The organism is Candidatus Hecatella orcuttiae (genome assembly GCF_002009985.1).
In the GTDB taxonomy this organism is placed as follows: domain Archaea; phylum Thermoproteota; class Bathyarchaeia; order Hecatellales; family Hecatellaceae; genus Hecatella; species Hecatella orcuttiae.
Genome location: NZ_MTLX02000005.1, coordinates 445,597 through 497,978 on the forward strand (window position 1 = coordinate 445,597; position 52,382 = coordinate 497,978).

Consider the following 52,382-nt stretch of genomic DNA (forward strand, 5'->3'; position numbering starts at 1 on the left):
CACTGGTGATTGAAAAACTTGGGGAATGTTTTCAACAAAGCATAAATGGGCTGCTAACTTAATCAACATAAGTTTTGGAAGAGGGATCTTTCGATGGAAAACCTTCTAGGAAAACTCCGGAAACAGGAAGAGTTTGAAAGGGTTAACGCTGAATTCCTAAGCCAAACGGTGGCGAAGATGAAAAACATCGTGGTCAAACTGCTTTTACATGGAATAGCCTTAGACTCCTTGAAGCATTCTGACATCCTAAACGCCCTCATCGGCTTGTTTTCAGAGCCTACGGCTCTCTCCGATGATGAGAGGAACATGCTGGAGGAGAATCTTCAGAAGCACATCGAATTTGAGGAGAAAATGCTTAACGAATACGCGGAAATCGTCGAGGAAACCGAAAACAAGGAGGTAAAGTTTCTGCTGGAGTACATTCTATCCGACGAAAAGAGACACCACCAGACAATAAAGGAGATCATGGAGCAGATCGTAAACAGGGAAACCATCACAGAGGAAGATTGGTGGGAGATACTGTACAAGGACGCCGTATCCCACGGAGCTCCCTCAGGCTGACCTCAGCTTTCTGCCAGGCTGGGAGACCGGTTGCACCTAGACTTAGGTATCACTACAGGTAACCCCGTGGAAAGAGGAAGCTGGCTTTTCTCTCTAGCGGAAAAAAAGAAACTTCACGGAATCTGGATAGGGGAAGACATCGACAGGCTTAACGACATCTTCACCGTGACCAGCCTCCCGCTGCTGGAAACCACCACCCCCCTAGTGGGGATAGGAATCACGAGCCCCCTCATTCGAAACCTTTCCACCCTCGCCCGAGCCGCCCTTGCTCTCCATGAACTGTCTCCCCACAGGTTCAGACTCGGCTTGGGCATCGGAGGCCTTCGTGACTTGGAGAAAAAAGGCATCCCCCTCTCCAACCCAACCCAAATCTTACGGGAGGCAGTAAGCTTGCTGAGGAGGATGTGGTCAAAGGAAAAGGTTACCTCTCGAGGGCTGTTTCCGCTCAACGGCTACGAAGTCGGAGGCCGTGCGGAGATTCCCATATTTTTCGGAGTTAGAGGGCCTCGGCTGCTGAAGCTGGCAGGCGAGCTGGCTGACGGTGTCATCCTCAGCGGCCCCAAGTCCTATGTTAAAACAGCCGTGAGCTTGGTTAAGGAGGGACTGGAGAAAAGACCTCAGCTTCCCAAGGTCTTCACCATCGTAGTTTGGATGCCCACTCTGCTGATTTTGAGGGAGGAAGATCTAGCCTTGGCCAGAGAGACTGTGGCTGTGGTTTCCGCCGACGTTCCGGAAAAAGTTTTGGAGATGTCGGAGATAGACCGGGAGCTGGTGAAAACTGTGCGGAAAGCCGTCTTGAAAGATGGCGTTCAACAAGCCGCCGGGCTGGTGACCGAGGAACTTTTAAAAGAATTCTCCGTCTCCGGAAGCGCCAGCGAAGTCTGCGGGGAACTTCGCTCCTTTAGGGAAAACGGTGTGGACGAGGTTGTCTTCGGGCCTCCCTATGGAAGAGACTGGAAAGCCTCCGTCACAGCCCTTGTGGATGCTTGGGGGAGCCTTCTGTGAAGTACTGCCTTAACATCAACGCCAACATCCCCCTCAGCGAAGTTGTGAAGAAAGCCAAGGAAGCGGAGCGTTTGGGCTTCGAATGCCTCTGGATATGCGACGGTGTCACCCAGCGTTTCGGGCCTGTGGCAGCCTCGGCTGTAGCCTTCCACACAGGCAGCGTAACCGTCGGCTTGGGGCTCACGCCCTTCATTCATTCTCCCCGCCAAATAGCCGCCGCTCTTCTCACCCTGATCCGACGTTACGGAGAACGCTTTGAACTCAGCTTGATTCCTGGGGACAAAAAGCTTCTCAGCCAGGTGGGCGTTCAATTGGCGGGGGTGAAGGCGGTTCCCCAGCGTATCTTGGAGGCTAAGGCTGAGGTGGAAAAGATCCTCCGCGAAAAGAAAGTTCACTGTTCAATTTGGGTTGGAGCTCAAGGTCCAAAGATGTTGAAGGCAGCCGCCTTGTTCGACGGAGTTCAGCTGAACTTCGCCTCCCCACGGATGATAAGATGGGGTCTTGAACAGCTCAGAGAAGCGGGAATGAGAAAGGAGTTTAAAGTGGGGGTTTTCGCCCCCGCCTACGTTTTCGAAGACTTTGAAGAAAAACTCTACAAGCGCATGGAGAAAGCTGCCTCCTTAGTCGCCTTAGGGGCCTCCAAGGCTCTCATGGAGAGGTTTGGGTTTTACGAGAGAATGCGGCTGCTGCAGGCTCAAAACCAAGGCCCAGAGGCCCTCAACGTTCCCTCCGATATACTGGAAGAGTTCTCCATATCCATGCCTTCCCAGCGGCTCGGTGACTACATCGCCCAGCTCGCCATGTTAGGCGTTAAGTATGTGGTCTTCGCTCACCCTCAAGACTATTCGCTGAAAACCATCCGGGAGCTGGCGGAGGCTATCCAAAAGCTCACTGGCAGTCGGCAGGTTAAATAGCTGAGAACCTCTAAAAAACTAGGAGGGAAGTTTTGCTGTGAAGATTGCTTGGGGCATAAGCGGGTCCGGAGATTTTCTCCAAGAAACTATATCGGTCATAAGGGAGCTGGTGAAGAGGAAAGATTTGAAAGTAACCGTCTTCCTGTCCAAGGCAGCTGTCAACGTGGTAAAATGGTACGGCCTATGGGATGCTTTGCGGGGAATTTCTCCGAATCCCCTCCTTGAAGAAGGACCCAACCAGCCTTTCATCGCAGGAGCTCTTCAGAAAGGAAAATACAAACTCCTCCTAATCGCTCCGGCCACCGCTAATACTGTGGCCAAAGTAGCCCACGGAATCGCTGACTCTCTGGTGACCAACGCTGTTTCCCAAGCTTTAAAGGGGTGTATACCTGTGTTCATTCTGCCTGTAGACCAGAAAGCCGGCACAACTGTCACCGTTCTACCTACTGGAGAGAAACTTGAAATAACCGTTCGAGAAGTGGATGCGGAGAACGTGGAGAAACTCCGATGTATGAAAGGCCTGACGGTGCTGCGAAGACCTGAAGAGCTCTTAGAGCTGATTGAAAAATAAGCAGCTGACCGCGAATCATGAACGCTAAAAGAGGCGTTTTTCCGGAAGTCGCAAACCAAAGCAGCCTTTGGGAGACGGTGATTCGCAGTTTTCCATAAACATATTGTGGGCGTGATGTAGGTGAGAATTAAATATGGGTGGGAGTATAAATATGCCGCCCTTTTTAAAATAATTTGGGAGTTCGGCTATGAGCGAAGCGGCGTACAGTAAAACTGTTCAGCCTAAAGTCACCGTCATATTTACCGCTAGGAACGAGGAAGCTACCATCGGAAAATGTGTTGAGGCTGTTAAGAAAAGCAAGTACAAGCCAGCCGTCTTGGTGGTGGACGGTTACTCCACTGACAATACTATCCAAGCTGCGAAAAAAGCCGGAGCTAAAGTCGTGCTCCAGGAAAGGCGGGTTTACCCCGGTAAAGGGGTTGCTATGAAGACAGGGATCAAGACCGCTCTCAAAGACGGCGCTGACATCATTGTGTTCTTGGACGCGGACATTGAAAACTTGGACAGCAGCTGGCTTGATAAGCTGGTTGATACTCTTCTCGTTGAAAGATACGACATGGTCAGAGGCGCCTACTTCCGAGCTCTGAGGGATGCCCCCGTGACCAAGCTCGTGGCTAAGAGGCTTATACATATTTTCTTCCCTGAGCTGGAGCACTACGAGCAGCCTCTGACAGGCGAGGTTGCAGCGAAGGCGGAAGTTTGGAGAAAAGTGCTGGAGCAAGACCTTCCAGACGGATGGGGCATTGACATAGCCATCTTGTTGGAATGCGCCATGCACGGCTTCAGCATCCGGGAGGTTCACTTAGGCTTCAAAGAACACCGATCCTATCGCCAATACTGCGAAGACGTATCCAAGCTTGGGAAGATGAGCGAACAGGTTGCTGTGACCATTCTGCTGGCTGCCAGAAAATACAACAGAATCGACAACCTAGATGAAATTCACCCGTAGGATAAAAGGACGTATCCCTGCATAAACCGTCCTAGGGAACAAATATCTTTTGAAGGTTAAAATCTAAAAAAATCTAATCTTTCACCTTTTCAAACTCGTCGAGACGGCAAAGCGCCTCTTCCACGCTGGAAACAGTTGTGGCTCCCCCGTTCTTCAGCTCCCTCCAGAGTTCCTCCGCCTTCCCACCCGTGAAGTCTCTTTCCTTGATGGGTGTGTCCTCAATCATTATTATGAGCTTCCCATGTTCCAGAGCCCATTTCACCGCTTCTAGATTTTTCATATTGGCGTAGCCGAAGGGGACATCGGTTAAGACGACGACGTCAGCCTTCTCCACCATCTCTAAATTAGCCGCTTGGGCCTTCTCGGTTATGGGGGAAAAGGGCGCCTCTCCCACCACTGGAACTTTCAACATGTCAGCTACTTCATGGTCGCTGTCCAAAAGGTTGAGGACGCCTGCGGTGACGTTAAACCTGTGGTCCACTAGGGAGTTGAGTAGCGAAACCCCGGAGCCGCCTCCGCAGATGACGTGAACCTTCAACCTTCTAGGCTGTTTAGCTTCAGGTCTGGAGGTGGAAACAGGCATCACGTAAATGGAGCCTGTTACAGGGTGAGTTTGAACGAGGACGTTGACTCCGTAGACTTTCTTGATGTTCTCACCGGTTAACACGTCTTTCATGGAGCCTATGGAGAAAATTTTTCCATCCTTCAGCAAGACGACTGAGTCGCAGTATTTGGCTGCGAGGTTGAAGTCGTGGAACACCGCCAAGACCACCAGTTTCCTCTGCTGGGAAAGTCTCCTTAACAGATCCATTATCTCTATCTGATGGCAGATGTCCAAGTGGGTTGTAGGCTCGTCGAGGAGGAGGATTTTAGGCTCCTGAGCCAGAGCCCGCGCTATGATGACCCGCTGCTTTTCCCCGCCGCTTAGCTGGCTGAGAAGTTTATCAGCCAAATGCCATGTGCTCGTCAACTCCATGGCTTCTCTGGCCACGGCTAGGTCTTGTTCATCCTCAAATTTGAAACGGCTGAGATGGGGATTCCGCCCCATCAAGACTGCTTCCAAGGCGGTGAAGTCAAAGGCTAGGCTGGTGTCCTGGGGAACCACTGCCATGGTTCTCGCCACTTCCACGTTTTTCAGAGAGTAGACGTCCACCTCGTCCAGGAAGATGGTTCCAATACGAGGCTTCAGTGTTTTACTGATGGCTCTGAGAAGGGTTGTTTTACCTGAACCGTTGGGGCCTAGGATGCCTACGAAGTCGCCGCCCTTCACCGAAAAGGTTACGTCCTCGAGGATTTTAACGGAGCCGTAATGGCATGTGACTCCGCTGATATTCAGTGTGACCATGCTTTCAGCCTCCATGCCAGCCGACGACGGTTTTCCTTTTACGGAGGAGGTACAGAAAGAAAGGGCCTCCGAAGAGGGCTGTGATCACGCCCACAGGCAGCTCTGTGGGCTGAATCACTGTCCTAGCCGCCGTGTCGGATAGGATTAAGACTATCATGCCGGTGAGTGCTGAGGCGGGTATCAGGAAGCGGTGGTCGGCGCCTACGAGGATCCGGGTTATGTGAGGAATGATCAGGCCGACGAAGCCTATGATGCCGCTGAAGGAAACCGCTGTAGCTGTTATCAGGGAGGCGAAAACCAGCATGATTTTCTTCAACTTTTCCGCTTCCACCCCCAACTGCTGAGCCTGCTCTTCTCCAAGCAGCATGATGTTGAGGTCTCGGGCGAAGATGTAGATTATTAGGATGCCGAAAACAATAGGAGGGAAAGCGATCTTCAGATGGTTCCAGTTGGTGGTGGAAAACCCTCCTAGAAGCCAGAAGATCAGGGCGTGAAGAGATTCCCCCGCAGTAATCATGACAAAAGAAATAATAGCCGAAAGGAAGCTGCTGACCGCTATCCCCGCCAGCAATAGAGTCAGCATGGGAATCCTCGTCCCGGTCTTGGCAATGTTGTAGACGGCGAACACCGTAACAAGAGCCCCGAGAAAAGCTGTGATGGGCACAGCGTACAGAACCCCTAAAACCGTGGTTCCCATGCCGAAGCCTATAGCTAAAGCAGCGCCCAAACCAGCTCCGGAAGAGATACCTATCACGAAGGGGTCGGCCATGGGGTTGCGGAGCAAACCCTGCAAGACTACCCCTGCTACAGCCAGCGCCGCCCCCACTAGACCCGCCCCCAACACTCTCGGGAGTCGAGCGTGGAGGACGATGATCCTCTCCACGTCGGAGGGAGGACTCCCTTTAACCAGTCCTCCCAAGTAGGGTAGCTCCCGGACGATGACTTGGAAAACGTGGGAAAAGGGGATTTTAACAGGTCCTATGGCTGTGGAGAAGATAATGGTCCCTAAGACCGCTAAAAAAAGGAGGACAGTGGAGATCTTCCACCAAGCAAACCGTTTAAGATAGTCTCGGCCTTCTTTCAACGCTTTTTCAACCAAGACATCTGATGGCAGTGGGAAGCCCGGCGAAGGCTTGGAAGGCTGCCCTGAACATGTCTTTTACATCTTCCCCTCCATTTGGCTTTGTCTCCGCTTCAGAATCTTCAATACTTCTTGAGCTTTTTTCGGATCATAGGCGAGAAGGGTGCCCTGCGCATAGCGGGATGCCAGAAGAGCGGCCTTGGTAAGGGCTCCTGTCTCCGCTTCTTTGGCGTAGAGCCCTATGTAGAAAGGTTTCTTCAGCTTCCTCTTGAAGGCGTTGGCTAGAATTTCAACCCAGTAGAGGGTCAGATAAGTTCGGTCGTAGATGGGGACGACGAAGAAGCTGACATGGCTGGAGAGAAAGTCTAAGTCTAAACCGAACCTTTCAGGATGGAAGGGGTCTGGATAGAGGGTTACTGAGAACTCTTTGTCTGTTAGATCAGAAGCCTGCGCGACGAATTCGTTTACCACGTGCTGCCGCCATCGAACCCAGTTAAGCCCGCTCTCTCTCCATTTTCTTTTGCACTCTTCGCAGACGCAGTATTCTTCTCCCGGAAAACCCAAGCAGTCGAGGTGGATGCCCTCTACCTCTTCGCTGGAAGTTTGCGCGATCAGCTTCAAAAGATAGGAGCGATATTTCTCCCTACTCGGGCATATCCAGTCGCAGTAAAACCAGCCTTGCCCCTCTTTCCTTGTAGCCTTCCTTTCCTTGGAGAGGCATATCCATTCAGCGTTTTCCCGGGCCGTTTTATTGTCGCCGAAGCAGCTTATGACGTTATGCGAACGGGGAACAGGCTTGCTGACTCTGCCAGTCACGTTTTTAACATAATGGAAGTAGATGTCTCCTCCGTCAGGCCAAGCCGGCTCATCCAGCACTATTCCGATCTTTTTGCCTTCCAATTTCAACTCCTTCTGGCCACTTAGACGCTTACTGCTCAAACAATTCGGGGTGAATGGCTTTAGCCAAGGCTTCCAGCCCATTCACGATCCTTGGGCCCGGCCTGCTGAGAAGGTCGGGGTGAATCTGATATATCCTGTCGTTTTTCACAGCTTCTATTTCACTCCACCCGGGTCTGGCTTTAAGCTCCTCAGGCGACACCCCCGGCATGGGAGCGTCTGGAGGCGTGATGATGATCACGTCGGGATTTCTGCTCAGCACTGTTTCCAAGCTGACTTCCGGATACTTGGTCGCGGCGTCTTCGAAGATGTTAACTCCTCCCGCCAGTTCGATGAGGCTGTGGGCGAAGGAGCCGGGCCCGGCGCTCATCAGAGGGTCATGCCAAACCTCATAGTAAACCTTCGGCCTCTCTTCTCTGGGTATAGCCTCTGTCTTCTCGGTTATGGCTGCGATCCTCTGCCTCAGCTCTTCCACAAGCTTCTCAGCAGCCTCCTCTCTCCCCGTGGCTTCTCCAACCAAAATTATGTCGTTCAGTATGTCTTCCATATCCTGCGGCGACAAGGCTATGACCGTTATGCCCAACTCCTCCAGCCGTTCTACAAATTTCTCCTGAACTCCCCCTGTAGCCAGCACCAAGTCCGGCTCTAAGCCTACCACAACTTCGATGTTGATGTTGGCGAAGCCTCCTACCTTTGGCTCTATGTCCGCTGCCTCCGGAGGATAGTCAGAGTAGGTGTCCACTCCTACTACTTTATCCCCTAAACCTAGAGCGAAGAGTATCTCCGTGGTGCTCGGCGCCAAGGAGACTATCCTCTCCGGGGGGTAACTGGTCAATGTGACTGTTCTCCCAAGGTCGTCGGTGACCGTGACGGGGCCGGAAGGCTGGATGGGCGTGGCATACTGCCAAAAAGCCGCTGCGACGCCTCCCACGATGACGGCTATGATCACGCCTATGAATAGGATTTTTAGGGAAGTCATGGTTGAATCACTGGTTGGATAATCTATCCAAGACTTTATAAACCTAAATATATAAAATTTTTCTGGAAGGTAGTATCATTGAAGCCTCCCTCCGAAGTAGCAAGTCTGAAACCCTGTGTGCACGGTGGAGAAATTTTTCAGGTAGCAGAGAAATACGGCCTAGACCCTAGGGAGCTCCTGGATTTCAGCGCCAACATAAACCCCTTAGGGCCTCCGCCTGAGGCCCTTGAAGCTGTTAAAGCCAGCCTGTGGGAGGTTTCCCTCTATCCTGAAACAGATTCCGCGGCGCTTCGAAGGGCCCTAGCCCAGCATGTGGGCGGCCTGACCTCCGAAAACGTCATCTTAGGCAATGGTTCCACGGAGCTTATCCACCTTTTCGCTCAAGTTTTTCTGAGAAAAGGCAGCAGAGCGGTTATCCCCTCTCCTACCTTTGGGGAGTATGAAGCCGCTGTCCTGAAGGCTGGAGGTAAACCCGTTTTCGTAGAAGCGGGGGAAGATTTTTCTTTCCAAGTCGACAAGATTTTGGGGAAGGTGGATTCCCGAACTGTTATGGTTTTTTTGTGCAACCCCAACAACCCTACCGGAGCCCTCATGCCTGCGGAAGAGTTGATAAGCCTCATCGAAAAAGCGGAGGAGAAGGGCATCCTAGTCTTCTTGGATGAAGACTGCATGGATTTCGTGGAAGACGGGAAGCGTTTCTCCCTGTCAGGGAATGTGGAAAAACATCCTAACCTCTTCACTTTAAGGTCCTTCACCAAGTTCTACGGTATGCCCGGCCTTCGAATAGGCTACGGGTTTGCCTCCAAAAAAATCATCGAACCCATGTTGGGGTTGAAGATACCTTGGAACGTTAACTGCTTAGCTCAAGCCGCAGCTCTTCAAGCTTTAAAGGCTCAAGATTACCCGCGGAAGACTAGGGAGCTCATTCAAAAAGAAAGACTTTTTCTGATGGAGGAGCTTAAAGGTTTCAACAACCTGAGAGTCTACCCCACGGAAGCCAACTTCATTCTCATCGACATAGAGGGCTCAGGTTTAACAGCAGCGCAGCTTAAAGAAAAAATGTTGAGACAAGGTATCCTGATCAGGGACTGCAGCTCCTTCCGAGGTTTAAGCAGCCGCCACGTTCGAGTGGCGGTGAGAAGTCGGAGGGAAAACCTGAGGCTGCTGGAAGCCCTCCGAAAGGTGTTGAAAAACCCATGAGGCCTATGGGCAGGGATTACGTGGAAGAAACCATCCGGTCAGGGAAGCTCAGAGGCCCTGACAGGACCTGCCCCTATTATCCCTGCCACAGGGAAGGCCATGACTGCACATGGTGTTTCTGTCCCTTCTACCCCTGCTTGGACGAGTCCAAGGGAGGCCTATGGGTGAAAAATAGCCAGACAGGGAAAACCGTCTGGAGCTGCAAAGGCTGCGAATGGATTCATGAGCCTAAAATCGCTGAACGAGTGCTCGCCGAGCTGTTAAAGGTGAGAAACAAGCCCGGGGCCCCCAACCGCAGCCAGCTGCTTCGAATTTTAAGGCGAATCTCAGAGGAGGATCGGGGAAAATGAAGGCCAAAACGTTGATGGTTCAAGGAACTTCCTCCCACTGCGGTAAAACCTTGCTGGTCGCCGCTTTCTGCAGGATCTTTTCCGACGCCGGCTATAGGGTGGCACCCTTCAAAGCTCAGAACATGTCCCTGAACTCCTTTGTCACCGAGGACGGAGCTGAAATCGCTCGGGCTCAGGCACTCCAAGCCTTCGCCGGCGAGGTTAAACCCTCCGCGGACATGAACCCCATCCTGCTCAAGCCCAAAGGCGACATGACCTCTCAGATAGTCTTCCACGGCAAGCCCTACAGGGATATGGGGGTTGAAGAATACTACAGGGATTTCGCCCTCACCAAAGGCTGGGAAGGCGTCCAAGCCTCCTTCAACCGGCTGGCTTCTGAATACGATTTGGTTCTCATCGAAGGGGCGGGGAGCCCTGCGGAGATTAACCTCTACGAAGTGGACATCGCCAACATGCGCACCGCGGAGGCCGTGGGAGCGCCTGTCCTGCTGGTTGCCGACATCGACCGAGGCGGCGTCTTCGCCAACTTGGTAGGCACCATGGAGCTTCTTAAGCCTCGCCACCGGAAACTGGTCAGAGGCTTCATCATCAACAAGTTCCGAGGCCATCTGAGCCTCTTGGAGAAAGGCCTGAAGCAGCTGGAAGCCCTCACAGGGAAGCCTGTGCTGGGGGTTCTCCCTTACATCCCCGGCCTGCTGCTGCCGGGGGAAGACTCCGTTTCCCTAGAAGAAACCCGCCCTTCAGCTTCCCCAGTGTTGGACATCGCCGTCATCAGGCTGCCTAGGATATCCAACTTCACCGACTTCGACCCTCTCCAACTGGAGCCGGGGGTTCAGGTTCGCTACGTGGAATGCGCTGAGGCCTTGGGTAAGCCTGACGCCATCATTCTCCCGGGGACGAAGAACACCGTTCAAGACCTCCTCTGGCTGCGAAGCTCCGGGTTAGCCGCTGAGATCATTCGAAGGGCGTTGGAGGACCATACCCCTATCCTAGGAATCTGCGGAGGCTACCAGATGCTGGGAAAACGCGTCGTCGACGAAAAAGGAATCGAAGGCGGGTCTTCCACATGCGTGGAAGGTTTAGGCCTCTTGGACGTGGTCACCGAGTTCGGAGCGTACGCTAAGACAACCCGGCAGGTTTCGGCTCAGGTGGTGGGAGACGGCCCTCTGCTGGGGGCGGTTAAGGGTGAAAGCTTTTCCGGATACGAAATCCACATGGGCACCACCCATCTGGGGAAAGACGTTCAGCCGGCTTTCCGAATAACCCGGTTGGGTAAAAAGCCTGCGCGAAGGCTGGAAGGCGTCACCGACAGGCGGGGGCTAGTCATCGGAACCTACATCCACGGCCTTTTCGACGCGCCCCCCATCCGGAAAGCCTTCCTCACCTATCTATCCTCCCGGAAAGGCGCTGTCTTCAACCGGTTTAGGGGAAGCGTCTGGAAAGCTTGGCAGCGGGACCTAGAAAAGCTAGCCCAAACCGTTAAAAACCATGTGGACATGGACAAAGTCTGCGAAATAGTGGGACTGCCTCCCCTCGGCGGCTGAAGAACATGGCCTCCCCTGGAACTCTACCGTTGGGTGTTCCTCTCGGAATATTAGCCTTAGCCCTACTGGTCGACTACGTGTTCGGGGAGCCTCCTGCTAGGTTTCACCCCACTGTTTGGATGGGAAAATTCGCAGCGGCCTTAGAGCCCAAACTGGGAGGTAGAAGTCCCCGTGTTGAAAAGCTGGGAGGCGTTTTCTTAGCCCTAGCCTGTCCTCTTCTGTTCGCGGTTCCGGTTTTTTTCGCCCTAGCCTTGGCCAAACACCATCTCGGCTTAGCAGCCTACACGGTGGCGGCGGCTGTCCTCCTCAAACTCACCTTCGCCATCAAAGCCATGGAAGAACATGCCTTTCCCATAGCTGAAGCATTGAGGCGGAGGAAGCTGGGGGAAGCGAGGCGCTTGGTCTCGCGGATTGTGGGCAGGGATACAGCGGAGCTTAACGAGGAGCAGGTCATATCCGCCGCCGTCGAGTCGGTGGGAGAAAGCACCGTAGACGGGGTGGTGGCACCTCTGTTCTACTTCGCCCTCCTAGGCGTGCCCGCCGCCGTTGCCTACAGGGCTGTTAACACCTTGGATTCGATGGTGGGCTACAGGAACTACAAGTACGCTAACCTAGGCTTTTTTCCCGCCAGGTTGGACGCTTGGGCTAACTGGTGCCCGGCGAGGCTGACAGGGTTTCTGATGGTCTTAGCCGCCGGGCTTCTGGGGGAGGATTGGCGGAAGGCCTTGGAAACCCTGCGGAGGGACAGAAGCAGAACTCCCAGCATCAACGCAGGCTGGCCTCTTTCCGCCATGGCTGGAGCCTTGGGTGTTAGGTTGGAGAAGCCGGGCTTCTACGCCCTCGGCGACGGAGCCAGCCCTCTTAAACCAGAGCATATTTTCAGGTCTCTCCGCATTATGAAGCTAACCGCCTACCTCTTCATCGGGTTGGTGGTTATCCCCGTTGCTGTGGGAATTATCACAGTCATAGGGTGAAACGGATGAAAAAACCCGTGAAGTTCGAAGGAAAAACTCCCATCGAAGATGTGAGATGCCGCCTTGAAAAAGGCACCCTCATCCTAGAGTCTAAACGGCTGCTCACCGTCCTAAGCTCAGCTGTTTTAAACGGGGGAATCCGCAAGGCCAAAGCCATCATCAACCACCACGTCCCCAAAAACTTCCACTACAAGAAACCCGGAGAATTCCTCAGAAAAGTAGCTGGGCGGCTGAATCTACCGGAGCCCGTGGTGGGTTTGATGACTGCGGCTGACGTGAGAAAAGCCGCTACCATAACTCACAGAAGCCGAGAGCTCACCGTCTACGCCTTGGTCACCGCTGGGCTTTCCAACCCCGCCACGGCAGGCGACAGACCCGTTAACCCAGCGGCTTCCGGCACCATCAACATCATCCTCCTCGTCGACGGCAACCTCAGCGAAGGCTGCATGGTGGGAGTGGTGAAAACAGCCACAGAAGCCAAGGCTGTGGCGTTGAGGGAGCTGGATGTGAGAAGCCAATATTCAGGCCAGCTGGCCAGCGGAACCACCAGCGACGCCTTGGCAGTCGCCCACACGGGGCGAGGGGCCCTCATCGAATATGCGGGAACCGCCACAAAGCTCGGTGAACTGGTAGGCCGGTCGGTCAAGTTGGCTGTGAAGGAGGCAGTCCTAAGGCAGAACGGCCTCGTCCCCCACCGCCCCCTCATCCAAAGGCTTAAAGAAAGAGGAATCACCCTCAACCGCCTAGTTCAAACAGCCATGAGGCTCTGCGTTCACCATCCCAGCATGGGGTCTAAGGAGCGAATAAGAAAGATCTTAGAAGAAGGCTTCGACAAAGCCCTAGCCGACGTGAACGTGGCCGCCTTGGTGATGGCGGGGCTGAGGCTTGAAGAAGAAGGCAGCCTCAGCCTCCTCCCCGGCATGCCGGGGGAAATCTTCCGGGAAGACCCGGTAAACCTGTTGGCAGACGAAATCTTAGGAATGGCCATCAGCAACTACATTGCCGGAAGTAAGGGAGTCTTCGAATTCGTCCGCTTCGACAAGGCTAAACCCGGCGTTCTCGGAAAGCTGGGGCCTTTCTCCGACGACGCCATAGGCGGCCTCGTAGCCGGCGTCTCGTCGAACATGTACACGGCTCTCCTAGGAAGGAAATGAAACCCCATGGAATGGTTGAAGGCGATAAGGGACATCTTCGGCTTCTTCACCGTCATCCCTGTTAAAACAGACTCGCAATCTCTAAACCGAACCGCCAGCTACATGTTCCTATCCCCTCTGGCAGGCGGCTTCATCGGCCTTTCAGCCGGTCTCCTCGCATGGGCTCTGTTTCATGCCATTCCCCCTCTCCTCGTAGGGATGGTAACAATGGGGTTCATCCTTTTGCTCACAGGCCTCCACCATACCGACGGACTGCTGGACTTCGGAGACGGCTTGATGGCCCAAGGCTCTTGGGAGCGCAAACTCCAAGTCATGCACGACCGTCAAACCGGTACAGGGGGACTGGTCCTAGGTCTCGTCGTCATCCTGATTACCGCCTTCGCTATCTCTGAACTAGGCTTAGAGGCGCTGCGGGGCTTAGTTGCGGCTGAAGTCTCAGCTAAACTCTCCATGGTAGTGGGCACTTGGGCCGGCAGACCGGCTCATGAGGGTTTAAGCAGCCTCTTCATCAAAGCCATGCATGGGCGCGGCCGGAAACTTCGCTTGGCAGGAGGTCTACTCCTATCCTCTGGTATAGCCTTCCCCCTTCTTGGAGGAAGAGGTCTGCTCCTCTTGGCCGCCGGGATCATCACAGCCCTCGTATTGGTGGCGGTTTCGAACAGAAACTTCGGAGGCATAACCGGCGATGTGCTTGGGGCCTCCAACGACCTCGCACGTATGACTTCCCTCCTAACTTTCCTCGTCGTGACTCCATGGATTTGATCTATCTTCTTCTCCAACGCAGTAAGTTGTCTGATAAACCTTGATGAAGGCGTTCTAGCGCTCCAGGAAAATAATTTTTTTGAGTTACTAGAGAGAAAGCAGTAAACATCGAATGATGAGTGCGAAGTTCACAAAGTCAAGTTCTTAACTGAAGCTGTCTATGATTATTGGAGGGTAAGGAGTAGGATGGAAATCTGCGCGGTGAGTCAGTCTTTCTATCCCTACGCAGGAGGTGTCTCCTACTACCTTCTGTGGTTAGGCCGGAAACTGCGGAAGCAGGGGCATAAGCTCTACGTCGTTCACCTTCGCCCCTTGAAAGCTCCGGCCAAAGACGTGGTGGAAGACATCAAAGTTTACAGGGTTCCGGAAACCTCTTTAGACCCGCGGATTGTTTCCGGGTACACTCGGTTTAAAGAACTGATCCTGAAAGTTTTCCACGGTGAAGAAAGCTCTGAAGAGAAGCTGATAAACAAGCATCTTTACGGGTTCAACGAGTATTTCGCCATCAACAAAATGTTCGCCGATAAGATCAGCGAGCTTTATGATGAAACCGGATTCGACCTTCTTCACGTGCACGATTTTCAAGTCCTCCTGATGGGGTCTATGCTCCGGGAGCTGAAAATCCCCAAAGTATTCACTTGGCATATTCCCTTCACCGAGGAGGTTCCGAAAAGATGGCGGGAGTTTATCGTTCAACACATGCAAGAATACGATCGCGTAGTCTTGTCGACCCGGGTCTACGTGTCCACAGCCCTTCAAAGCGGCCTCAGTTGGGATAAAGTCCGATGCATCTACCCTTTCGTCGCCGTGGAAAAAGTAAAGGTCAGCCGCTTCCGCAAAAAATACGGGCTAAGTCGGGAGGAAAAAATCATCCTCTGCGTGGCCAGGATCGACCAGTTTAAGGGTCAAGATATCCTGATAAAAGCTTTGCCTCGCATCTTGGAAAAAGAGCCCCATGTGAGATGCGTCTTTGTGGGGAACGGGTCCATGACCAAGGATGTCCTTAAAGCCAGCGAAAAAAAGCAGTATGAGGAGCGCTTGAAAAGCCTCATACATGAAATGAATCTGAAAGATCACGTGATATTCACCGGCCACATTTCCAGAAGCGACCTCATGCAAGCCTATAAAGCATGCGACGTCGTTGTTCTCCCCTCCATCATGGAAGGTTTCGGCTTAGCGATAACTGAAGGCATGGCCTTCGGTAAACCCGTCATCGGCTCGGCTGTGGGGGGAATAAAAAGCCAAATATGGCCTGGAGTCAACGGATACCTGGTTGAAGCAGGCAACGTCACCCAGCTGGCTGAGGCCTTGGTGAAGGTTCTGTCGGATAAAGAGCTTAAGGAAAAGCTGGGAAGGAGAGCGAGAGAAATCTATGAGAGAAACTACAGCGTAGCCAGAGGTGTAAAAGACAACATAGAGCTTTACGAAGATATCCTAGGCTACAACTGGAAAAAATAGTCAGGCCTCAAGCCTTGACTAAGATACGGGGTAAACGCCATCTTAACCTGTTGAGCTTGACTGTTGGAAATCAGTCTCGCTGAAGACAGTCGGTCTAATCCCTCGTAAAGAACTCTCAGGGTTTCGCTATCCTTGACAAGGTCGACGACGGAGCTGCTTTCTCTAACTTCAAAAGAAAGGGTGCCATCGCACTTTAAGGCCTCCAGCAGCTTCGCCCCCAAAATTTTCTCAAAGCCGACGTTTGCGGGCTTCAAAACAATTCTTTTTCTACCTAAGGCTTCTTTTACAGTTTCCCCGATCATAGGCGGATAGATCTTCTCAGAAATCCCCTCCGAAGTTTCGTAGCAAACATGGTAGAAGGGAATCTGAAGAACTGTTGTTTCAGCAACCTTCATTCCCTTGGTGGTTATCACGTATTTCTGAAGGCTGTCAATGAAGGCTGTTTGGCTTTCTATCAAACAGTCAATTTGTTTTCTTATTTCCTCCGTCCTTTTTTTCATTTCATAGATGGTCTTCTGTTCAACCCTGATTTTTTTCCTCATCTCAGCCTTAAGGAAAGGCACTTTTGCTTGAAGGTCTTTAACCTGCGAGCGGTAGTGTTTCTCAATTTTTTGATGTTCTTCTTCCGCCCGTATTCGAGTATCCTCCATCTCCCTAGGGAGGGACGCTAAGTGAGCTCTTTTCTCTTTCTCCAACTCCTCGAGCTCAACAATCTTCTCCTTCAGGTCGTATATTCTCCGCTCAATCTCACTTATGCTGGATTGAACCTTCTGCCGTGTTTCCTCTTTTTTTCGAGTTTCCTGACGGATTTCAAGGATCTTTTGGTTTAATTCCCCCATTTCTTGCTCTATTTTTTTCAACGGCTTTCTTATCTCTTCCTCCCTCTTACCGCCCTTGTGGGTTTCCACTAGACCTTGAAGCTTTGAGTATTCCATTTTCAGGTCACTAAGCCGCATCGTGAGGGTGTGCAACTGCGTGGATAAGACATCTTGCTGGCTAAGGGTTTTCTTAAGTTCCCTTTCAAGTCTTTCCTTTTGAGGCTTCAGTTCAGATAAAATTCTACTGTATTCTTCTCTTTTTTGTTTTAATTCCCTGATTTCCCCCTCCAATTTATAGGAGTCTTTTTCCATCATGTCGAGGGTTGAAATTAAAGTTTTTTCAACCTCAGTAACCTGAGACTGGTATTTATCGTATAGCTTAGCCAGCTTAGTTTCAACCGTCTTACTTTCTTTCTCTATGGAGGGGAGAAACTCCGACTCGATTTCCTTGATTCTCTCGATCTGACGTAGACTCCAGTGGTAGGTTTGATGCACTAAAAGGTCTTTGGCGGAGGTAAGTTTCTTGATACCCTCAGATGCATCCGCGTACATTCTCGTGAAAATGTTGAAAATCTCCTCCACCTGTTCCCAGGATACTCTGGGAGGTAGGGATACAGCTTTTGCAATTTCCTCCCTTCGAAAATGGGCCATGCAGGGTTGGAGGTCGTAGACGAAGCTTTCATGGGGGACAAGCCCTGAAACGGCGAAGGATCTGGATCCCCTAAAACATGCAAAGGTAACTTGGTGTTTTCTCAGGCTTGCCAAATAATCTTCCGCGGAGTTAACCTCTTTGATATCGTTGAGGAAACTGTCTACGTCTGGCAGTTCATCGTAGTCTATGATGCTGTGGAAGATTCCCAGCCCTTCAATGATCAGGCATGTTTCATCTTTCCAAGGCTTAGCCCAGAGAGGATAGAAAATCTTGGTGACGCTCAGATTTTTAACAGTTTTAGAGTGTTTTTTCCCAATTTTCTCTTTGAACTTTTCAATTAATGGCCGTTCCCCATCTATTCCCAGCCATTCATACCATATTCTCAAAAAAAGAAAGGCTATTTCAACTTCTTTTGAAGCCTCTTTTTTCTGTCCTTTCTCCGTAACTTCGAAGGCGTAAGGGAAAACTAGAGGCTCAAGTTCCTCCAAATTTTTATAGGCTCCTTTGAATCGGTTTAAATCAGCAAGATACCCTTAAGAGGATCGATATTTTCACAATTAAACTTTGTTCACCTAACGTTTTTTGAGGATTTTTCTTGACGCGTAAGCGTTGAAGCCCTCAAAAACGGGTCTGCCAGATAATTTTTAAACCTACCGTCGATAAGAATCTCCCAGAGCTTAAAGCTTAAACGTACTTCTCCATATAGAGGACGCCTGATCCTCATGCGGTATCTGTTCGCTCATTGGCCGGATGTCGAGAAACTTATCAAAACCCGAGGAAGAGCAGTTATCCTGAGCGATTATGATGGCACTTTAACGCCTATAGTCGATAGGCCTGAACTGGCTTTGCTGCCGGAGAAGATGAGGAGGCTTCTCAACTCCTTAGCTCACCATCCCCACTTCACCCTCGCCATCATAACAGGCAGAGCCTTGGAGGACATCAAAAAATTGGTTGGCGTGAAAGGCGTATACTATGCGGGAAACCACGGCCTAGAAATAGAAGGCCCCGGCTTAACTCTCAGGCACCCCAGCGCATTGGCGGCAAGACCTGTCATCGCTCAAATCTGCCGGGAATTGAGGAGCCGGTTAAGCCGGGTGCCCGGGGTTATGGTGGAGGACAAAGGGCTAAGTGCCAGTCTCCACTATCGCCTAGTTTCCCGAGAAAAAATCCCCTCCGTGAAAAGGGCTCTTCTCCAAGTAACCCGCGGTTTTGGGGAGGTCAAAATCACCGAGGGTAAAAAGGTATTTGAAATCAGGCCTGATGTGGCTTGGGATAAAGGGGCGGCTGTTCGCTGGCTTTTGAAGGCCATGAAAAACTCCGGCTTCCCCATTTACTTGGGAGATGATCAAACGGATGAAGATGCCTTCAAAGCCTTAGACGATGGAGTTACAATCCTCGTGGCGGCTAGGAGAAGGCCTTCTAAGGCGAAGTTTTTTGTGCGAGGCGTTCCAGAAGTTCAAGAATTTTTCCGACGGCTAGCCGGTTTGTAGATGAAAAAGGAGTCTTCAGCCTAAGCCTTCCATATTACGGTCATCGTCAGTGTGCTTTTTACGTTTTCCAGTTTTCTGATCTCCGCTATGCAATCTTTCAGTTCGTCGTCAGTTTCCGCTTCTATTTTCGCTATGAGGTCGTAGATGCCGTAGACGAAGTACACGTCTTTAACGCTTTTCAACTCAGTGACGGCTTTCGCAACTTCTTTCTCCGTGCCCGGTTCTACGTTTACCATGACAAAGGCTAAAACCATGAGCTCCCCTTCTCTCAAAAAAAGAGGCAGCGGCCTCAATAAAACTTTTTTAAAGGCCTACTCCCCTCCAACCGTTTTTAACGGAATCTGGAGTCCTTCCCTTTAAAGAGCCGGTCTAAGTGTTACCGCATCCCGCAAGGCATGCGGTTTTTAAGGGCAAACTCCCTAATTCCAAATAGGTGGCTGGACTCTTGTCGAAGATAAGGCAGCCTTACAACGCAGGGTCATGGTATGCTGGGGGAGCCGCTTCCCTTAAGAAGCAGATTGAAAATGAATGTTTCCTCCACAGGCTGGGCCCGGGGAAAGTCCCGGAACTCTCTCGAGCTGGTTCTCGGAATGTTGTTGGACTCCTATGCCCGCATGCCGGCTATATGTATTCCGGCCCTATTGCGGCTCATTCTTATTTTGCTCTAGCCGCTGACGGCCCGCCGGAAACAGTTGTCATCCTAGGGCCGAATCATACGGGGATGGGGAGCGCTGTTTCCCTCATGGTGGAGGGGGTTTGGAGAACTCCTTTGGGAGATGTCCCCGTAAACTCTTCGGCGGCGAAGGCTATTCAGAAGCGCTCGGCATACCTTGACATAGACGACAAAGCCCACCTCTACGAGCACTCCATCGAGCTTCAGCTGCCTTTTCTCCAGTATTTTCTAGGCTCCAACTTTGATATGGTTCCCATATGCATGATGCTTCAAGACTTGGAGGTAGCTTTAGATGTGGGCAAAGCGGTGGCGGAGGCTTTGAAGGAAACCAACGCTCTAGTTATTGCCTCCAGCGACATGACCCACTACGAGCCTCAGAGTTCCGCTGAAAGAAAGGACAAAGTCGCCATCGAGGCGTTGAAAAAACTGAATGAAGAGGAGCTTTTCCAGACAGTCCACCGTTTGGGCATTTCCATGTGCGGCGTGGGGCCGACGGCGGCCATGCTGTGCGCGGCTAAACTTCTCGGAGCCAAAAAGGGGGTTCTCCTCAAATACGCCACGTCGGGAGATGTCACAGGAGACCTTTCAGCGGTGGTGGGCTACTGCTCCCTAGCCGCCCTCAAGACCTAACTGCTTCCCCCCTCTTCGCGTAGGCTTCTGGGTTAAAACCTCTAACCCTCAACCACTCCGCTGTTTTACCGGTAACCACCAAGGGCTTCATTGCAAGATCCATGACGGACTTTCCCCCTACCAAGAAGATGGCGATTTTCAACTCAGCGGTGAGAAGGTTTAACTCTTGGACAACCCTCTCTGAGCCCTTGACTGCCAGCTTGAGGAAAGGCCGTGCTATTCCTGAACATTGAGCCCCCAAGGCTAAGGTTTTGGCGATATCCATGCCGGTTCTGACACCTCCCGTGGCTATCACCGTCAAGTCCGTGGCTTTCCGCACCTCCACGAGGCTGACGACGGTGGGGATACCCCAGTCCCAAAAGGCTTGGCCGAGCCTCTGGTGTCGGATGTTTTTCATCTTCCTCGCCCTATGGTATTCGACGGCAGCCCAGCTGGTTCCTCCAGCTCCCCCTATCTCTATTCCCCGGACGCCTGATTCCTTCAGCTTCAAAGCTGTCTCCGCGGAGATGCCGGCCCCCGTTTCCTTGGCTATGATGGGTATATCGATGGACTGGGAGAGCTCCTTGATCTTCTTCAGAACCCTTCGGAAGTCTGTCTGGCCCTCGGGCTGAACCGCCTCGTGGAGGGGGTTGAGATGTAAAGCTAGGGCGTCCGCTTCAATCATATCCACAGCCTTCAAGGCTTCGTTTACTCCATAGTCTTTCGCCAGCTGGGCGCAGCCTAGGTTGGCTATCAAAAAGGCGTGAGGTGCCTTCTGCCGAGCTATCTGGAAGGAGTAGGCTTTGGATGGGTCTTCAAGGGCAACCCTCTGGCTGCCTACCCCCATGGCTACCCCTGTCTTCTCCGCTGCTTCCGCCAAGGAGGCGTTTATCTTGGCAGCTTCCCTGGTTCCCCCCGTCATGGCGGAGATGAGAATGGGTGAAGAGAGCTTATGCCCGAAAAATTGGACAGCTGTGTCCACGTCCTCCAGCCTCGCTTCAGGCGCGGCGTCATGGATCAGATGCACATCTTCCAAGCCTGTGGTTGTCGTTCGAGCTTGAACGTTCTCGGTGAGGCATATTCGAATGTGGTCGGTTTTCCTCTCCGCTGTTTTCTCTTCGACCATTGTTCAGCATCCTTCTTTTTGTTAAGCTGTATAGGCCTATAAAATGCTGAAGGGTGTTAGTTTGACAGTATCCCCCGGGGAGGTTATTAAAATTAACCCTGAAAGAAAATAAACCGATTTTTGTAAAAGCTTTTTCAGGGCGGCTGTTTTCCTCCTCATTTTAAATAGGAGAACTTTTCTTTCAAAAGAGTCGGCTGCAGGGATGAGCGGTGAAGACGCTGCTTGAGCAGGCAAGAGAGGGCCTCATCACCGAGGCCATGAAGGCTGTTGCGAAATCTGAGAGAGTTTCAGAGAAGTTCATTCGGGAAGGCGTTGCGGAAGGTAGGATTGTGATTCTGCAGCGCCCTGGTTTTTCACCCTTGGGGATTGGAAAAGGGCTGCGCACTAAGGTGAACGCCAACATAGGCTCATCTTCCGACGCTGTGGATGAGGAAAAAGAGATAGAGAAAGCCCGGGTTGCGGAAAAATACGGAGCCCATACCATTTCGGATTTATCCATGGGAGGAAACCTCGCCTACCTAAGGGTGAAGATCCTTGAAGCGACCACCGTTCCCGTCTCCTCCGTCCCCATCTATCAGGCTTTGAGCGAATGCAGAAGCTTTGAAAAGATGAGCCTTTCTAAGATTCTAAAAGTCCTCCGAAGGGATGTATACCAAGGCATAAGCTCCATCGTCATCCACCCCGGTTTCACCTTGGAGACCTTGGAAAAGGTAAGGAAGAGAAAGCGCATCATGGGGATTGTTTCAAAGGGAGGCTCCTACACCGCCATGTGGATGCTTACCCACCGAAGGGAAAACCCCTTCTTAGAGGTCTTCGACGAGATTTTGGACATAGCCCACAGCCGTGATGTGGTGCTTTCCCTAGGAAACACTATGCGCTCCGGTTCAGTCTACGATGAGCTTGACGAGCCTCAAATGGACGAACTCCACATGAACACGGAGCTCGCGGAGAAAGCCAACGAGAGAGGAGTGCAGGTCATCATAGAAGGTCTAGGCGGGCACATCCCAGCCGGCAACATAGCCCCTTCAGTGGAAAAATTCAACAAAATAACAGGCCAACGCCCCCTCTACGTGGCAGGGCCTCTGCCAGTGGACGTGGCAGTGGGCTACGACCACATTGCAGCCTGTGTGGGAGGAGCCCTCGCCGCGGGAGCTGGGGCAGACTATCTCTGCTACATCACCCCAGCGGAACACCTCAACCTACCCACCGTGGAACAGGTCAAGGAGGGAGTCTTAGCCTGCAGGATTGCAGCCCACATCGGGGACACCGTGAAATACGGCCTCTCCGAAGCCGATAGGAACATTGGCCTTCACAGAAGAAAACAGGACTGGGAAGGCCAGTTCTTCCACGCCTTAGACGGAGGGGAAAAGGGAAGGCAGATCCGCGGGGAAACCGTTATGTGTAAAATGTGCGGCCGATACTGTGCGCTGAAAATCATGGACCAATATTTGGGAGGGTGAAACAGCCGCCTCTGGCAGCGGATTTCCGAGAAGGCGGCTTCACCAAACAGCTTATGAAGGTGAAACTTCCCTTAAAGAATGGAATCCTAGGGATGCTCCTTTGTCAGAGGACCGGGAACACCAGAAGCTTGAAAGTTTAATCCGAAAATACACCATTTTGAACGCTTACACCCACAGGGGGAAGGCCCACGCCCAAGCAGTGTTAAGCAAAGTTTTGGGGGAAATGCCCCAATACAAGAAAAAAGCCCTAGAAGTTCTGAGCGAAGTCAAACGGGCGGTGGAGGAAGTAAACAGGTTAACCCTCCAAGAGCAGAAAAAAATTTTGGAGGAAACGTGGCCTGAACTTTTGGAAGCTAAGCCCAAGGTGGAGGAGCGGGCGCTGCCTCCTCTTCCTGAGGCTGATAAATACCCGCAGGTTGTCACCAGGTTTTCCCCCAATCCTGACTGCGTCCTCCACATGGGCTCCGCGCGGGCCATAATTCTGTCTTGGAGTTACGCCCGCATGTACCACGGTGTTTTCCTCCTCAGGTTTGAGGACACGGACCCTCATTTGAAGAAGCCGTCGCTGGAGTTTTACGACAGCATAAGGGAGGACCTCCTCTGGCTGGGCTGCAAGTGGGATAGAGAATACATTCAAAGCCAAAGACTCGGCCTTTACTACATCTACGCAAAAAAACTTCTCGAAGAAGGAAAAGCCTACGTCTGCACCTGTCAGCCTGAGGTTTTCAGGCGGAAAATATCAGCAAGGCAGCCTTGCCCCTGCCGGGAGCAACCCCCCGAGACCCACCTTCACAGGTGGGAGAAAATGCTCGACGGAGGATTCGGCGAGGGGGAGGCTGTGGTGAGGGTGAAGACCGACCTCAGCCACCCTAACCCCGCTGTGAGGGACTGGCCTGCCTTGAGGATCGTGGACACCGGGAAGACGCCTCACCCCTTGGTGGGAGATCGCTACAGAGTTTGGCCTCTCTACAATTTCTCCAGCGGCTTAGACGACCATCTCTTAGGAGTCACCCATGTCATCCGGGGTAAGGAGCACCTCACCAACGAGCAGCGTCAGCGATACCTCTACCACCATCTGGGGTGGGACTATCCCACAGCCATCCATTACGGCCGGCTTAAGATAGAGGGAGTCCTCCTCAGCAAGTCCAAGATTAAGCTGGGAGTCGAACAGGGGGTCTATGAAGGCTACAGCGACCCTCGACTGGCCACCTTCGCCGCCCTCCGGCGGAGAGGCATAAAGCCTCAGGCTATCGAGGAAATGATCCTAGAAATAGGCCTGAAGCCTGTGGACATTACTCTAAGCTGGGATACCCTCTACTCTCACAATCGCAGGATTCTGGACCCCGTGGCTAACCGCTACTTTTTCGTCGCCCAACCCTTCCTCCTCGAAGTTTCAGGGGCTGAGAAGCCTTTCAAAGCTGTGCACCCCCTCCACCCTGAGCACCCGGAAAGAGGTTTCCGGGCCTTTGAAATTAAACCGGACAAGGGAGTAATCCGGCTGCTGGTTTCCGGGAACGACCGCCCGCTTTTCACATCCGGAGCCTACCTCCGGCTGAAAAACCTCTTCAACATCCAAGTTAAAGCCTTCCAAGAGGGCAAGGCTCTGGCCAGCTTCACCGGGACCAGCCATGAGGAGGCCCAGAAGGGGCACGTCCCCATAATTCACTATCTGCCCGCTGCGTCCAACATTCCCAGCCTCATGGTCATGCCCGATGGCTCTAGGATTGAAGGGTTTTCCGAGGAAGCCTGTAAAGGGTTGAAGGTGGGAGAAATGGTTCAACTGGAGAGATGGGGATTCGCCAGGGTGGATGCTGTAGCTCCCCAGCTCACCTTCTTCTACGCTCACAAATAGCTGAAGCGGTTCGATTAACCCGCAAAAGCTTATAAACTGGGTTCCTAACCTAAATCTAGCATACCATTATAAGGGTGTAGGCGAATGCCAAAAGCCTTCTATGTCAAGTTTGACGTGCCAAAAGAACTGGCAGATGTAGCCTATGAAGCCCTTAGGATAGCCAACGACACGGGAAAGATCAGACGGGGAACCAACGAAACCACCAAGGCTGTTGAAAGAGGAATCGCCAAACTGGTGCTCATAGCCGAAGACGTAGAGCCCCCTGAGGTCGTGGCCCATCTGCCCCTTCTCTGCGAAGAGAGGAAAATCCCCTACATTTACGTGTCCAGCAAAGAAAAGCTGGGAGAAGCCTCCGGAATCAACGTCAGAGCTGCCTCCGTCGCCATCGTTGAGCCCGGCGAATCCAAGGAAATGCTCTCCGAGCTCATCAAAAAACTGGAAACCTTGAAGAAAGCGTGAGGTTTTAAGCTTCCATGAGCTCCGCTCAGCAAAACACCCCTGCTGAAGTTGTTCAGGTTGTAGGGAGAACCGGAGTGACGGGAGAGGTCATCCAAGTCAGAGTTAAGATTCTCGAAGGCAAAGACAAAGGTCGAGTGATCACAAGAAACGTTCGAGGCCCTGTTAGGACAGGGGACATTCTGATGCTGAGAGAGACTGAGCGGGAAGCCAAAAGAATATCCTAACCTAGGGATAGTCGATGCCTAAACCGAGGTCATGCTCTTTCTGTGGGAGAGAATTTCCCCAAGGATTCGGCTTGATGTACGTTAAAAACGACGGAACCATCCTCTGGTATTGCTCCAGCAAATGCCGAAAAAGCTCCCTCCACCTTCGGAGGGACTCGAGGAAGCTCAAATGGACAGCCTACTACGGAAAGAAGGAAAAAGGCCGAGGTTAGGCTGATGGTGGAAAAAACCTTCGCCATACTAAAACCTGAAACCGTTGCCCGAGGCCTCGTCGGAGAGGTTCTTCGGCGGATTGAGCAAGAGGGCTTCAGAATCTGCGCCGCCAAACTCGTCAAGGCTACTGAGAAGCAGGCGGAAAAACTGTACGAGATGCACGTGGGAAAACCCTTCTACAAGGAACTTTTAAGCCACATCACCTCCGGGCCCATCTTCGTCATGGTGGTGGAAGGGGAAAGTGCTGTGCAAAGACTCAGAGCCTTGGTGGGAGCGACCAACCCTGCGGAGGCTGAGAAGGGAACCATCCGGGGAGACTACGGGTTAACCGTCACTAAGAACGCCATCCACGCTGCGGACAGTCAGGAAAACGCTAGGAGAGAGACGGCTATCTTCTTCGCTCCGGAAGAAATCCTAGACCTTTAACAAACCTTCCGACTTGTAAAAATTACATCTCACCTAAAATGCTGGGTTCATCGCCCACCGGCAGCGACACTTTAATAGGAGCGATTTTTTAAATTTTAATAGACCTCATCACCGAGATGTTGGTTCACCGTGTTTTCCAGCGCCTTTAAGCGTACACTTTGGTGGATGATAGCCGGAACGAGGGGAGGGGTAACCCGGGGAAAAATAATCCTCGCCTTGAAGGAGAGGCCTTTGAACGCCAATCAGCTGGCTGAGCTTCTTCAACTACACTACAGGGCTATCCGCTTCCATCTGGAACTGCTGGTTGACAACAACATCCTCACCAATGCTGGGGGTAAATACGGGGCGGTTTATTTTCTTTCCCCAGAGATTGAGTCAAACTGGGAGCTCTTCAAGGAAATATGGAATCGCCTCCAAAGGATAGATAAAAAGAAAGGGTGAATCAACGTATAAGACATCAGGAAGGTTGAACAGATATGACTTTAGAGAGTGGTGTGCATATAGTTTCTCATATTGTTCAAATAACCATCACCCTGATAATTATCTACTATTTCATTCAAAATTATAGGGCCATAAGGTCAAGGTTTAACTTAGGTCTCATTCTCTTCGCCGTGGCCATGTTGTTTCAGATTGTTTTCGCTTGGTCTTTGCACATCCCTCTCCATCTTCTGTCGGAAACGTTTGAGATAGCGGCGCTTTTGATCTTTTTAAGCCTTATAAGACGGTGAAAACGCCTTCCCATCAGGTCAGCGTGTATATGTCTATATAGTTAAAATATTGTATAGACGTAAAAGCTAAATATCTTGAATTTATAATTAATTTGTAACAAATTTATAATAGATGGATGACATTTGAGCGACAGCCCTGCGGAAATACCTCCCGCCTCCGAAACAGCAAAACCTTCCCCGCTTAGGATGATGGCAGAAGCCTTAAAGCTACATCGCCAAGGGAAGCCTTTGGCTAAGGATGATGTAATCTCCCTCTTCTTCTCGATGGCTGATTATGTGCACAAAGCTTGGAAGGCAGGCCTCAGTAAAAGAAGCGAATGCGCCTATGCAGGTTCTCTGCTTCTCTACGAGACGCTGAAAAGGACAGGCTTCCGATTTGCCTCCGACGTGGAGGATGCCAATCGAATCTGGAAAGCTGGAATGAAGCTGGCGGAGGAAATTTGGAACAAGCTTGAATCTTCCAGGAATAACCCGCTCTCGGGTGAAGGTCTGAGCTTTAAGGAGGAAATCCAAGCCATGTCCTCTCTACTCTGGGAGGAATACCAAAAGGTAGCTAACCCTCCTGCAGGTCAAGTGGAAGGAAAAGGATTGACTGAAGTTTTCAGAAAGGCGGTTGAATACGTCGAAGCTGGAAAAAAGGAGGGGCTTCAAGAACATCAGATCCAGATGCAGTTACCTGAGTTTAGACATGGACGATTCCGCGTAAACAGAGTTTACAGTTTCGACCCTCTTATCCTGGGAATGCATCTGAACGATGAGGCAAGACTCAGGTTTAATCCAAAGGTCAAAAAAACCGTGGAGGATTTCGCAGCTAGGCGGGGTTTAAGGTTTCAACCCTCAAGCTTTGACATCTACCTTCTCAAGGGAGAGAAGAAGGTGGCTTGGCTTAGGGAGGATTTCTTTGGGGCGTCAACCCCGGAGCTTTTTGAGGAGATAGGCCGCATAATCTACGGCTCAGCCCTCAGGGATGATGAATGAAGAAAAATCATCTGCTGTCCGTCGCCGTAATCGTCATCGCCTTGGTTATTCTTGGTTACGCCCTACCGGTAACAGGGCGGATGAGCGAAATAATCCTAACAGTCGAAGAAGAATCCGGCCGGCTGGCTGAAGCTGATTCTTCACCCAAGATCATAGAGATCACCGCGAAAAGGTTCACCTTCGAACCCAACATCATTCACGTAAAGCTGGGAGAGGAGGTAATCTTCAGGATAAAGAGCGCGGATGTCACCCACGGATTCTACATCGACGGCTACGATTACTTCGTAACCATCCCCCCGGGAGAAGTCGTGGATGTGGGGCCGATAATTTTCGACGGACCGGGTAAATTGAAGATAAGATGCGCGATAACGTGCGGGCCTCTGCATCCATTCATGGTTGCGGACATACTCGTGGAGCCCAATTATGTTTTCCCAGCCTTCATCTTCTTAACGTTAGGCATGTTCGGGGCCACCACTCTCTACATCAGCCGAGGGCCCAGTAACCGAATGCTGGGAGTTCCCCTTGACAAGGATGTTGACTTGCTGAGGGTTAAGATCGTAGGGCCTATTTTGAAGAAGATTCTCCAATGGAGGGGTATCCACTTTGCACTCATCTGGCCAAACCTTCTGATCTTTATGATCGTCTTAACAACAGCATTCTTCGGTAATCCAACAGGAAACAAGAACTTCTCCATAGCGGTAGTCTGGATACTTTGGTTTGCCGCTGTTGAATTTATGATACTCTTTGCTGGAAGACTATGGTGCACTGTCTGTCCTCTACCGGCTTTCGGAGAATGGCTTGCAAGAAGAAGACTTTACGGTGTTCACAGTCTGAGAAAGTGGCTGTCTTTGGGAAAAAAGTGGCCTAAAAGCTTGAACAACATGTGGATACCGGCCTTCGGTTTCTTAGGAATATCTCTCATCGTTCCTTGGCTTGTCACAAGACCCGTAGTGACCGGGTTTTTGTTCCTCATACTTATAGTGCTCCCTTTGATTCTACATCCAATTTTTACCCGGAGATATTTCTGTCGCTCTGTCTGTCCGGCGGGCGGATACATAGGCCATCATTCTAACGCTTCGATCCTCGCTATTAGATGCCGGAATAAAACTGTCTGCGATAAGCATGTGGCTAAAGAGTGTATCGGTGGAAGTCCCAAAGGCTACGGTTGCCCTTGGGTGCTCTATCCGGGTGGCAACGACCAGAACACCTACTGCGGTCAGTGTTTTGAATGCCTCAAATCTTGTCCCTTAGACAATATGACGCTGAAGCTGAGGATGATAGGCCAAGACCTAGCTAACCTAGCAACCAAAGCCAAGGACAAGTTTGATGAGGCGTGGATGGATTTCATCAGATTTACCTTGGTCATCACTTACCAGCTGGTCTTTTTCGGCCCCTACTTCTGGTTTAAAGACTGGGGTAACATGGGGAATATCTTCGGAGCTAACCTGGCCACCATAGGACTTCTCACACCTTCTTTCCAAGGACTGAGCAACTGGTTCGGATGGGCGGTGATAGTGGGTGGCACTGCATTAGTAGGCTATCCTGCCCTGTTCTACGCCTTCTCTTGGCTGGCGAAGAAGACTGCCGGCGATGTTGAACACGCACCTAAACAAGTCTTCCTCTCTTTCAGCTACGCCTTGACTCCCTACAGCCTGTTCCTTTGGCTGGCATTCGCCATCACCCTCGTAACCGTTAACTGGGCATATCCCCTAACGGCTTTTTCCGATCCTCTGGGGTGGGGTTGGAATCTGCTGGGAACCCGGTTTGCATGGAGACCAATCCTTCCGGATTTTCTGCCCTACTTCCAGCTACCGATTGTTCTTGTAGGGCTAGCTTTGGCGGTGAACAGCACCTACAACATCGCTGTGAGACTCTTCGGCGACCACGCTAAGGCTCTGAGAGCATCAACGGTCATGGGTGTTTTGCACACCCTTGCCGCCTTGGTTTTCATCTGGATTATATCGGGGTGAATGAAGTGATGAAGAAAACTGTACTGTTGTGGGAAAGCATTGCATTGCTCTTGGTAGTCGTCGCTGTGGCCGCGTTTTTCCTTCCTTTGGCAGATGGGATTTTCATGCCGAGGGAGCCGGACGAGATTGTGGTAAGGATGAGCATCAAGGAAAGCGGAGGCTTCGACCCCGAAGTCATAACCGTGAAGAAAGGGCAGACTGTCCGGTTGGTCCTCATAAGCATGGATGTTTCCCACGGCTTCACTGTCGAAGGCCTTGACATCGACGTGAAGATTGTTAATCCGGAAAAGAAGGTGGTGGTGGAGTTCACACCTGAGGAAGAGGGAGTCTACATGTTTAAATGTACAGTTCAATGCAGCCCCCTCCACCACTACATGAGGGGACTGTTCATAGTGGAGGGTTAGAGATGAAAAACAGCGTCTTAGCTCGGTTGTTGAAATTTCCGCCTTTGGTTTTCTTTCTTCTCCTGATCCTAAGCTTCACCGCCTTCCAAGGATACGTTTCACTTGTAGGAGTGGGGGAAGCGGAAGAGTTTCCACACATGGAACCGATAGTCACGACGGATAGCGAAACCTATTCCAGAGACTCTTTTGTGTACATCCACGTCAAGGTCAGTACGCATCCTCATGAGCATGTCCATGAGGAGGAGGCTGTGGTAGAGGAGCATGTCCATGAGGAGGAGGCTGTGGTAGAGGAGCATGTCCATGAGGAGGAGGCTGTTTTTGAAGGAGCTGAAGTTATCCTCATCATCTACGACCCAGAAGGTAACGTGTTTGCAGACCTGAGAGGAATAACCAATCAAGATGGAGAGATGATGTTTGAGGTTTACATAGGAGCTGATGACCCGACCGGCATCTACACTATCATCCCTGAAGCCAGCTTCAAAGGCTCACCTATCGTGATAGGGGAAACAGCCTATTTTAGAGTGACTTGAGAAAGGCTGAAAAGCAGTTTTTCTCAGATGATTTCTCCTTTAACCCCGCGAAATATTTTTTCGGCAGAAAATCTGTTAGAGCACTAAGAGAAGAGGCGCTGCCACTATCAAGGGAGCGAAGATCACCGACAGCATGTTGATGGCTTTAATCATAGGGTTAATGGCCGGACCTGCTGTGTCCTTGAAGGGGTCGCCCACCGTGTCCCCTATGACTGTGGCCGCGTGGGTTGGCGACCGCTTTCCTCCCAGCTTTCCTGTTTCCACGTATTTCTTGGCATTGTCCCAAGCTCCGCCGCCGTTGGCCATGAAGAGAGCTAAAGCCAGCCCGGTTACGATGGCGCCGATGAGCAAGCCGCCTAAAGCTTCAGCGCCCAATATGAAGCCTACTAGGATGGGTGACAGAACGGCTAAAAGGCCGGGGAGAGCCATCCCCCTCAAGGCGGTGCGGACGCTTATGTCTACGCATCGGCCGTAGTTCGGTTTGGCTTTTCCCTCCATGATGCCTGCAATCTCCCTAAACTGCCTTCGGACCTCCTCCACCATTCGGAAGGCACCCTTGCCCACGCCTTTGAGGCAGAGGGATGAGAAAATGAAAGTGATCCCTCCACCCAGCAGCAAACCTACCAGCACCCTAGCGTCCATGATGTTGATGACGGGATTGTCCAAGGAAATACCGCCGCCGAACTTGGCGACTTCTAGGACGTAGGCGAAGAGAAGGGATAAAGCCGCCAGCCCCGCTGAGCCGATGGCGAAGACCTTGGTTAAAGCCTTGGTGGTGTTGCCCACGGCGTCCAAGGCGTCGGTGACCTCCCTCACCTCGGGGGACAGTTCAGCCATTTCTGCTATTCCCCCTGCGTTGTCCACGATGGGACCGTAGGCGTCTACGGAGACGATTATCCCCGCGACGGAAAGCATGGACATGGCGGCTATGGCCACGCCGTAGAAGCCCACCACACCTCCCCCGGCTAGGAAGTAGGCGGCTATGACGCCTCCGCAGATGACGAGGATGGGGAGGATGGTGCTTTCCATGGCGTTGGCCAAGCCTGAGATGATGTTGATTCCCGGCCCTGCTTGGGAGGCCTCCGCAACCTTGCGCACAGGGCTGTGCTCGTAGGAAGTATAATAGTCGGTTAGAAGAGCCAGGAGAACCACGATCACCACGCCTACGATAGTTGTGTAGAAGATTCCCATGCCCATCCCGGTGTAGACGGTCAGAATGTAGAATCCGGCGATGGATACGGCCACTGTGACAGCTATCCCTTGGAGAATGGCTGAAGTAGGACTCCCAGTCTTCCTGATTCTCACAAAAAAAGTGCCGACGATGGTGGCGAAAATGGCAACAGCTCCCAAAAGCAGCGGATAGGTAACCCTCTGAGCGTTGAAGACCGGAAAAGCCCCCAAAAGCATGGCTCCGATGATGGTCACAGCGTAGGTTTCGAAGAGATCCGCAGCCATCCCGGCCACATCCCCCACGTTGTCCCCCACGGCGTCGGCTATCACCGCCGGGTTTCGAGGGTCATCCTCCGGTATCCCCGCCTCCACCTTCCCCACCAAGTCCGCTCCCACGTCGGCGGATTTGGTGTAGATTCCTCCCCCTATCCTGGCAAAGAGGGCTACAAGGCTTCCTCCGAAGCCGAAGCCTGCGAAGAGAATAGGGTCGGTCCAGAGGAAGTAGAAGACGGTCACGCCCATCAAGGCTAATCCCACCATGAACAAGCCCATCACAGCTCCGCCTTTGAAGGCTACCCGCAACGCAGCGCCTATGCCCCTGTGGGCAGCGTTGGCCGTTCGGACGTTGGCCTTGACGGCCACGTTCATGCCTAGGTAGCCCGCTAAGGCGGAAAGACAGGCTCCTGCGATGAAGGAAACCCCGGTGTTCCAGTTGATGGCTAGACCCAGCACCACACCTACGATGACCATGAGGGTTAGCAATGCGCGGTATTGCCTGCTGAGGTAGGCTTGAGCTCCTTCCCTGATAGCCTCGTAGATTTCCCTCATCCGAGGGTTCCCCAGTTCCTCTTTTAGGATGCTCCAGACGAGGTAGCCGACGAAACCTAAGGCGGCGAGAGAAGCCATAGGCGCGATTATAATAGGCTCCATGGTCACTCAGCCTATGCCAGTAAAATCTAACTTTAACTCTATTTGAGCTAGGTTTATAAATATTCCATTCGCGGAGAATTAAGCGGCTTGAAGCTTTATAATCCTGAAGTGCTTCCCCATGCAAACCCCGGCGGGGTTCCCCTTGCCCATCCGACAGCCCATCGTCGTCGTCTTAGGTCATGTCGACCACGGGAAAACCACCCTCCTAGACAGAATTAGAGGAACGGCTGTAGCGGCCCGGGAGCCGGGAGCCATCTCCCAGCACATAGGGGCCAGCTTTGTTCCCGCTCAGGTTCTGGCTGACATCTGCCGTGGGCTGTTGGAGGTTTTCCGGTTCAAAATAGACATCCCCGGCTTGCTTTTCATAGACACCCCCGGCCACTCGGCTTTTTCCAACCTGCGAAGGCGAGGTGGCTCGGTGGCGGACATCGCCATCCTCGTCATCGACCTCATGGAGGGAGTGAAGCCTCAGACAGCGGAATCCATAGATATATTGAAGGCTCGAAAAACTCCCTTTGTGGTTGCTGCCAACAAACTCGACATGGTTCCCGGCTGGCGGTCTACGGAGGGAGGCAGCTTCCTTGAGTCCGTGAAGAAGATGGGGCTGCCTGTTGTTAAGGTTTTGGATGAAAAAATCTACTTCATCGTGGGGAGTTTAGCTGAGTTTAAGCTGAGCGGGGAAAGATTTGACCGGGTGAGGGACTTTAGAAAAAACGTGGCGATAGTTCCGGTAAGCGCAAAAACTGGAGAAGGGCTGCCCGACCTCCTCACTGTCTTGGTGGGGCTGACCCAGCAATATATGAAAGAGCGACTCGTAGTCTCTGAGGGAGGCGCCTGCGGCACGATTTTAGAGGTTAAGGAAGACCCCGGGCTCGGTGTCAACGTCAACACCATAATCTACGATGGAGTTCTTCGAGAAAACGACACACTGGTGGTGGGAGGTAAGCAGAAGGTTTTCACCACCAAGGTTCGAGCCATCCTTGTACCGAAGCCTCTGGACGAAATAAGAGACCCTAGGGAAAAATTCTTGAAAATCAAAGAAGTTCCCGCCGCCGCAGGGGTTAAGATAGTGGCCCCGGGACTTGAAGAAGCCCTGCCTGGAAGCCCCCTCTATGCTCTCTCCGAAGATTCCACCCCGGAGCAGTTGGTCTCTAAGGTTAGGGAAGAAATAGAGGGGGTGAGAATCTCCACCGACAAAGTCGGCGTAGTCCTCAAAGCGGACACCCTCGGCTCTTTGGAAGCCTTGGTAGGTGAGCTGGAATCCTCCAACATCCCCGTTCGACTGGCGGATGTGGGAGACATATCCAGAAGAGACGTGGTGGAAGCGGAGGTTGTGAAGGCTGAGGAGCCCGCCTACGGTGTGGTCTTAGGCTTCAACGTGAAGGTTCTTCCCGACGCTGCGGAGGAGGCTTCGAAGCGAGGCGTGCTGATATTTCAGAACAACGTCATCTACGGGTTGCTGGAAGAATATTTAGAATGGATGGGAAGCCTCAAGGAGAGGGAAACCCGGAAAGCCTTGGAATCTCTGTGGCGGCCGGCTAAGCTGAAGGTGCTCAAAGGCCTTGTTTTCCGCAGAAGCAAACCCGCCATCTTCGGAGTGGAGGTCCTAGCTGGAACGGTTAAATCCGGCTCCCCAATCATCCGAGCCAACGGGGTGGAAGTTGGAAAAATCGTTCAAATACAGGATAAAGGCGAAACCATTCCACAAGCATCCAAGGGCATGCAGGTAGCCGTCTCCATGAAGGAGCCCACAGTAGGACGCCACATCCGGGAGGAAGACATCCTGTATGTGGATGTTCCCGAAAGCCATGTTAAGCTTCTCCGCAGCGAATACCAAAACATCCTAAGCAGGGATGAAATCGAATGCCTCAACGAGTTCGTCGAAATTAAAAGGAAAACAGCCCCATACTTCGCCTTCGGCACCTAACCCTCCCTTTTCAGGGACGAAATTCTTAATAACAGCCAAACCCCCATCCACTCTAAGGTTTTACCCACGGCTTTCTCGTCAAAGGTAGGTGTCCGAGCTGGCTTCAGAAAGGGGAAAAAGCGAAAAACAGCCTGAGAGTTCAGAGGAGCCCATCAAAGTTAACGTCAAGTTCTTCACAACCCTGAGGGAGATGGTGGGCAAGAGAAACGAAGAATTCACCCTCCCCCCTACCGCCACCGTGGAAAATCTTCTGGAAATACTCTGCAAAACCTACGGGCCGTCCTTCGCAGAATACCTCTTTGAGGGAGGGAAGCTCAGGTCCTACCTGCAAATCCTCGTCGACGGGAAAAACGTGAACCTTCTCGAAGGGCTTAAGACCCGGTTGAAAAACGGAACCTCCTTGGCAATTTTACCGCCCGCGGGGGGAGGCTGAAAGCACAGGCGGCTCCTGCGCCCACAAAAAACCGGGAGCAAACCGATGGACCGGGAGGTTTCCAAGCTGGCAGCCGTGGAAGAAGCTCCAAAGGTTTACGTAGAAAGCTTCGGCTGTTCTTCCAACATGGCTGACGGAGAAAGGATCGCCGGATGCCTTCAAGCAGCCGGCTACACCCTTGTCCCTCAACCGTCCGAAGCGGGAATAGTCATCTACAATACCTGCGCTGTGAAGGCTCCCACTGAAAACAAGACCCTCACCCTCCTTCAAAAGGTGCCTCCCGGCAAAAAATTGGTAGTAGCCGGCTGCCTGCCTCTCATCAATTTCCCGAGGCTGAAAAAGGAGGTCAGATTCGACGGAGCTATAGGGCCGGCTCCCGGGACTGAAATAGTCGACTTGGTTAGAAAGGTTGAGATGGGGGAAAAACCCGTTCTCCTCGAGAAAGGCTGGAAACCGCCTCTTTCTCTACCTAAAATTTCAACCTCACCCGTCAGGACTATAATACCCGTAGCTTACGGCTGCCTCAACGCATGCAGCTTTTGCTGCGTCCGCTTTGCTAGGGGTAGGCTGAGAAGCTATCCTATAGAGGATGTTGTTGAATACGTGAAGAAGGAAGTGAAGCTAGGGCGGCGGGAATTCTGGTTTACAGGGCAAGACCTCTCCTGCTATGGCAGAGACCTAGGCGTAGACCTTCCCACCCTCTTAGAAGCCGTAACCAAGGTCGAAGGACGGTTTTTCATCCGCGTAGGCATGGTGAACCCCCGCGGCTTCTCGAACTCCTTCCTAGAAGGGTTGCTGAAAGCCTACGAAAGCCCCAAGGTCTTCAAATTTCTCCACATCCCCCTTCAGAGCGGCGACGATGAAGTTTTGAAACTGATGAACCGAGGCTACACGGTGGAGGAGTTCAGAGACATCGTTTCCCAATTCCGCCGAAAATTTCCCCAGCTAACTCTAGCCACAGACATCATATGCGGACATCCCGGGGAATCCGAAGAAGCCCACCGCCGGACCATTAGGTTGCTGGAGGAGATCAGACCCGACATCGTCAATGTTTCAAAATTTTTCCCCAGACCCGGCACACCCGCCCAAGAGATGAACCCGCTTCCCTCCTGGAAGGTTAAGGAAAGAACCAGAAAACTGGCGCAAATATGCAGAAACATAGCTTGGGATAAAAACCGAAAATGGCTGGGTTGGAAGGGGGAGATCCTTGTAGAGGAAAAGGGGAGGGGGGACTCTTGGATTGGACGGAATATCGCCTACAAGCCTGTGGCCGTGAAGAGTACAGAGAACCTTTTGGGGAGGTTTCTTGAGGTAAGGGTTGTAGAAACTTTTTCAACTCATTTAGAGGCTGTATTGCTTCAATAGGCTTGATATGAAGCTTTTCAGTTAGACTTGAAGGGATGCGACTGGTTGCTGGGGAAAGTAATGGATTACAGAAATGTTAAAAACAAAATTTTCGAAGTATGATATTTGACATATTCGATGCTATTGGAAAAACGCTTGCATAGAATTCTTTATATAAGCAAAGAACATTCGTATTTCAATTTAAATACAATTTAAATACATATTATATATTACATAAGCCTCCACTATAACACCACATTCAGGGAGTGAGATAGATGAAAGTAATCCCCGTACTCGTCGCCGAAGACCTAGGAAGAACCCCCCTGCCAAGGAGTGATGCTGTCTTGTACGATTTGGAAGAACATGAAGTTGAAGCAGAAAAGGTTGAAATGGTAAACCTGAATCTAAACCTCGACCAAATGGAAGAATACTGAATTTTCTTCCATCCCCCTTCTTTCTGAACAAACTATGTTTAAGGTTTTCATAAAAGTTTCCCTGTTCTTTTCGACGAAGCTGGCGGGTTATTTGAACACGTATACTCCGGGAGCGTAGCGGCCTGCCGAGGTTTTCCTTCGGGAAATCAAATGCACTATCTGCCTTTTAGCCAAGTGCTCCACGATTCTTCTGTTAACCTCCTCCAATTCTAATTCACCGCTCAGCCAGGAGATGGGAATGTTGACGAAGGCGAATTTTACAGGAAACATATGCCGGGTTGATTTTGGAGCGAAAAGCTGACCTTTCTCCACGGTTTCCACCACTTCCTCCTTGGTAACCGGAGGAGTCATCATCATGGCGGTTACCCTATTGAGTTTGATCTTTTCTCCCGCATCCTGTTCGGTGTGATAGGTGACTTTAAAGCCTCTTGACTTGAATTGTGTTTCCGCCAGCTTTACAGCATCGTAGGCTTCTTTGACTGTGGCTTCTTTTTGGCCTTGAACAGCGAAAGCCTTTCTCCAATTCGCCAAACCTAAAGTTGCCTTTCTCCCCTCCACAAGTCTGCTCACCTGTTCAAACGGTTTTTCCTCAGCTGTAAAGCCAAGTTTCTCCATTGTCGAAATCAATATTTCCAAAGTATTTTCCGCGGAGCCGGTGACCATTCTATACCATCTGCCAATCTCCACCAAGTCACTGGAATAGTCTACGAAGCATACGGGGATGTAGCGGAAGTGAAGGTTTTTCACAGCCGCCACTCTGTGCATGCCGTCCAAGATAATGTGTGTCTTTGCATCTGCGATGATGGGATGTTTGATGCATCCGTCGGCTCTGATGACTTCTGTCAGTTTGCCCAAAAGATTCGGCAAGACTTCTTCGTGAAATTTCAGCCTGCTTCCTTCCTCCGCCGCAATCTCCAGATCGAGTAAAGGGTGGCGAACCTTAAATCCAGGGCTCATCTAACATCTACCGCTCATTCCCGCATTCATGACGTAGGTAGCCTTGTACTTATTTTTTTAACCATTTCAGGAGGTCTTTCGACGAAATAACGTTTCCCAGAGAAAAGTTAAAAGTTTCGCCTAATGAAATTGAAGCGCTCATTGACGGCCTTTCAGTCAAAATTCTCTCTGCAAGTTCTTCCCCTGGGGAGAGTGTAAACAGTTCTCTTTTTATCAGTGTAGAGGTTTTGAATTCTCATGATTGAAGCGAAGATATGCGGGATTGAAGTGGGCGATAATTTTCCAGTAGCCGTCATCGGGGCGATAAATGTAAGCCCGGACTCTTTCTATAAAGGGTCGATAAAGCTGACCCGGGAAGAAATCGCCTTCCAAGCTGAAAAAATGGTGGGCGAGGGAGCAGCAGCCATCGACCTAGGAGCCGTGTCCACGGCACCCTATCGGAAATTTGAGGAAATCCCCGTGGCTGTGGAGAAGGAAAGACTTGTCAACGCTATTAAGACTGTGAAGGCTGTTGTGGACGTGCCTGTTTCCGCCGACACTCGCCTGAGCGAGGTGGCTGAAGCTGCTCTTAACGTGGGAGCCGACATCATCAATGATGTCAGCGGTTTCAAATGGGATGGTAGGATGGCGGACATCGTAGCCGAATATGGGGCAGTCGCCTACTTGGCTGCTTGTGAAAGAAAACCGGGAGAAGGCGGGCCGGTGGGGAGAATCTTAGCGGCTTTGAAGGAAAGTCTGGAAATCGCCCAAGTCAAGGGTGTGGCTTTGGAGAAGCTGGTGGTAGACCCTGCCATAGGTTTTCTGAGGCCTCCCGACTATCCTTGGTATCTCTGGGATTGTTACGTGTTGGGGAACCTATTTCGGCTGAGGTCTTTGGGGAGACCTATCCTCGTGGCTGTTTCCAGAAAGTCTTTCATCGGGAAAATTCTGGGGCAAGAGCATCCAGAACAGAGACTTTACGGGTCCTTGGCCTCGGAGGCTGTAGCTGTGTACAATGGCGCCCACATGATCCGCACCCACGACGTAGCGGCTACCGTTGAAGCTGTAAGGATGGCGGAATCCATGAGGAGGAAAGTTTCCCTTAAAGCCTCCGGTAGAATCGAGGTGGAAACGGTGGCCGGTGCAGGGTTTAAAGATGATATGGCGGAAGAGATTAGAAAGCTGGGGGCTGCGGGTGCGGAAGCCCTAAGCCAAAAGGCGGTGTTTCGGGCGATAAAAGTGAAGAACCTGCCAACTCCTCTAGCCTTGCTCGTGAAACAGGAAATGTTGGCAGTAGGAGGCGACGCGGCGTTGCCAGAGTCCGCCCTAGTTTTTGGCGAAAAGGCTGTGGACGTTCTTCTGCTGGGTACCTTGGCTCAGTATAATGGGTTTATGGAAAAAATAAAGAGGGCTCCTTTCGAAGGCTGGAGGCTTGCTGAGGTTTTGCGAGAGTTATTGAAGCTTGAAGAAGAACATACCCTTTTGGGGACTCAGGCTGAGGGAAGCGCTTCCCCGTAGAGGGTTGTGCCCATGCAGCTTTTCAGTGTAAAGACCCCTCTAATCCGCCCCAAAGATAACCTTGTGGATATTCTACTTCGCAGCGTGAAGAAGCAGGGCTTAAAGCTTCAGGAGGGAGACATCCTAGCGATATCTTCAAAGGTTCTCTCCTACGCGGAAGGCCGGGTGATTCGTATTGATGAAAAGCCTGCTTCCAAGGCGGCTAGAAAACTGGCGGAAAAATATTCTCTGGAGCCGGGGTTCGTGGAGTTGGTCATGGGAGAGGCGGAGGAGGTGTACGGAGGCGTCTACAGGGCGCTTCTCACCTTGAAGGACTCCCTTCTCCTACCCAACGCGGGCATCGACCATAAGAATGCTCCTCGAGGCCACGTTGTCCTTCTCCCTTCAAACCCGCAAAGGGCTGCGGAGAGGATCAGAGGCGAGCTTTTCCTTCGAACCGGTAAAAAAGTGGGGGTTCTCATCGTGGACAGTCACACCCTTCCCTTAAGGCTGGGGATCACAGGAATAGCCTTAGGGGTCGCTGGATTTAACGCCGTGGAAGACTGCCGAGGGAAACTGGACCTTTACGGTAAGCCTCTACTGATCACCCGGACGGCTGTGGCTGACAGTCTAGCCTCCGCCGCCAACCTGCTGATGGGAGAGACAGGAGAGCGAACTCCCGCGGTCATCATTCGGGGGGCGCCCGTTACCCTCAGGGAGAAAGCGAACGTGAGGGAAACTCACATCAGCCCGAAAGAATGCCTTTACTTCAAAAGCTTCAAGCTGAAGCAGTATTACAAGAAGCGAAGCCGCCGGAAGGGCTGAAGGTTCTATTTTCTGAAGAAGTCGATGATCTTGTGGGCTATCAGAACGCTGGCGTTTCTTTGAGCCTCCTCAGTCTGTCCGCCTATGTGGGGAGTGCAGACCACGTTGGGAAGTTTAGCCAGCTCCAAGTTGGTGGGGGGCTCGGTTTCATGGCAGTCCAGCCCGGCGCCGGCGACCTTGCCGGTTTTCAGGGCTTTGTACAAGGCTTTCTCGTCGATGAGCGCTCCCCTGGCTATGTTTATGATGATCACGCCGTCCTTCATCATGGCGAATTCTTTTTCCCCGATCATGTGGTAGGTTTCCGGAAGCAAGGTAGCGTGCAGAGTTATGATGTCTGAATTTCTCAGCAGCTCCTCCAAGGAGACAGCCTTCCCTCCCACCTCCTTCAGTGCAGCTTCGTTCATGAAGGGGTCGTAGGCTAAAATATTCATCCCCAAGGTTTTGGCGATCTTCGCCACCCTAGAGCCTATCCGGCCGAAGCCTATCACTCCGAGGGTCTGGCCTTGAAGCTGACGGCCCATTATTTTACTTTTCAGCCACTCCCCCTTTTTGAGGGCGCTGTCGGCTAAGGGGATCTGCCTTGCCACAGCGATCATCAAGCCTATGGTGAGTTCAGCTACGGCGTCGGTGACGGCTTCGGGGGATGTCAGCACCTTCGTCCTTTTGATGACCTCCGCATCTATGTTGTCCACTCCCACCCCCACTCTTCCTATGACTTTCACCCTAGAATTTTCAGGAACCACGTCTTTGGTGACTTTCGTTCTGCTTCTCACGATCAAGGCATCATAGTCTCTAGCTATCTTCTCCAACTCTTCAGGCTTCAAATCCAGTTTCTCGTCGACGTCGAATCCAGCCTCCCTCAGCAGGTTTAGGCCTTCTTCATGAATTTTATCGCAGACCAGAATTTTCACCATCTCACCTGCCCTCCTGCGAAGTGTGCAATGCGGCTAACTGTGCTTCTCCAGTAGGATGGGTCTGCGGTGATATTATAGTTTTTTGGAAACCCTGAATTATTTATGGGTTCATCACCCTCCGATAAGCATGGAGGACGCAGGTTGGGCAGCGTGGAAAAAAGGCTTAGGCCGCTTAAAGAAAAGACCATCCCCCTGAAACCCATAGGCTTCGTCCGTTCGCCCCAAAAGGAGGGAACCGTCAAAGATCGAAGTTTAACCTCGGAGATTGTTTTAGAAAAAACCTACTCGGCGGGGCTGGAAGGCTTGGAGGGCTTCTCCCACCTCTACGTCATCTACTGGCTTCACAAAATCAGAGAAGCTCCCAAACTGAAGGTTCACCCTTGGGGAAGCCGGGAGATGCCTTTGCTGGGCGTTTTCGCCACCCGCTCCCCCAGCCGCCCTAATCCTCTGGGGCTGACCTTGGTTGAGCTTTTGGAGAGGGAAGACTGTGTGTTGAAGGTTCGAGGCTTGGACGCCTTAGACGGCTCCCCTGTGTTGGACTTGAAACCCTTCGACTTTTCGGATGTAGACGAATACCGGAAGGTCAGAGTTCCCGGTTGGTGGGTTAAAGCCAAACCTGAGAAGTGGAAAAAATGGAAGAAACTAGTAGGCGGCTCTAGAACCCATCCTCCACTATGATATAACGGGAAAGTTCAGCCGACCCATAGCATTCTGAAGGCTATGAGGAGGAGGACGAGGCCGAAAATCCTCCGAAGCACCGGCGCCCCGGCCTTTTTCGAAATTCTAACTCCCACCTGCGCTCCTCCAAAGGCGCCTAAGCCCAGCGCTAAGGTGAGGGGGAGGTTGACGTGGCCTAGAGTCGAGTGAGCTGCGGCTCCGAAGGCGGAGGTGATGAGGCTGGTGAGGCTGGAGGTGGCTATGGCCACGTGGACAGGGACGCCTAAACCCAAGGTCATCAAGGGCACCTTAAGAAGCCCTCCGCCTATACCGGCTATGCCTGAAAGGAGGCCTACGGCGAACCCTCCGGCTAGTAGGGGGACAACGTTGACGGTGAATTCAAACTTCTTGTTCTCTCCGTCCACAAACAGCCGCCTCCACAACAGCGGCTTAGGGCTCAGCCTAGCGGGGAATATCCTCTTCCTCCAAAGGCTGAATCCCGTCAGCATACTGACCCCCGCGTAGGCGGCGAGAACTCCGAAAACTGTGCGCAGAACCGTCGGCTCCAAGAATCCGGTTAGGGAGGCTCCCAGAAAGGAGCCGGGAGCCGCGGCGGACTCTAGGAGGAGCCCCAGCTTGTAGTCTACGCGCTTCTGGTGGAAGTAGCTCAGCGTGGCTGAGGAGGTGGTGAAAAGGTTGGATGCCATGGAGGTTCCCACAGCCGAATGGATAGACTGGCCGAGGAGAAAGTGAAGGTAGGGGACGAAGAGGAATCCTCCTCCCAGCCCCAGCATGCTGCCCAGTGTGCCTATGAGGACTCCGACGGTAAAAATTAAGGCAGCGGCTTCCACGGGCATCTAAACCTTGCCTGAAATTTTCCTCAGCAGGGCGGAGAAAACCCGGAGTTACCTGACTTTGAGGGCGTACCTTCCCGCTCTGGTGATTCCCATCTTCTTCCCTATCTCGGACTTCTCCGGGTCGAGGATGATGAGAACTCCTGTGAAGTCGTCGGAGAGACTAGACTCCTTGCAGTTAGGGCAGATGTTGCCGTAGACGATGAGGTGGCATTTGACGCAGGCTCGCTCCTTCACTTTTTCTTCCCCTCCGCCTGCGGAGTTCGCTTCTCCGCTTCCCTCAGTTTTTTAACATCATCCCTGATCCACTCCAGCTTCCCCAGATAGGGCTGCCTCATGGTGATGCCTATCTTGCCGCTGGAGCCTCCTTTGGCTATGCTGATGGCTGTCACCCTCGCTCGAACCTTATCCCCGCTGGCCAGCTTCCTAAGGGTCTCCCTTCCCAGGAGGGTTCCTTGCTTTTCTTCGTAGACCACGTAGTCGTCGATTATCTGGGAGATGTGAAGCAGAGCCTCCACAGGGCCTATTCTCACGAAGGAGCCGAAGTCCCCGATTTCAACCACCTCCCCCTCGACGATCTCCTGAACTTCCGGCTTGTAGTTTAGGAGGGTGAAGGTTGCCGTGTGGTAGGTGCCTCCGTCCCCGGGAAGAATCTTGCCCACCGGGGATATCTCCACCGACGTGACGGCGATGACGTAGCCTAGGTCCTTGCTGAGGATGCCCTCGTATTTCTTGCTCAACTCCTCCTCAGCTACCTTCTTCAGGTCGGAGCTGAACTTTTCCGGGGGAATCCTGACGATGTCTTGGCATTTCACAAGCTCAAACATTTAGGCTACATACCCCTCCAAAACCAAACGGGTCTTCTCCCTCAAGAATACAACAGGTAAACCTTTAGCGCGAAGCTGCCTTCTCAGCTTCGAGTCCCCTGTGGCCACCGGGCAGCCTAATGCTTCCGCAGCCCTGACCAAGTACTCGTCCACAGACTCTCCGGGGAGCTTATTGAAATCAGCCTTCAGACAGCGCTCCGCTATTCTCAGGGCGTGGGCGGCCTTTCTTCCAAGGCCGGTCTCAGAGTTGGAAGCTATTTTTTCAACCTCCTCCAGCACCGGGGGCAAAACCACAGGTTCGACTTTCGTTGATAAAAGTCTCTCCAGTTCCTTAAATATATCTATTCTCCTATGAGTTGGGAGAAAAAGGAAGCTGGAGTCCAACAGCACCTTTCTAGGCAAAGAGAAAACATTCACCCTTTCCCAGTTCGGCAAGCTAAGGTAGTAACAGGCTATTAAATGTTTTGAAAACCTTGGTAAGCGTCTTCCCGAGTGAAACCCGCTGCTTCAGTTGCGGTTGCGGGGGAGAGGGATCAAAAACCGAGGAAAACCCTTTCCAGCTTCTACCAGGTCTTAAGCATTCTTTATGTTTTCCCTTCCCTCCCCTTCATGCCGTTGGCAGTTTATAAAGTTGCGAATCAAAATTCTTTCATGAGAGTTCATTCGGTGAAGGAAATTCTTTATTGGAACGTCTTTAATTTTTCCCCAAGACTTCCCGATTTTTTTACAGGTTTATGCTAAGTGCGAAGATAGGATTCGCCTCCACCTTCTCATCGTTTCATCAAAGGTTTCATCCGTCCTTCTCCGTAAATTTTTATGTGATTCTTCAGTTTGATGAAAGAATGCGGAAGGACTCCCGATGGCTTTCTCAGGTTTCTTACGGAGGATGAAGCATCGCTCTTCCAACGCCCCTTCTCGCTCCAACGGGGCCGCCGCAGACAATTTCCTGTTCCTCCTCCCCCTAGGAGCCATCTTCGCAGGCTGGGAGGCCGCTGCGAGGCTGAACCTGTTTTTCGTTAAATTCGCGCCTTCCCCCTCTGAGATCCTCGCGGTTTTGTTCACCAACCTAGGCAATCCTGAATTCGTCTATCTTATCCTCCACAGCATGGCCAACTTGGTCTTAGGCATCATCATAGCCAGTGTTTTCGCCATACCCCTAGCCATCGGGACGGGGTTGAAGTCTCGGGTTGATTCCACGCTTACCCCTTTGGTGATGATAGTGGGAGCGCTGCCTGACCTGGCGCTTCTCCCTTTGATAGTCTTCTGGTTCGGCCCCGGGATGGCGGCCGCTGTGTTCATGGCCACTGTGGTGGCGTTTTTCCCCGTGTTCTTCACCGTGAGGGAGGGTGTGAAAGATATTCCTCAAGACTATTTCCATGTGGCGGAGATCTACAAGGCGAAAAAATACCAAGTCTACACCAAGCTGGTTTTCCCCGCTGTTTTGCCTCAGATCGTAACTGGGGTGAGGTTGGCTTACGAGTTTCTATGGGAAATAGTCTTAGCCATAGAAATCATAGCCAGCATCCACGGCATAGGCTTCTTCATCAACCACTCCGTTCAGGCTGAGTCTCTCACCCAAGCTTTCGCCGGCATCTTCGCCATCGGAGGCTTAGCCATCATCATTGACAGGACTGTCTTCCAGCGGCTGGAGAACTACATCAGGAAGTGGCATGAATGACCGTGTGCTTGGAGGTTGAGAAGGTAACCAAGCACTTCCCCCATCGTAGGGAGAGAGTCTGCACCCTCCACGAGGTAACCTTCGACGTCCACGACAAAGAGTTCGTGTGCATCATCGGGCCCAGCGGCTGCGGGAAGTCCACGCTTCTCAAGATCATCGCCGGCTTAGATGCGCCCTCCACCGGGGAGGTCAGGCTTAGGGGTGAAAGCATCGAGGAGCCTCATCCCAAGATAAGCATGGTGTTCCAATCCTTCGCCCTTTTCCCTTGGAGGACGGTGGTTCAAAACGTGGAATTCGGCCTTGAAGCCAGGGGAGTCCCCCGCCCTCAGAGGAGGAAAATCGCCCTCGAGCTTCTGGAAATGGTGGGATTGAAGGGTCTGGAGAACCTTTATCCCAAAGAGATTTCCGGGGGGATGAAGCAGAGAGTCGGCATTGCAAGGGCCTTAGCCGTCGACCCCGAGGTCATCCTGATGGATGAGGCCTTCAGCGCGGTCGACGAATTTACGGCGCAGGTTTTGAGAAGCGAGGTTCTGGAGCTTTGGGAGGAGACGGAGAAAACCTTCCTGCTTGTTACCCACAACCTGACGGAAGCCATAGAGATGGCTGACAGGATTATTGTCCTAAGTTCGAAGCCGGCTAGACTTAAGTGCAATGTCCCCGTCCACCTTAAGAGGCCTAGGAATAGGGGAGAACCCCGTTTCTTGAAGTTTCAAAAAGAACTTTTCGAATTGCTGAGGGAGGAGCTGGAGAACACCATCGTGAGGCATAAGCTCAGAGCCGTCCACGCCCACCACGGCCTTGAAGACATGGAGAAGTAGCCCCTTTTTTTTGGGAGGCCGGTTTCCCCCTTTTTTCGCAGACGTTTTGAGACGTAGATTTTTATATGTGGGGGAAGGCTATATTCTTCTTGAGAATTAATCGATATGAGGCTAAAGTTGTTTGAAGCTTGTAACCATAGGTTTAGGGCAGGCTGGCGGGAGAATCGTCGACCTACTCCTCCATTATGATACTTGGGGAAGACACAAGCATATTGTGGCCTCCTGTATGGCTGTTAATACCTCCAAGTCGGACCTCATAGGCTTGAGAACCATCCCCCAGAAGCACAGGGTCCTCATAGGGCAGAGCGCTGTGAAAGGCCACGGAGTAGGATTAAACAACGAGCTGGCGGCTAAAATAATGGAAAAAGACCATCCGATGATCAAGAGAGTGCTGAGTGAGCGGGAGCACTTGGACATCGACGCCTTCCTCCTGATAGCCGGGCTTGGCGGGGGCACAGGTTCAGGGGGAACCCCCGTGCTGGTTAAAGCATTGAAGGAGAGCTACGGGGAGCCTGTCTATGTCCTCGGAGTGCTGCCCAGCGACGATGAGGGAGGCCTGATGTGCTACAACGCGGCGAGAAGCCTGGTTTCCCTCAAAGACAAGGCGGACGGAATCATTCTTTTCGACAACAACCTCTGGAGGAGGGAAGGGCTGCCCATCCAAGCCAGCTACGACGCCATGAACCACCAGGTGGTCAAGCCTCTGCCTGTGCTGATGGGAGCCGGGGAGGTCACGGCTAAGGATAAAATAGGCGCCAAGGTGGTAGACGCCTCCGACATTATGAACACCATCCGCCAGTTCACTGTCCTAGGCCATTCGGAAGTCCAGCTGGGTGGGCTGTGGAGTAAAAAAGTGGACATCCACGAGCTCATAAGACTGGCTGTGACGGGGAAGCTGACGGCTGAGTGCGACATAAAGCAGGCCCGCCGGGTCTTGTTCATGGTAGCCGGGCCTCCGCGGGAGATGAGCCGCGCCGGCATCGATCATGCTCGAAGCTGGCTGGAGAGCGTTGCCGTGAACGCGGAGCTGAGGGTGGGCGACTACCCGCTTCCCAAGTCTAAAACCATGATGAGCATCGTCCTCTTCTCAGGCATGGAGGACACGCCGAGGGTGAAGGCGTTGGTGAAGAAGGCTCTGGAGTATCAGAAACTTCAGGAAACCCGGGAGGCGGGGGTAAGCAGCTTGGAGTTGGGCAAAGGTCGGCTGAAGCCTCTGATAGAGTAGCAGAGCTGGACTCCGAAAACTTTTTCAGCTCCCCAGCTTTATGGGAGGCGGAGCAACCTTGCAGGTTTCAGGCTTCCGAAAGTTTTACCCCTTTTTCTTCGCAGTCCTTCTCTCCCTCGGCAGCTTGACGGCCTTGGCCTCCGCAGCCGCCCTCCAAGGGGAGGTCGAAGTTCTGCTGGAGGGGCTGAATCACCCTACAGGTTTGGCTGTGGACCAGGAGGGCAACGTTTACTTCACGGAGTTCGGTTTGGAGGGAGCTCTTAAAAAATACTGGGCGGACGGCCGGGTTTCCACGCTGCTCTCCAACCTCACCTCCGCGCCGGGGGTGGCAGTGGGGCCTGAAGGCGACGTCTACGTGGTGGAGGGCGCTGAAGGGGTGCTCTGGAGGCTGAGGCCCGGAGCTTCGGAGCCTGAGGCTGTGGTGGAGGAGACCTTGGGGATGTGGGACTTGGCCTTGGACGGAGACGGCAACCTTTACATTACCATCCGGTCGGTGGAGGGGGCGCTGCTGAGGCTGAGCCCCGGGGCTGAGCGGCCTGAAACCTTGGTGGAGGGTTTGAACGTCCCCTACGGAGTGGCCGTGGACGGAGCTGGCAGTGTCTACTGGGTGGAGTTTGGGAACAGAACGGAGAGCAACGGAGCCCTGAGGATGCTTCCCCCGGGGTCGGCGGAGCCTCTGACCCTGCTGGAGGGGCTGCGGAACCCCTACGACGTGGCTGTGGACGGCCGGGGCTGGGTTTACTTCACCGAGAAGGCGGGGACGCTGAAGGTTTTGAAGCCTGAGGGCGGGGAGCCGGAGGTAGTCCTCTCCGACCTGGGGAGGGTCTACGGCATCGCCTTCGACCCCTTGGGAAACCTGTACCTGGCTAGGTTCGGAAGCCCCGTTGGCACAGGCGACGGAGCCCTTTGGAGGCTTCGGGTTTCGGAGCCCCCTGCCCCCGAGGGCGAGGACGGGCGGCTGGCTGCTTTGGAAAGCCGGGTGGCTGAGCTTTCTTCGGAGGCTGCTTCCCTGGAAGCTCAGGTAGTTGCGTTGGGGGACGCCGTGGACGACTTGGCCGGTGAGGTGGCTGGGGTTGAGGGTTTGATACGGGGAGTTCTGGCTTTGGCGGCTGTGGCCGTGGTCTTGGCTGTGGCTTCCCTGGGGCTTCAGTTGAAGGCCGGGGCTCCGAAGGGGAAGGCTGGGCGTCCTCGGAGAGTTTGAGGCTTGGCTGAGCTGGAGGGAAACGTGAAGCCGCTGTCTCGGATGGAAACTTAGACTAGGAGCATTCGCATGGGTTTTAGTGTGCGTTTGAAGGGGTCGAGGACCAGTCCCAAAATTTCCAAGGTGACCACGCCTAACAGTGCCTCATCACCCGCCTCTCCTAGAATGACGGGGGTGCGGGCTTCTCCTTGGGGAAGGATGATGTAGCATTCTGAAACCTTCCGGGTTATCGCGCTTCCGTCGGCTAGGGTGAAGGTGTGCTCCCGCATGGGCTTCAGCCCGATTTTCCGCCATACTTTTTGGGGAAGTAGGGAGTAGGTTGCGCTGCTGTCGACGAGGAAGCGCACTTGCTCTTCTCCAGCCGGGCCCTTCACGGTTCCTTCGAGGTGGGTGATGCCCAAAAAAATATCCCCGCTTTTGAACGCGGTTTTCCGCTCTATTAAGCTTTACGCCCGTTGGATTGTGTGGTGTGAGTTTTTTGCAAGGTTTTTCAGGACTGCTGGTTTTGTAGGAGGGTGAGTCCGTAGGGTCTGGAATGTTCAACTTTTCTTGTTGAAGGGTTAAGCGAGGTGTTCTCAGAAAGTTTAAGGGCGTCTTTCCGCCGAAAACCTATGCCACCATATGCCACTATCGCGCACTTTTAGGGACTCTGCTCTGGGGCTGGGGTGTTGTGGTTTTTCAGGCGGCTGTTTAGGGTGGTTTTTGTTGTTTTTTGTTTACATTTGTATATAAAATGTAAGCTAAGGTATATATACTGTCGGAGGGCTAGTTTGAGGTTGGAAATATCTAACGGTATGAGTGTGAGAAAAAGATGAATACCATAGGCTTGAATATCGACATGAAAAAAGGTTTAGGCATAGCAACCATCGCCATACTCCTCCTAGGAGTACTAGCCGCCATACCCATCGTCCTACCCAAAGCCCACGCAGGCACCCTGGGAACCATAACCGTATCATCCGACAGGTTCAGCGGCGACAACCTACTTCAGATAACCATCACAGACCCAGATATCGCCGCTGCCACTGCTGGAATGCCCAGTGTTGAGGTAAACGGCGTAGCCATAGACCTCTATCAAATAGTGGGAGGCGCTTGGGTTGCGTGGATCGTGGACGACGCCTTTGATACTCCTACAAACGAAGGCCGTCCAGCTAATCCGCCCAACCAAGAAGCCAACCTCGGCGCTAACGAACCGAATGCTGATGACGACGGTGATGGCGTCACAGAGTTGGGCGAATTTGATGAGGTCGTTGAAGAGTTCGACTTTGCTGATGCAGGTGTGACCTCTGTTACGATCATCTACCATGATGTAGATCCCTTCCAGGATGTTTCTGTGACCGTAAGCTACGGTGCCATCACGGGCGCTGTTACCCTTGACCGTGAAGAGTACCCACTAGGCGCTACTGTCAACATCGATGTAGAGGACGTAGACCTGAACGCCGACCCCACAGCTGCGGAGACAACCGCAGCCTTGCTGAACCTCGCCACCACCACAGGTGGTGCTGTAGGCGTCCAGACTATGACTGAAACAGGTCCCACCACGGGCGTGTTTGAGGACGCCATAGCGCTGCCTGCGGGAACAGCAGTAGGAGACATCATCACGGTGACCTACGATGCCGGAGGAGACAACGTGGTGGTAACCGCCGTGGTCACAGCCAACACAGGCGCCGTGACCTTGGACAAGGCGGAGTACGACATCAACGATGTGGCTACCATAACCCTGACTGACCCAGACCTTAACCTCAACGCGGAGGCCGCTGACGAGGTTAACAACGTTAACGTGCTGAAAGTCACAGTAGACCTGCCGGCTGCTGTAGGAAACTACGCTGTGGACATGGATGAGACAGGCGTCAACACAGGTGTCTTCACCGGCCAGTTCTCCTTCGTCCTAGACGACGGAGATGCAAACGACGACAGCACCGCTGGCAACGACCCCATCATCGAAGTGGCCAGTGGAGCTACGATCACCGTAACCTACACCGACGCCAACACGGCGGACGGTCGGACGAACGTGGACCTCACAGCTACGGCTGACTTCGTCACCCACACAGGAACTGTTGCCTTGGACAGGGACACCTACGGCCCCAACGCCGTAGCTACCGTCACCGTGACGGACATGGACCTGAACACCGACTCCAGCGCTCGGGAGAGATACTACTCCTTAAACGTGCTGGATGTCACCAGCGCAGCTGACCAGAACGCTCCCCACGCCATCATGATCTTGGAGACGGGACCTGACACAGGTGTCTTCACCGGCCAGTTCCGGTTCACCACCACAGACGGTGCAGGAACTGCTGGCACCATTCCGACGGTGGAAGTTGCCATCGGCGGAACAGTGACTGTAACTTACACCGATGCGGTGGATGCAGCCGGTAATGCCGTGGACGTGACTGACACAGCTACCTTCAGAAGCCAGACAGGGTCCATCGACATCCTCAAGTCGGTGATCTCGCCGGACACCACCATCCTAGTCCAACTAACCGATCCAGACCTCAACACTGACGCCTACGTGGTAGACGACGCCTTCGACAGTCTGGCGGACACAGCTCTGACCTTCTACAGCACAAGCTGGCCTCTTACCTCTGGCACTGAAGATGAACACCAGTTCGAAGATAGTGCTGCGGTTGAAACCGACTTCGACGAGACGGGTGTTAACACAGGAGTCTTCGAGATACGAATAGACCTCAGCCACGCAACTGTTCTCGAAGCAGCCGGAGATACATTCTACGTTAAATACATCGATCCGGCTAACAGTGCAGGCGGCACCTCCACCCTCCAAGACACAGCCTCAGTTAGGACTAACACAGGGACATTGTCGCTGGACAAATCCGAATACAGCATCGGCGATACGATAACGATAACCCTGACCGACCCAGATCTGAACACTGACCCGGAAGCAGCGGACACAACTCCCGACGACGGTGACGACACACTGGAAGACAGCGAAGTCCTGATAAAGAGCAGCACGGATCCCACAGGCGAGGTCATAGTTCTCACAGAAACAGGCTGGGACACCAACGTCTTCACCGACACGATTATCGTGTCTGAAACCCAAGCCACAAATGACGAGTACCTTCTAGTATCCCGCGCCGACACGGTCACCGTCCAATACAGAGACGCGGCCACAGCCGGAGGCGGAGGAGCTATAACCATCACCGCTACAGCGACGATCACAGCCACCACAGGCACCCTCGAACTGGACAAGACCGTCTACACGCCCAGAGGAAAGGTCACCGTCACAGTGACCGACCCCGACCTCAACGTCAACTCCCTCGTCAACGACGAACTTGATGAAACAACGGAAAGAGCCAGAGCCTTCACCACCAGCGACCCCACAGGCATCTACTTCACCCTCACAGAAACAGGGCCTGACACAGGCGTCTTCCAAGCCATCATCACGTTGGCAGCAGCCACCAACGATGCTGCCGACGAGTTGAAGGCTGCGGACGACGACGGCCTGACGGTGGTCTACATCGACGCTGCGGATGCCGCGGGCAACTTGGATGTAGCCGTCAGGAAGACAGCTTTGGTCACCTACAACACAGGCATCCTCAGCTTCGACATGGCCTCCTACACCATGGATGACTCACCTGTGGTCACCCTCAATGACCCCGACCTCAACCTTGAACCAGCCCTCAGAGAATCCGCCAACATCGCAATAACTTCAAGCACCGACCCCGCGGGCATAAGGCTGACCTTAACCGAGACAGCTGTCGACTCCGGAGTATTCTCGGAGAGCTTCACCTTCACCACAGGCACATCCCAAGGCACCAAGCTGCAGGCTGCCGTGGGCGACATCATCACAGCGGTCTACGACGACGCCGCCAACGCCGACGGTCTGGCACAGAGGATTAAGGCCACCGCCACCCTGACGGTGACCCCGGTTGCGCCCGGAGTTGTCATCTCCGCCGGTGCACCGTCTCTGCTGGACGTCAACGGCAACCCCATCGCCGCAGCCACCGTGGGCACCACGGTGCTCCTGTCCACCGAGATGACCAACAGCGCCGCTGAAGACCAAGCCATGCTCTACATCGTCCAGGTCAAAGACGCCGCAGGCCGTGTGGTGAGCCTCAGCTTCATCAGCGGCACCGTCCCAGCCGGAGCCACCTACACCTTCGGAGTTCCGTGGATTCCGGCTGAAGCCGGAGACTACACCGTCGAAGTCTTCGCCTGGCACAGCTGGACAGACCCGACACCCCTATCAGAAGTCAGCACAGCCACAGTGACCGCCACCTCGTAAAAGGAGCTGACCCAAAATGTACCCGATGACACCCCAAAAATCCCTACCTTTCTTTATGGTAGCAGTGCTCATCGTCGCCGCAGCAGTTTTGCCTTTGGCTTTCGCCGCCCCCACGGTTG

General features: G+C 52.6%; 53 protein-coding genes. 38 read left to right on the top strand and 15 right to left on the bottom strand.

Going from position 1 to position 52,382, the window contains the following annotated elements; translation table 11 throughout:
* The first annotated feature begins 93 nt into the window (after positions 1-93).
* The 5 genes from BWM17_RS05375 to BWM17_RS05395 all read left to right on the top strand — a co-directional run bounded on the left by BWM17_RS05375 (position 94) and on the right by BWM17_RS05395 (position 4,000).
* Positions 94-561, top strand: a complete 468-nt coding sequence (locus BWM17_RS05375) for a ferritin-like domain-containing protein (RefSeq protein WP_309492917.1) — start codon at positions 94-96, stop codon at positions 559-561.
* 66 nt (positions 562-627) lie between these two features.
* Positions 628-1,566: an LLM class flavin-dependent oxidoreductase gene (locus tag BWM17_RS05380; RefSeq protein ID WP_309492918.1), complete on the top strand. Its 939-nt coding sequence runs from the start codon at positions 628-630 to the stop codon at positions 1,564-1,566.
* Positions 1,563-2,480 carry an LLM class flavin-dependent oxidoreductase gene (locus BWM17_RS05385; protein WP_309492919.1) on the top strand — a complete coding sequence of 306 codons (918 nt, stop codon included), beginning with the start codon at positions 1,563-1,565 and terminating at the stop codon, positions 2,478-2,480. Before BWM17_RS05380 ends, BWM17_RS05385 begins: the two co-directional genes overlap by 4 nt.
* A 37-nt stretch (positions 2,481-2,517) precedes the next feature.
* Positions 2,518-3,051 (top strand): archaeoflavoprotein AfpA, encoded by a 534-nt coding sequence (gene afpA, locus BWM17_RS05390; protein WP_309492920.1) that lies wholly within the window; start codon positions 2,518-2,520, stop codon positions 3,049-3,051.
* A gap of 187 nt (positions 3,052-3,238) precedes the next feature.
* Positions 3,239-4,000 (top strand): glycosyltransferase, encoded by a 762-nt coding sequence (locus BWM17_RS05395; protein WP_309492921.1) that lies wholly within the window; start codon positions 3,239-3,241, stop codon positions 3,998-4,000.
* 73 nt (positions 4,001-4,073) lie between these two features.
* On the opposite strand, the gene BWM17_RS05400 is transcribed toward BWM17_RS05395, so the two are convergent.
* The 4 genes from BWM17_RS05400 to BWM17_RS05415 are packed head-to-tail and all read right to left on the bottom strand — an operon-like array spanning position 4,074 to position 8,302.
* Positions 4,074-5,345: an ABC transporter ATP-binding protein gene (locus tag BWM17_RS05400; protein WP_309492922.1), complete on the bottom strand. Its 1,272-nt coding sequence runs from the start codon at positions 5,343-5,345 to the stop codon at positions 4,074-4,076.
* 4 nt (positions 5,346-5,349) lie between these two features.
* Entirely contained in the window at positions 5,350-6,444 is a 1,095-nt protein-coding gene (locus BWM17_RS05405; protein ID WP_309492923.1) for a FecCD family ABC transporter permease, read from the bottom strand.
* Between the two features lie 60 nt (positions 6,445-6,504).
* Positions 6,505-7,326: a hypothetical protein gene (locus BWM17_RS05410; protein ID WP_309492924.1), complete on the bottom strand. Its 822-nt coding sequence runs from the start codon at positions 7,324-7,326 to the stop codon at positions 6,505-6,507.
* A gap of 28 nt (positions 7,327-7,354) precedes the next feature.
* The gene (locus BWM17_RS05415; RefSeq protein ID WP_309492925.1) at positions 7,355-8,302 is read right to left on the bottom strand and encodes a cobalamin-binding protein; all 948 of its coding nucleotides are present in this window, start codon (positions 8,300-8,302) and stop codon (positions 7,355-7,357) included.
* A 78-nt stretch (positions 8,303-8,380) separates the two neighbouring features.
* Between BWM17_RS05415 and cobD the strand changes: the two genes are divergently transcribed.
* The 7 genes from cobD (at position 8,381) to BWM17_RS05450 (ending at position 15,744) form a co-directional block, all read left to right on the top strand.
* Positions 8,381-9,502, top strand: coding sequence for a threonine-phosphate decarboxylase CobD (cobD, locus tag BWM17_RS05420; RefSeq protein ID WP_309492926.1), 1,122 nt, complete (start codon positions 8,381-8,383; stop codon positions 9,500-9,502).
* Entirely contained in the window at positions 9,499-9,852 is a 354-nt protein-coding gene (locus tag BWM17_RS05425) for a cysteine-rich small domain-containing protein (protein WP_309492927.1), read from the top strand. Before cobD ends, BWM17_RS05425 begins: the two co-directional genes overlap by 4 nt.
* Positions 9,849-11,396 carry a cobyric acid synthase gene (locus tag BWM17_RS05430; protein WP_309492928.1) on the top strand — a complete coding sequence of 516 codons (1,548 nt, stop codon included), beginning with the start codon at positions 9,849-9,851 and terminating at the stop codon, positions 11,394-11,396. Before BWM17_RS05425 ends, BWM17_RS05430 begins: the two co-directional genes overlap by 4 nt.
* 5 nt (positions 11,397-11,401) lie before the next feature.
* A complete protein-coding gene (locus BWM17_RS05435) occupies positions 11,402-12,370 on the top strand; it encodes a cobalamin biosynthesis protein (protein WP_309492929.1) in 969 nt (322 codons plus the stop codon).
* Between the two features lie 5 nt (positions 12,371-12,375).
* Positions 12,376-13,524 (top strand): phosphatidylglycerophosphatase A, encoded by a 1,149-nt coding sequence (locus BWM17_RS05440; protein WP_309492930.1) that lies wholly within the window; start codon positions 12,376-12,378, stop codon positions 13,522-13,524.
* A 6-nt stretch (positions 13,525-13,530) separates the two neighbouring features.
* Positions 13,531-14,286, top strand: a complete 756-nt coding sequence (gene cobS, locus BWM17_RS05445; RefSeq protein ID WP_309492931.1) for an adenosylcobinamide-GDP ribazoletransferase — start codon at positions 13,531-13,533, stop codon at positions 14,284-14,286.
* Between the two features lie 186 nt (positions 14,287-14,472).
* A complete protein-coding gene (locus BWM17_RS05450; protein WP_309492932.1) occupies positions 14,473-15,744 on the top strand; it encodes a glycosyltransferase family 4 protein in 1,272 nt (423 codons plus the stop codon).
* On the opposite strand, the gene BWM17_RS05455 is transcribed toward BWM17_RS05450, so the two are convergent.
* Positions 15,726-17,702, bottom strand: a complete 1,977-nt coding sequence (locus BWM17_RS05455; RefSeq protein WP_309492933.1) for a hypothetical protein — start codon at positions 17,700-17,702, stop codon at positions 15,726-15,728. The genes BWM17_RS05450 and BWM17_RS05455 overlap by 19 nt on opposite strands.
* Positions 17,703-17,936: 234 nt before the next feature.
* Between BWM17_RS05455 and otsB the strand changes: the two genes are divergently transcribed.
* Positions 17,937-18,704, top strand: a complete 768-nt coding sequence (gene otsB, locus BWM17_RS05460; RefSeq protein WP_309492934.1) for a trehalose-phosphatase — start codon at positions 17,937-17,939, stop codon at positions 18,702-18,704.
* A 20-nt stretch (positions 18,705-18,724) separates the two neighbouring features.
* Here otsB and BWM17_RS05465 read toward each other — a convergent pair whose 3' ends face one another.
* Positions 18,725-18,976: an Lrp/AsnC ligand binding domain-containing protein gene (locus BWM17_RS05465; protein ID WP_309492935.1), complete on the bottom strand. Its 252-nt coding sequence runs from the start codon at positions 18,974-18,976 to the stop codon at positions 18,725-18,727.
* A 173-nt stretch (positions 18,977-19,149) separates the two neighbouring features.
* Here BWM17_RS05465 and amrB point away from each other — a divergent pair, with 173 nt between their 5' ends.
* A complete protein-coding gene (gene amrB / locus BWM17_RS05470) occupies positions 19,150-20,007 on the top strand; it encodes an AmmeMemoRadiSam system protein B (RefSeq protein WP_309492936.1) in 858 nt (285 codons plus the stop codon).
* Here amrB and fni read toward each other — a convergent pair.
* Positions 19,997-21,112 carry a type 2 isopentenyl-diphosphate Delta-isomerase gene (fni, locus tag BWM17_RS05475; RefSeq protein WP_309492937.1) on the bottom strand — a complete coding sequence of 372 codons (1,116 nt, stop codon included), beginning with the start codon at positions 21,110-21,112 and terminating at the stop codon, positions 19,997-19,999. The genes amrB and fni overlap by 11 nt on opposite strands.
* Positions 21,113-21,321: 209 nt before the next feature.
* Between fni and thiC the strand changes: the two genes are divergently transcribed.
* The 11 genes from thiC (at position 21,322) to BWM17_RS05530 (ending at position 30,356) form a co-directional block, all read left to right on the top strand.
* Entirely contained in the window at positions 21,322-22,572 is a 1,251-nt protein-coding gene (thiC, locus tag BWM17_RS05480) for a phosphomethylpyrimidine synthase ThiC (RefSeq protein WP_309492938.1), read from the top strand.
* A 100-nt stretch (positions 22,573-22,672) separates the two neighbouring features.
* Entirely contained in the window at positions 22,673-24,424 is a 1,752-nt protein-coding gene (locus BWM17_RS05485; RefSeq protein ID WP_309492939.1) for a glutamate--tRNA ligase, read from the top strand.
* 84 nt (positions 24,425-24,508) lie between these two features.
* The gene (gene rpl7ae, locus BWM17_RS05490; protein WP_309492940.1) at positions 24,509-24,883 is read left to right on the top strand and encodes a 50S ribosomal protein L7Ae; all 375 of its coding nucleotides are present in this window, start codon (positions 24,509-24,511) and stop codon (positions 24,881-24,883) included.
* A 14-nt stretch (positions 24,884-24,897) separates the two neighbouring features.
* Positions 24,898-25,107, top strand: coding sequence for a 30S ribosomal protein S28e (locus BWM17_RS05495; protein WP_309492941.1), 210 nt, complete (start codon positions 24,898-24,900; stop codon positions 25,105-25,107).
* Positions 25,108-25,121: 14 nt separating this feature from the next.
* On the top strand, positions 25,122-25,319 hold the full coding sequence (locus tag BWM17_RS05500) for a 50S ribosomal protein L24e (RefSeq protein WP_309492942.1): 198 nt from the start codon (positions 25,122-25,124) through the stop codon (positions 25,317-25,319).
* A gap of 4 nt (positions 25,320-25,323) precedes the next feature.
* Positions 25,324-25,746: a nucleoside-diphosphate kinase gene (gene ndk / locus BWM17_RS05505; protein WP_309492943.1), complete on the top strand. Its 423-nt coding sequence runs from the start codon at positions 25,324-25,326 to the stop codon at positions 25,744-25,746.
* A 129-nt stretch (positions 25,747-25,875) separates the two neighbouring features.
* Complete coding sequence (locus BWM17_RS05510; RefSeq protein ID WP_309492944.1) at positions 25,876-26,187, top strand: winged helix-turn-helix domain-containing protein; 312 nt, start codon at positions 25,876-25,878, stop codon at positions 26,185-26,187.
* A 410-nt stretch (positions 26,188-26,597) separates the two neighbouring features.
* Positions 26,598-27,452: a hypothetical protein gene (locus tag BWM17_RS05515; RefSeq protein ID WP_309492945.1), complete on the top strand. Its 855-nt coding sequence runs from the start codon at positions 26,598-26,600 to the stop codon at positions 27,450-27,452.
* Positions 27,449-29,422 carry a 4Fe-4S binding protein gene (locus BWM17_RS05520; RefSeq protein ID WP_309492946.1) on the top strand — a complete coding sequence of 658 codons (1,974 nt, stop codon included), beginning with the start codon at positions 27,449-27,451 and terminating at the stop codon, positions 29,420-29,422. Before BWM17_RS05515 ends, BWM17_RS05520 begins: the two co-directional genes overlap by 4 nt.
* An 8-nt stretch (positions 29,423-29,430) precedes the next feature.
* Complete coding sequence (locus BWM17_RS05525) at positions 29,431-29,826, top strand: cupredoxin domain-containing protein (protein ID WP_309492947.1); 396 nt, start codon at positions 29,431-29,433, stop codon at positions 29,824-29,826.
* 2 nt (positions 29,827-29,828) lie between these two features.
* Positions 29,829-30,356, top strand: a complete 528-nt coding sequence (locus tag BWM17_RS05530; protein ID WP_309492948.1) for a hypothetical protein — start codon at positions 29,829-29,831, stop codon at positions 30,354-30,356.
* A gap of 75 nt (positions 30,357-30,431) precedes the next feature.
* Here the strand turns inward: BWM17_RS05530 and BWM17_RS05535 are convergent, their stop codons facing one another.
* Positions 30,432-32,456 carry a sodium-translocating pyrophosphatase gene (locus BWM17_RS05535; RefSeq protein ID WP_309492949.1) on the bottom strand — a complete coding sequence of 675 codons (2,025 nt, stop codon included), beginning with the start codon at positions 32,454-32,456 and terminating at the stop codon, positions 30,432-30,434.
* Between the two features lie 142 nt (positions 32,457-32,598).
* On the opposite strand from BWM17_RS05535, the gene infB reads away from it, so the two are divergent.
* From infB to BWM17_RS05555, 4 genes are all read left to right on the top strand, one after another.
* Positions 32,599-34,383 carry a translation initiation factor IF-2 gene (gene infB, locus BWM17_RS05540; RefSeq protein WP_309492950.1) on the top strand — a complete coding sequence of 595 codons (1,785 nt, stop codon included), beginning with the start codon at positions 32,599-32,601 and terminating at the stop codon, positions 34,381-34,383.
* Positions 34,384-34,471: 88 nt separating this feature from the next.
* A complete protein-coding gene (locus tag BWM17_RS05545) occupies positions 34,472-34,816 on the top strand; it encodes a ubiquitin-like small modifier protein 1 (protein WP_309492951.1) in 345 nt (114 codons plus the stop codon).
* A 45-nt stretch (positions 34,817-34,861) separates the two neighbouring features.
* Complete coding sequence (locus BWM17_RS05550) at positions 34,862-36,181, top strand: tRNA (N(6)-L-threonylcarbamoyladenosine(37)-C(2))-methylthiotransferase (protein ID WP_309492952.1); 1,320 nt, start codon at positions 34,862-34,864, stop codon at positions 36,179-36,181.
* Positions 36,182-36,435: 254 nt separating this feature from the next.
* Positions 36,436-36,594 carry a hypothetical protein gene (locus BWM17_RS05555; protein ID WP_309492953.1) on the top strand — a complete coding sequence of 53 codons (159 nt, stop codon included), beginning with the start codon at positions 36,436-36,438 and terminating at the stop codon, positions 36,592-36,594.
* An 87-nt stretch (positions 36,595-36,681) separates the two neighbouring features.
* Here the strand turns inward: BWM17_RS05555 and BWM17_RS05560 are convergent, their stop codons facing one another.
* Positions 36,682-37,551, bottom strand: a complete 870-nt coding sequence (locus BWM17_RS05560; RefSeq protein WP_309492954.1) for a ParB N-terminal domain-containing protein — start codon at positions 37,549-37,551, stop codon at positions 36,682-36,684.
* A 237-nt stretch (positions 37,552-37,788) separates the two neighbouring features.
* On the opposite strand from BWM17_RS05560, the gene folP reads away from it, so the two are divergent.
* Positions 37,789-39,048 (top strand): dihydropteroate synthase, encoded by a 1,260-nt coding sequence (gene folP / locus BWM17_RS05565; protein WP_309492955.1) that lies wholly within the window; start codon positions 37,789-37,791, stop codon positions 39,046-39,048.
* A 12-nt stretch (positions 39,049-39,060) separates the two neighbouring features.
* Positions 39,061-39,852 carry a coenzyme F420-0:L-glutamate ligase gene (cofE, locus tag BWM17_RS05570; protein ID WP_309492956.1) on the top strand — a complete coding sequence of 264 codons (792 nt, stop codon included), beginning with the start codon at positions 39,061-39,063 and terminating at the stop codon, positions 39,850-39,852.
* 5 nt (positions 39,853-39,857) lie between these two features.
* Here cofE and BWM17_RS05575 read toward each other — a convergent pair whose 3' ends face one another.
* Positions 39,858-40,766 (bottom strand): hydroxyacid dehydrogenase, encoded by a 909-nt coding sequence (locus BWM17_RS05575; protein ID WP_309492957.1) that lies wholly within the window; start codon positions 40,764-40,766, stop codon positions 39,858-39,860.
* 150 nt (positions 40,767-40,916) lie between these two features.
* On the opposite strand from BWM17_RS05575, the gene tsaA reads away from it, so the two are divergent.
* Complete coding sequence (gene tsaA / locus BWM17_RS05580) at positions 40,917-41,444, top strand: tRNA (N6-threonylcarbamoyladenosine(37)-N6)-methyltransferase TrmO (protein WP_309493732.1); 528 nt, start codon at positions 40,917-40,919, stop codon at positions 41,442-41,444.
* Positions 41,445-41,458: 14 nt separating this feature from the next.
* Here tsaA and BWM17_RS05585 read toward each other — a convergent pair whose 3' ends face one another.
* The 4 genes from BWM17_RS05585 to BWM17_RS05600 are packed head-to-tail and all read right to left on the bottom strand — an operon-like array spanning position 41,459 to position 43,506.
* A complete protein-coding gene (locus BWM17_RS05585) occupies positions 41,459-42,274 on the bottom strand; it encodes a sulfite exporter TauE/SafE family protein (RefSeq protein WP_309492958.1) in 816 nt (271 codons plus the stop codon).
* A gap of 54 nt (positions 42,275-42,328) precedes the next feature.
* The gene (gene spt4, locus BWM17_RS05590; RefSeq protein WP_309492959.1) at positions 42,329-42,514 is read right to left on the bottom strand and encodes a transcription elongation factor subunit Spt4; all 186 of its coding nucleotides are present in this window, start codon (positions 42,512-42,514) and stop codon (positions 42,329-42,331) included.
* Positions 42,511-43,104, bottom strand: coding sequence for a DNA-directed RNA polymerase (locus BWM17_RS05595; RefSeq protein WP_309492960.1), 594 nt, complete (start codon positions 43,102-43,104; stop codon positions 42,511-42,513). Before BWM17_RS05595 ends, spt4 begins: the two co-directional genes overlap by 4 nt.
* Positions 43,105-43,506 carry a hypothetical protein gene (locus BWM17_RS05600; protein ID WP_309492961.1) on the bottom strand — a complete coding sequence of 134 codons (402 nt, stop codon included), beginning with the start codon at positions 43,504-43,506 and terminating at the stop codon, positions 43,105-43,107.
* 90 nt (positions 43,507-43,596) lie between these two features.
* Between BWM17_RS05600 and BWM17_RS05605 the strand changes: the two genes are divergently transcribed.
* From BWM17_RS05605 to BWM17_RS05625, 5 genes are all read left to right on the top strand, one after another.
* Entirely contained in the window at positions 43,597-43,845 is a 249-nt protein-coding gene (locus BWM17_RS05605; protein WP_309492962.1) for a hypothetical protein, read from the top strand.
* A 145-nt stretch (positions 43,846-43,990) separates the two neighbouring features.
* Positions 43,991-44,782, top strand: a complete 792-nt coding sequence (locus BWM17_RS05610; RefSeq protein WP_309492963.1) for an ABC transporter permease — start codon at positions 43,991-43,993, stop codon at positions 44,780-44,782.
* Positions 44,779-45,600, top strand: coding sequence for an ABC transporter ATP-binding protein (locus tag BWM17_RS05615; protein ID WP_309492964.1), 822 nt, complete (start codon positions 44,779-44,781; stop codon positions 45,598-45,600). Before BWM17_RS05610 ends, BWM17_RS05615 begins: the two co-directional genes overlap by 4 nt.
* Positions 45,601-45,721: 121 nt before the next feature.
* Positions 45,722-46,825: a tubulin/FtsZ family protein gene (locus BWM17_RS05620; RefSeq protein ID WP_309492965.1), complete on the top strand. Its 1,104-nt coding sequence runs from the start codon at positions 45,722-45,724 to the stop codon at positions 46,823-46,825.
* 40 nt (positions 46,826-46,865) lie between these two features.
* A complete protein-coding gene (locus BWM17_RS05625) occupies positions 46,866-48,026 on the top strand; it encodes a hypothetical protein (RefSeq protein ID WP_309492966.1) in 1,161 nt (386 codons plus the stop codon).
* A gap of 50 nt (positions 48,027-48,076) precedes the next feature.
* Here BWM17_RS05625 and BWM17_RS05630 read toward each other — a convergent pair whose 3' ends face one another.
* Positions 48,077-48,427: a retroviral-like aspartic protease family protein gene (locus BWM17_RS05630; protein ID WP_309492967.1), complete on the bottom strand. Its 351-nt coding sequence runs from the start codon at positions 48,425-48,427 to the stop codon at positions 48,077-48,079.
* Between the two features lie 437 nt (positions 48,428-48,864).
* On the opposite strand from BWM17_RS05630, the gene BWM17_RS05635 reads away from it, so the two are divergent.
* Positions 48,865-52,263, top strand: a complete 3,399-nt coding sequence (locus tag BWM17_RS05635; RefSeq protein ID WP_309492968.1) for a hypothetical protein — start codon at positions 48,865-48,867, stop codon at positions 52,261-52,263.
* Positions 52,264-52,382: the final 119 nt, after the last annotated feature.

Bases quoted from the DNA above. Each gene is read 5' to 3' on its own strand.
- BWM17_RS05375 (WP_309492917.1), top strand. From the start codon at position 94: ATGGAAAACCTTCTAGGAAAACTCCGGAAACAGGAAGAGTTTGAAAGG.
- BWM17_RS05395 (WP_309492921.1), top strand. From the start codon at position 3,239: ATGAGCGAAGCGGCGTACAGTAAAACTGTTCAGCCTAAAGTCACCGTC.
- BWM17_RS05400 (WP_309492922.1), bottom strand. From the start codon at position 5,345: ATGGTCACACTGAATATCAGCGGAGTCACATGCCATTACGGCTCCGTT.
- BWM17_RS05415 (WP_309492925.1), bottom strand. From the start codon at position 8,302: ATGACTTCCCTAAAAATCCTATTCATAGGCGTGATCATAGCCGTCATC.
- BWM17_RS05425 (WP_309492927.1), top strand. From the start codon at position 9,499: ATGAGGCCTATGGGCAGGGATTACGTGGAAGAAACCATCCGGTCAGGG.
- BWM17_RS05430 (WP_309492928.1), top strand. From the start codon at position 9,849: ATGAAGGCCAAAACGTTGATGGTTCAAGGAACTTCCTCCCACTGCGGT.
- BWM17_RS05435 (WP_309492929.1), top strand. From the start codon at position 11,402: ATGGCCTCCCCTGGAACTCTACCGTTGGGTGTTCCTCTCGGAATATTA.
- BWM17_RS05440 (WP_309492930.1), top strand. From the start codon at position 12,376: ATGAAAAAACCCGTGAAGTTCGAAGGAAAAACTCCCATCGAAGATGTG.
- cobS (WP_309492931.1), top strand. From the start codon at position 13,531: ATGGAATGGTTGAAGGCGATAAGGGACATCTTCGGCTTCTTCACCGTC.
- BWM17_RS05450 (WP_309492932.1), top strand. From the start codon at position 14,473: ATGGAAATCTGCGCGGTGAGTCAGTCTTTCTATCCCTACGCAGGAGGT.
- otsB (WP_309492934.1), top strand. From the start codon at position 17,937: ATGCGGTATCTGTTCGCTCATTGGCCGGATGTCGAGAAACTTATCAAA.
- fni (WP_309492937.1), bottom strand. From the start codon at position 21,112: ATGGTCGAAGAGAAAACAGCGGAGAGGAAAACCGACCACATTCGAATA.
- rpl7ae (WP_309492940.1), top strand. From the start codon at position 24,509: ATGCCAAAAGCCTTCTATGTCAAGTTTGACGTGCCAAAAGAACTGGCA.
- BWM17_RS05495 (WP_309492941.1), top strand. From the start codon at position 24,898: ATGAGCTCCGCTCAGCAAAACACCCCTGCTGAAGTTGTTCAGGTTGTA.
- BWM17_RS05500 (WP_309492942.1), top strand. From the start codon at position 25,122: ATGCCTAAACCGAGGTCATGCTCTTTCTGTGGGAGAGAATTTCCCCAA.
- ndk (WP_309492943.1), top strand. From the start codon at position 25,324: ATGGTGGAAAAAACCTTCGCCATACTAAAACCTGAAACCGTTGCCCGA.
- BWM17_RS05520 (WP_309492946.1), top strand. From the start codon at position 27,449: ATGAAGAAAAATCATCTGCTGTCCGTCGCCGTAATCGTCATCGCCTTG.
- BWM17_RS05525 (WP_309492947.1), top strand. From the start codon at position 29,431: ATGAAGAAAACTGTACTGTTGTGGGAAAGCATTGCATTGCTCTTGGTA.
- BWM17_RS05530 (WP_309492948.1), top strand. From the start codon at position 29,829: ATGAAAAACAGCGTCTTAGCTCGGTTGTTGAAATTTCCGCCTTTGGTT.
- BWM17_RS05535 (WP_309492949.1), bottom strand. From the start codon at position 32,456: ATGGAGCCTATTATAATCGCGCCTATGGCTTCTCTCGCCGCCTTAGGT.
- BWM17_RS05550 (WP_309492952.1), top strand. From the start codon at position 34,862: ATGGACCGGGAGGTTTCCAAGCTGGCAGCCGTGGAAGAAGCTCCAAAG.
- BWM17_RS05555 (WP_309492953.1), top strand. From the start codon at position 36,436: ATGAAAGTAATCCCCGTACTCGTCGCCGAAGACCTAGGAAGAACCCCC.
- BWM17_RS05560 (WP_309492954.1), bottom strand. From the start codon at position 37,551: ATGAGCCCTGGATTTAAGGTTCGCCACCCTTTACTCGATCTGGAGATT.
- folP (WP_309492955.1), top strand. From the start codon at position 37,789: ATGATTGAAGCGAAGATATGCGGGATTGAAGTGGGCGATAATTTTCCA.
- cofE (WP_309492956.1), top strand. From the start codon at position 39,061: ATGCAGCTTTTCAGTGTAAAGACCCCTCTAATCCGCCCCAAAGATAAC.
- BWM17_RS05575 (WP_309492957.1), bottom strand. From the start codon at position 40,766: ATGGTGAAAATTCTGGTCTGCGATAAAATTCATGAAGAAGGCCTAAAC.
- BWM17_RS05595 (WP_309492960.1), bottom strand. From the start codon at position 43,104: ATGTTTGAGCTTGTGAAATGCCAAGACATCGTCAGGATTCCCCCGGAA.
- BWM17_RS05610 (WP_309492963.1), top strand. From the start codon at position 43,991: ATGAAGCATCGCTCTTCCAACGCCCCTTCTCGCTCCAACGGGGCCGCC.
- BWM17_RS05615 (WP_309492964.1), top strand. From the start codon at position 44,779: ATGACCGTGTGCTTGGAGGTTGAGAAGGTAACCAAGCACTTCCCCCAT.
- BWM17_RS05625 (WP_309492966.1), top strand. From the start codon at position 46,866: ATGGGAGGCGGAGCAACCTTGCAGGTTTCAGGCTTCCGAAAGTTTTAC.
- BWM17_RS05635 (WP_309492968.1), top strand. From the start codon at position 48,865: ATGAAAAAAGGTTTAGGCATAGCAACCATCGCCATACTCCTCCTAGGA.